70 protein-coding genes, 2 rRNA genes, 1 pseudogene and 2 other annotated features (1 of these 75 only partly in view) are annotated in these 55,800 nt (G+C 42.7%); of the genes and pseudogenes, 1 reads left to right on the top strand and 72 read right to left on the bottom strand.

Going from position 1 to position 55,800, the window contains the following annotated elements; genetic code table 11:
- The 9 genes from H540_RS0112140 to H540_RS0112100 form a co-directional block, all read right to left on the bottom strand.
- Positions 1–985: the 5' portion of an Mrp/NBP35 family ATP-binding protein gene (locus H540_RS0112140; protein WP_028400890.1), read on the bottom strand. The gene continues 71 nt to the left of window position 1, outside the view; 985 of the gene's 1,056 nt are visible here — the first part of the coding sequence; the start codon lies at positions 983–985; its stop codon lies off the left edge, out of view.
- Positions 986–1,076: 91 nt separating this feature from the next.
- A complete protein-coding gene (cwlD, locus tag H540_RS0112135; RefSeq protein WP_028400889.1) occupies positions 1,077–1,790 on the bottom strand; it encodes an N-acetylmuramoyl-L-alanine amidase CwlD in 714 nt (237 codons plus the stop codon).
- 62 nt (positions 1,791–1,852) lie between these two features.
- Positions 1,853–2,293 (bottom strand): DUF2521 family protein, encoded by a 441-nt coding sequence (locus H540_RS0112130; RefSeq protein ID WP_028400888.1) that lies wholly within the window; start codon positions 2,291–2,293, stop codon positions 1,853–1,855.
- A gap of 253 nt (positions 2,294–2,546) precedes the next feature.
- Positions 2,547–2,939, bottom strand: coding sequence for a 30S ribosomal protein S9 (rpsI, locus tag H540_RS0112125; protein ID WP_028400887.1), 393 nt, complete (start codon positions 2,937–2,939; stop codon positions 2,547–2,549).
- 21 nt (positions 2,940–2,960) lie between these two features.
- Positions 2,961–3,398 carry a 50S ribosomal protein L13 gene (rplM, locus tag H540_RS0112120; protein WP_028400886.1) on the bottom strand — a complete coding sequence of 146 codons (438 nt, stop codon included), beginning with the start codon at positions 3,396–3,398 and terminating at the stop codon, positions 2,961–2,963.
- Positions 3,399–3,551: 153 nt separating this feature from the next.
- Positions 3,552–4,292, bottom strand: a complete 741-nt coding sequence (gene truA, locus H540_RS0112115; protein WP_028400885.1) for a tRNA pseudouridine(38-40) synthase TruA — start codon at positions 4,290–4,292, stop codon at positions 3,552–3,554.
- Positions 4,293–4,297: 5 nt separating this feature from the next.
- A complete protein-coding gene (locus tag H540_RS0112110) occupies positions 4,298–5,092 on the bottom strand; it encodes an energy-coupling factor transporter transmembrane component T family protein (protein WP_028400884.1) in 795 nt (264 codons plus the stop codon).
- Entirely contained in the window at positions 5,092–5,961 is an 870-nt protein-coding gene (locus H540_RS0112105; RefSeq protein WP_028400883.1) for an energy-coupling factor ABC transporter ATP-binding protein, read from the bottom strand. Before H540_RS0112105 ends, H540_RS0112110 begins: the two co-directional genes overlap by 1 nt.
- Complete coding sequence (locus H540_RS0112100) at positions 5,937–6,779, bottom strand: energy-coupling factor ABC transporter ATP-binding protein (protein ID WP_028400882.1); 843 nt, start codon at positions 6,777–6,779, stop codon at positions 5,937–5,939. The genes H540_RS0112105 and H540_RS0112100 overlap by 25 nt, the downstream gene beginning before the upstream one ends.
- Positions 6,780–7,197: 418 nt before the next feature.
- On the opposite strand from H540_RS0112100, the gene H540_RS35185 reads away from it, so the two are divergent.
- Positions 7,198–7,332: a hypothetical protein gene (locus tag H540_RS35185; protein ID WP_281172493.1), complete on the top strand. Its 135-nt coding sequence runs from the start codon at positions 7,198–7,200 to the stop codon at positions 7,330–7,332.
- A 62-nt stretch (positions 7,333–7,394) separates the two neighbouring features.
- Here H540_RS35185 and rplQ read toward each other — a convergent pair whose 3' ends face one another.
- The 63 genes and pseudogenes from rplQ to H540_RS0111785 form a co-directional block, all read right to left on the bottom strand.
- Complete coding sequence (gene rplQ, locus H540_RS0112090; protein ID WP_028400881.1) at positions 7,395–7,757, bottom strand: 50S ribosomal protein L17; 363 nt, start codon at positions 7,755–7,757, stop codon at positions 7,395–7,397.
- Between the two features lie 44 nt (positions 7,758–7,801).
- Positions 7,802–8,522 (bottom strand): annotated as a pseudogene (rpoA, locus tag H540_RS29575) (DNA-directed RNA polymerase subunit alpha); the annotation flags it as partial.
- Positions 8,523–8,661: 139 nt separating this feature from the next.
- On the bottom strand, positions 8,662–9,051 hold the full coding sequence (gene rpsK, locus H540_RS0112080) for a 30S ribosomal protein S11 (protein ID WP_028400880.1): 390 nt from the start codon (positions 9,049–9,051) through the stop codon (positions 8,662–8,664).
- A 24-nt stretch (positions 9,052–9,075) separates the two neighbouring features.
- Entirely contained in the window at positions 9,076–9,441 is a 366-nt protein-coding gene (rpsM, locus tag H540_RS0112075; protein WP_028400879.1) for a 30S ribosomal protein S13, read from the bottom strand.
- 19 nt (positions 9,442–9,460) lie between these two features.
- Positions 9,461–9,574: a 50S ribosomal protein L36 gene (gene rpmJ, locus H540_RS0112070; protein WP_000868344.1), complete on the bottom strand. Its 114-nt coding sequence runs from the start codon at positions 9,572–9,574 to the stop codon at positions 9,461–9,463.
- Positions 9,575–9,609: 35 nt separating this feature from the next.
- Positions 9,610–9,828 (bottom strand): translation initiation factor IF-1, encoded by a 219-nt coding sequence (infA, locus tag H540_RS0112065; protein WP_028400878.1) that lies wholly within the window; start codon positions 9,826–9,828, stop codon positions 9,610–9,612.
- Between the two features lie 64 nt (positions 9,829–9,892).
- Positions 9,893–10,639, bottom strand: a complete 747-nt coding sequence (gene map, locus H540_RS0112060; RefSeq protein WP_028400877.1) for a type I methionyl aminopeptidase — start codon at positions 10,637–10,639, stop codon at positions 9,893–9,895.
- Positions 10,639–11,289 (bottom strand): adenylate kinase, encoded by a 651-nt coding sequence (locus H540_RS0112055; RefSeq protein WP_028400876.1) that lies wholly within the window; start codon positions 11,287–11,289, stop codon positions 10,639–10,641. Before H540_RS0112055 ends, map begins: the two co-directional genes overlap by 1 nt.
- Before the next feature lie 51 nt (positions 11,290–11,340).
- Positions 11,341–12,639, bottom strand: coding sequence for a preprotein translocase subunit SecY (gene secY, locus H540_RS0112050; protein WP_028400875.1), 1,299 nt, complete (start codon positions 12,637–12,639; stop codon positions 11,341–11,343).
- The gene (gene rplO / locus H540_RS0112045) at positions 12,639–13,079 is read right to left on the bottom strand and encodes a 50S ribosomal protein L15 (RefSeq protein ID WP_028400874.1); all 441 of its coding nucleotides are present in this window, start codon (positions 13,077–13,079) and stop codon (positions 12,639–12,641) included. The genes secY and rplO overlap by 1 nt, the downstream gene beginning before the upstream one ends.
- Positions 13,080–13,113: 34 nt before the next feature.
- Complete coding sequence (rpmD, locus tag H540_RS0112040; RefSeq protein WP_028400873.1) at positions 13,114–13,296, bottom strand: 50S ribosomal protein L30; 183 nt, start codon at positions 13,294–13,296, stop codon at positions 13,114–13,116.
- Between the two features lie 19 nt (positions 13,297–13,315).
- Complete coding sequence (gene rpsE, locus H540_RS0112035) at positions 13,316–13,816, bottom strand: 30S ribosomal protein S5 (RefSeq protein WP_028400872.1); 501 nt, start codon at positions 13,814–13,816, stop codon at positions 13,316–13,318.
- A gap of 21 nt (positions 13,817–13,837) precedes the next feature.
- On the bottom strand, positions 13,838–14,200 hold the full coding sequence (gene rplR, locus H540_RS0112030) for a 50S ribosomal protein L18 (protein ID WP_028400871.1): 363 nt from the start codon (positions 14,198–14,200) through the stop codon (positions 13,838–13,840).
- Positions 14,201–14,232: 32 nt separating this feature from the next.
- Positions 14,233–14,772: a 50S ribosomal protein L6 gene (rplF, locus tag H540_RS0112025; RefSeq protein ID WP_028400870.1), complete on the bottom strand. Its 540-nt coding sequence runs from the start codon at positions 14,770–14,772 to the stop codon at positions 14,233–14,235.
- Positions 14,773–14,798: 26 nt separating this feature from the next.
- A complete protein-coding gene (rpsH, locus tag H540_RS0112020; protein ID WP_028400869.1) occupies positions 14,799–15,197 on the bottom strand; it encodes a 30S ribosomal protein S8 in 399 nt (132 codons plus the stop codon).
- A gap of 29 nt (positions 15,198–15,226) precedes the next feature.
- Positions 15,227–15,412, bottom strand: coding sequence for a type Z 30S ribosomal protein S14 (locus H540_RS0112015; RefSeq protein ID WP_028400868.1), 186 nt, complete (start codon positions 15,410–15,412; stop codon positions 15,227–15,229).
- Between the two features lie 33 nt (positions 15,413–15,445).
- A complete protein-coding gene (rplE, locus tag H540_RS0112010) occupies positions 15,446–15,985 on the bottom strand; it encodes a 50S ribosomal protein L5 (RefSeq protein ID WP_028400867.1) in 540 nt (179 codons plus the stop codon).
- A 25-nt stretch (positions 15,986–16,010) separates the two neighbouring features.
- Positions 16,011–16,322: a 50S ribosomal protein L24 gene (rplX, locus tag H540_RS0112005; RefSeq protein ID WP_028400866.1), complete on the bottom strand. Its 312-nt coding sequence runs from the start codon at positions 16,320–16,322 to the stop codon at positions 16,011–16,013.
- A 38-nt stretch (positions 16,323–16,360) separates the two neighbouring features.
- On the bottom strand, positions 16,361–16,729 hold the full coding sequence (gene rplN / locus H540_RS0112000) for a 50S ribosomal protein L14 (protein ID WP_028400865.1): 369 nt from the start codon (positions 16,727–16,729) through the stop codon (positions 16,361–16,363).
- Positions 16,730–16,774: 45 nt separating this feature from the next.
- Positions 16,775–17,038 carry a 30S ribosomal protein S17 gene (rpsQ, locus tag H540_RS0111995; protein WP_011983253.1) on the bottom strand — a complete coding sequence of 88 codons (264 nt, stop codon included), beginning with the start codon at positions 17,036–17,038 and terminating at the stop codon, positions 16,775–16,777.
- 22 nt (positions 17,039–17,060) lie between these two features.
- Positions 17,061–17,261 (bottom strand): 50S ribosomal protein L29, encoded by a 201-nt coding sequence (rpmC, locus tag H540_RS0111990; RefSeq protein ID WP_028400864.1) that lies wholly within the window; start codon positions 17,259–17,261, stop codon positions 17,061–17,063.
- On the bottom strand, positions 17,251–17,685 hold the full coding sequence (gene rplP, locus H540_RS0111985) for a 50S ribosomal protein L16 (protein WP_028400863.1): 435 nt from the start codon (positions 17,683–17,685) through the stop codon (positions 17,251–17,253). Before rplP ends, rpmC begins: the two co-directional genes overlap by 11 nt.
- Before the next feature lie 2 nt (positions 17,686–17,687).
- On the bottom strand, positions 17,688–18,347 hold the full coding sequence (gene rpsC, locus H540_RS0111980) for a 30S ribosomal protein S3 (RefSeq protein WP_028400862.1): 660 nt from the start codon (positions 18,345–18,347) through the stop codon (positions 17,688–17,690).
- A 3-nt stretch (positions 18,348–18,350) separates the two neighbouring features.
- The gene (rplV, locus tag H540_RS0111975) at positions 18,351–18,692 is read right to left on the bottom strand and encodes a 50S ribosomal protein L22 (RefSeq protein WP_028400861.1); all 342 of its coding nucleotides are present in this window, start codon (positions 18,690–18,692) and stop codon (positions 18,351–18,353) included.
- A 17-nt stretch (positions 18,693–18,709) separates the two neighbouring features.
- Positions 18,710–18,988: a 30S ribosomal protein S19 gene (gene rpsS / locus H540_RS0111970; RefSeq protein ID WP_028400860.1), complete on the bottom strand. Its 279-nt coding sequence runs from the start codon at positions 18,986–18,988 to the stop codon at positions 18,710–18,712.
- 57 nt (positions 18,989–19,045) lie between these two features.
- A complete protein-coding gene (gene rplB, locus H540_RS0111965) occupies positions 19,046–19,876 on the bottom strand; it encodes a 50S ribosomal protein L2 (protein ID WP_028400859.1) in 831 nt (276 codons plus the stop codon).
- A 27-nt stretch (positions 19,877–19,903) separates the two neighbouring features.
- Positions 19,904–20,194 carry a 50S ribosomal protein L23 gene (gene rplW, locus H540_RS0111960; protein WP_028400858.1) on the bottom strand — a complete coding sequence of 97 codons (291 nt, stop codon included), beginning with the start codon at positions 20,192–20,194 and terminating at the stop codon, positions 19,904–19,906.
- Entirely contained in the window at positions 20,194–20,817 is a 624-nt protein-coding gene (rplD, locus tag H540_RS0111955) for a 50S ribosomal protein L4 (RefSeq protein WP_028400857.1), read from the bottom strand. The genes rplW and rplD overlap by 1 nt, the downstream gene beginning before the upstream one ends.
- Before the next feature lie 22 nt (positions 20,818–20,839).
- Positions 20,840–21,472, bottom strand: coding sequence for a 50S ribosomal protein L3 (gene rplC, locus H540_RS0111950; protein ID WP_028400856.1), 633 nt, complete (start codon positions 21,470–21,472; stop codon positions 20,840–20,842).
- 33 nt (positions 21,473–21,505) lie between these two features.
- Positions 21,506–21,814 (bottom strand): 30S ribosomal protein S10, encoded by a 309-nt coding sequence (rpsJ, locus tag H540_RS0111945; protein WP_028397310.1) that lies wholly within the window; start codon positions 21,812–21,814, stop codon positions 21,506–21,508.
- 311 nt (positions 21,815–22,125) lie between these two features.
- Positions 22,126–23,313, bottom strand: a complete 1,188-nt coding sequence (gene tuf / locus H540_RS0111940) for an elongation factor Tu (protein WP_028400855.1) — start codon at positions 23,311–23,313, stop codon at positions 22,126–22,128.
- 129 nt (positions 23,314–23,442) lie between these two features.
- On the bottom strand, positions 23,443–25,521 hold the full coding sequence (gene fusA / locus H540_RS0111935) for an elongation factor G (RefSeq protein WP_028400854.1): 2,079 nt from the start codon (positions 25,519–25,521) through the stop codon (positions 23,443–23,445).
- Between the two features lie 207 nt (positions 25,522–25,728).
- On the bottom strand, positions 25,729–26,199 hold the full coding sequence (gene rpsG / locus H540_RS0111930) for a 30S ribosomal protein S7 (RefSeq protein WP_028400853.1): 471 nt from the start codon (positions 26,197–26,199) through the stop codon (positions 25,729–25,731).
- 32 nt (positions 26,200–26,231) lie between these two features.
- Positions 26,232–26,654 carry a 30S ribosomal protein S12 gene (gene rpsL, locus H540_RS0111925; RefSeq protein WP_028400852.1) on the bottom strand — a complete coding sequence of 141 codons (423 nt, stop codon included), beginning with the start codon at positions 26,652–26,654 and terminating at the stop codon, positions 26,232–26,234.
- A 291-nt stretch (positions 26,655–26,945) separates the two neighbouring features.
- Positions 26,946–30,557, bottom strand: a complete 3,612-nt coding sequence (rpoC, locus tag H540_RS0111920; RefSeq protein ID WP_028400851.1) for a DNA-directed RNA polymerase subunit beta' — start codon at positions 30,555–30,557, stop codon at positions 26,946–26,948.
- Positions 30,558–30,595: 38 nt separating this feature from the next.
- Positions 30,596–34,129: a DNA-directed RNA polymerase subunit beta gene (rpoB, locus tag H540_RS0111915; RefSeq protein ID WP_028400850.1), complete on the bottom strand. Its 3,534-nt coding sequence runs from the start codon at positions 34,127–34,129 to the stop codon at positions 30,596–30,598.
- Positions 34,130–34,406: 277 nt separating this feature from the next.
- Positions 34,407–35,006 (bottom strand): class I SAM-dependent methyltransferase, encoded by a 600-nt coding sequence (locus H540_RS0111910; protein WP_028400849.1) that lies wholly within the window; start codon positions 35,004–35,006, stop codon positions 34,407–34,409.
- A gap of 132 nt (positions 35,007–35,138) precedes the next feature.
- Positions 35,139–35,288 (bottom strand): hypothetical protein, encoded by a 150-nt coding sequence (locus tag H540_RS34205; RefSeq protein WP_155891010.1) that lies wholly within the window; start codon positions 35,286–35,288, stop codon positions 35,139–35,141.
- Positions 35,289–35,405: 117 nt separating this feature from the next.
- Positions 35,406–35,765, bottom strand: coding sequence for a 50S ribosomal protein L7/L12 (gene rplL, locus H540_RS0111905; protein ID WP_028400848.1), 360 nt, complete (start codon positions 35,763–35,765; stop codon positions 35,406–35,408).
- Between the two features lie 63 nt (positions 35,766–35,828).
- Entirely contained in the window at positions 35,829–36,329 is a 501-nt protein-coding gene (gene rplJ, locus H540_RS0111900; protein ID WP_028400847.1) for a 50S ribosomal protein L10, read from the bottom strand.
- A gap of 38 nt (positions 36,330–36,367) precedes the next feature.
- Positions 36,368–36,506 (bottom strand) — a sequence feature (ribosomal protein L10 leader region).
- A 49-nt stretch (positions 36,507–36,555) separates the two neighbouring features.
- Complete coding sequence (gene rplA / locus H540_RS0111895) at positions 36,556–37,248, bottom strand: 50S ribosomal protein L1 (RefSeq protein WP_028400846.1); 693 nt, start codon at positions 37,246–37,248, stop codon at positions 36,556–36,558.
- A gap of 171 nt (positions 37,249–37,419) precedes the next feature.
- Positions 37,420–37,845 carry a 50S ribosomal protein L11 gene (gene rplK / locus H540_RS0111890; RefSeq protein ID WP_028400845.1) on the bottom strand — a complete coding sequence of 142 codons (426 nt, stop codon included), beginning with the start codon at positions 37,843–37,845 and terminating at the stop codon, positions 37,420–37,422.
- 167 nt (positions 37,846–38,012) lie between these two features.
- Positions 38,013–38,546, bottom strand: a complete 534-nt coding sequence (nusG, locus tag H540_RS0111885; RefSeq protein ID WP_028400844.1) for a transcription termination/antitermination protein NusG — start codon at positions 38,544–38,546, stop codon at positions 38,013–38,015.
- A 121-nt stretch (positions 38,547–38,667) separates the two neighbouring features.
- The gene (gene secE / locus H540_RS0111880) at positions 38,668–38,847 is read right to left on the bottom strand and encodes a preprotein translocase subunit SecE (protein WP_028400843.1); all 180 of its coding nucleotides are present in this window, start codon (positions 38,845–38,847) and stop codon (positions 38,668–38,670) included.
- Positions 38,848–38,877: 30 nt separating this feature from the next.
- Positions 38,878–39,024 (bottom strand): 50S ribosomal protein L33, encoded by a 147-nt coding sequence (rpmG, locus tag H540_RS0111875; protein ID WP_028400842.1) that lies wholly within the window; start codon positions 39,022–39,024, stop codon positions 38,878–38,880.
- Positions 39,025–39,151: 127 nt separating this feature from the next.
- Positions 39,152–39,814 carry an RNA polymerase factor sigma-70 gene (locus H540_RS0111870; RefSeq protein WP_245592230.1) on the bottom strand — a complete coding sequence of 221 codons (663 nt, stop codon included), beginning with the start codon at positions 39,812–39,814 and terminating at the stop codon, positions 39,152–39,154.
- Positions 39,815–39,875: 61 nt separating this feature from the next.
- The gene (locus H540_RS0111865) at positions 39,876–40,388 is read right to left on the bottom strand and encodes an NYN domain-containing protein (RefSeq protein ID WP_028400840.1); all 513 of its coding nucleotides are present in this window, start codon (positions 40,386–40,388) and stop codon (positions 39,876–39,878) included.
- A 2-nt stretch (positions 40,389–40,390) separates the two neighbouring features.
- Entirely contained in the window at positions 40,391–41,134 is a 744-nt protein-coding gene (gene rlmB, locus H540_RS0111860) for a 23S rRNA (guanosine(2251)-2'-O)-methyltransferase RlmB (RefSeq protein WP_028400839.1), read from the bottom strand.
- The gene (locus tag H540_RS0111855) at positions 41,131–41,538 is read right to left on the bottom strand and encodes a Mini-ribonuclease 3 (protein WP_028400838.1); all 408 of its coding nucleotides are present in this window, start codon (positions 41,536–41,538) and stop codon (positions 41,131–41,133) included. Before H540_RS0111855 ends, rlmB begins: the two co-directional genes overlap by 4 nt.
- Positions 41,539–41,540: 2 nt before the next feature.
- The gene (gene cysS, locus H540_RS0111850) at positions 41,541–42,938 is read right to left on the bottom strand and encodes a cysteine--tRNA ligase (RefSeq protein WP_028400837.1); all 1,398 of its coding nucleotides are present in this window, start codon (positions 42,936–42,938) and stop codon (positions 41,541–41,543) included.
- Positions 42,919–43,584, bottom strand: coding sequence for a serine O-acetyltransferase (gene cysE / locus H540_RS0111845; RefSeq protein ID WP_028400836.1), 666 nt, complete (start codon positions 43,582–43,584; stop codon positions 42,919–42,921). Before cysE ends, cysS begins: the two co-directional genes overlap by 20 nt.
- Positions 43,585–43,803: 219 nt before the next feature.
- Positions 43,804–44,018, bottom strand: a binding site (T-box leader).
- 50 nt (positions 44,019–44,068) lie between these two features.
- Positions 44,069–45,526 (bottom strand): glutamate--tRNA ligase, encoded by a 1,458-nt coding sequence (gene gltX, locus H540_RS0111840; RefSeq protein ID WP_028400835.1) that lies wholly within the window; start codon positions 45,524–45,526, stop codon positions 44,069–44,071.
- 48 nt (positions 45,527–45,574) lie between these two features.
- Positions 45,575–46,054, bottom strand: a complete 480-nt coding sequence (gene ispF / locus H540_RS0111835) for a 2-C-methyl-D-erythritol 2,4-cyclodiphosphate synthase (protein WP_028400834.1) — start codon at positions 46,052–46,054, stop codon at positions 45,575–45,577.
- A 12-nt stretch (positions 46,055–46,066) separates the two neighbouring features.
- Complete coding sequence (gene ispD / locus H540_RS0111830; RefSeq protein WP_034670893.1) at positions 46,067–46,750, bottom strand: 2-C-methyl-D-erythritol 4-phosphate cytidylyltransferase; 684 nt, start codon at positions 46,748–46,750, stop codon at positions 46,067–46,069.
- Between the two features lie 9 nt (positions 46,751–46,759).
- Positions 46,760–47,857 carry a PIN/TRAM domain-containing protein gene (locus H540_RS0111825; RefSeq protein ID WP_028400832.1) on the bottom strand — a complete coding sequence of 366 codons (1,098 nt, stop codon included), beginning with the start codon at positions 47,855–47,857 and terminating at the stop codon, positions 46,760–46,762.
- 168 nt (positions 47,858–48,025) lie between these two features.
- On the bottom strand, positions 48,026–49,102 hold the full coding sequence (disA, locus tag H540_RS0111820; RefSeq protein WP_028400831.1) for a DNA integrity scanning diadenylate cyclase DisA: 1,077 nt from the start codon (positions 49,100–49,102) through the stop codon (positions 48,026–48,028).
- A 2-nt stretch (positions 49,103–49,104) separates the two neighbouring features.
- Positions 49,105–50,484: a DNA repair protein RadA gene (radA, locus tag H540_RS0111815; RefSeq protein ID WP_028400830.1), complete on the bottom strand. Its 1,380-nt coding sequence runs from the start codon at positions 50,482–50,484 to the stop codon at positions 49,105–49,107.
- 111 nt (positions 50,485–50,595) lie between these two features.
- On the bottom strand, positions 50,596–53,031 hold the full coding sequence (clpC, locus tag H540_RS0111810; RefSeq protein WP_028400829.1) for an ATP-dependent protease ATP-binding subunit ClpC: 2,436 nt from the start codon (positions 53,029–53,031) through the stop codon (positions 50,596–50,598).
- Between the two features lie 14 nt (positions 53,032–53,045).
- Entirely contained in the window at positions 53,046–54,119 is a 1,074-nt protein-coding gene (gene mcsB, locus H540_RS0111805; RefSeq protein ID WP_028400828.1) for a protein-arginine kinase McsB, read from the bottom strand.
- A 4-nt stretch (positions 54,120–54,123) separates the two neighbouring features.
- Positions 54,124–54,672, bottom strand: coding sequence for a protein-arginine kinase activator protein McsA (gene mcsA, locus H540_RS0111800; protein ID WP_028400827.1), 549 nt, complete (start codon positions 54,670–54,672; stop codon positions 54,124–54,126).
- Positions 54,673–54,696: 24 nt separating this feature from the next.
- Complete coding sequence (locus tag H540_RS0111795) at positions 54,697–55,158, bottom strand: CtsR family transcriptional regulator (RefSeq protein WP_028400826.1); 462 nt, start codon at positions 55,156–55,158, stop codon at positions 54,697–54,699.
- Positions 55,159–55,480: 322 nt separating this feature from the next.
- Positions 55,481–55,596: ribosomal RNA gene (rrf, locus tag H540_RS0111790) — 5S ribosomal RNA — on the bottom strand.
- Positions 55,597–55,659: 63 nt separating this feature from the next.
- Positions 55,660–55,800, bottom strand: a 23S ribosomal RNA gene (locus H540_RS0111785); the annotation flags it as partial.

The raw sequence follows: 55,800 nt of genomic DNA, 5'->3' as shown, positions 1-55,800 counted from the left end.
CATATACAGACGGAGCAAAATCTTCTTTATTCCAATCAGGCTGCTGGAGAGGAATATGACCGAGCAGCTTCGTCTGCAGCTCTTCAGCCAGCTTTTGACCGCCACCTTGACCAAATACGTATTCTTTCTCCCCTGTCAGCTTGCTTTCAAAGTAAGACATATTTTCCACAACACCAATAATTTCATGCTCTGTGCGGAGCGCCATAGCACCTGCGCGAGCAGCAACGAAAGAAGCTGTCGGATGCGGTGTCGTTACAATTACTTCCTTGCAAGCCGGAAGCATCGCATGAATATCAAGAGCTACATCACCAGTCCCTGGCGGTAAGTCTAGAACTAAGTAGTCGAGGTCTCCCCACTCTACTTCCGTAAAGAAATGATTGAGCATTTTCCCAAGCATCGGACCGCGCCAAATAACAGGCGCATTATCTTCTACAAAAAAGCCCATAGAGATAACCTTAACACCAAAGCGTTCCACTGGAATGATACGTTCACCGCGGACAACAGGACGCTTTGTAATGCCCATCATATCCGGTACGCTGAATCCGTAGATATCGGCATCAATGATTCCTACCTTTTTGCCAAGGCGTGCTAAAGCCACTGCAAGGTTAACAGAAACTGTAGACTTCCCTACGCCGCCTTTTCCGCTGGCCACTGCAAGGAATACTGTTTTTGTACCAGGGGATAACAATGTTTTAGGAGCTTCGCTTTGCGGCACTTCAAATGCCTTTAATTCCTCTTCTGTAAGCTCTGTAAAACGAAGACCGACTGTTTGGGCGCCAAGCTCCTTGATAAGCTTGACAACAGCGGTCTGAAGCTGCATTTGTTCAGCCGTTCCTGTCTTTGCGATTGCAATTTTTATGCTTACATGCGCCTTTTCCGGCTTTATTGTTACTTCTTGAATTGCATTTGTTTCTTTTAACGTTTTATATAAAAACGGGTCTGTTAATTGTTCAAGTGCTTGTACGACTTGCTCTTTTGTAATCATACTAGTTCCACCACCTGTTTGAAATAAATGCGCTTTCACCTTCAGTATAACATATTCTGACTTGCTGAAATAATGAAAACCCTCCTTTATTTTACTCAGGAGGGCTTCCTTTTTCTGTGAAGTAGCGCAATATTCCGCGATATACAGCTGCAGAAATTTTTTGCTGATATTTTTCTGAGTTCAATAGGTATCTTTCATTTACATTGGATAGAAAGCCTGCTTCTACAAGTACTCCCGGCACCTTAGCATGTTTTAGTAAGTATACGCGGCCAATTGTTTTTGCTGAGCGGTTTGTATTCTCCAAACTTGTTCTTAGCTCAGCCTGAATGAATTTTGCCGCTCGTTCGTTTTCAATTAAGGAGCGATAGTAAAAGGTTTGTGCTCCTTTTGAACTGCTGATAGGAATGGCATTCAAATGAATGCTCACAAAAAGGTCTGCCCCCGAATTATTTATAAGCGCTACCCGCTTCTTCAAATCTTCTGCTTTTCGCCGGCTGTATCCTTTTGTATCCTCCGACGCTAAATCTTCGTCTTCATCTCTTGTCAAAATGACGAGAGCCCCTTGTTCCTGCAGATAATCCTGCACTTTTTTTGTAATTTCCAGTGTAATTTCTTTTTCAACGATTTCGTCTCCGCCTACTGCTCCCCCATCGGGGCCTCCATGACCGGCATCCAGCACAATGATTTTCCCTGCTAACGGCAAATTCCACGCCTTCCATGATTTTGTAATCTGAAATTCGTGCTGTACAAGAAAAAAGAGTATGACCGCTGCCGTCATAAAGGAAAATAATTTAATTTTTTTCATGCCTCTCCCTCCTGCTAGTCCTCTACTTACTTATATGGGACAAGAAGCAGGATTATGAATATTTAACGCAATCGGAGACGATATCTTCTTTCACCTTTTTCGTACCCTTCCTCCCACCAAGAAGAAATAAAGGCTTGGCACGTTTCATACAGCTCCTCACGGCATTCCTCTGACATTTCTCCTGTCGGTATTCCGGATAAAAACTGGAATAATGTATCCGTTAAACCTTGTTCTTCAGATAAAGAACGCTGTTTAACTTCTGTAAGAGGTTCGCCGTAATAGCCGAACTTGCTGTAACGCGCCCCCAATAAATAAGATTCTATTGCAAGCTCCAAGCAATAATCCTCGAGATGATGAGCAAACCGCGGAGCTGTTGTATAGCTAAGAAAGTAATTGTGTATTTTCTTGCGAAGAGCTTGTAAAGAAAGCTCACGCAGTAATCTCTTTTCGTATTTCAATTGTTTTTCTCTTCGTTTTTCTTTAAGGGTAATAATAACTGTCATATCGCACCTCCCTACTTGGTAGTCTGAACGACTCTAAAAGGAACATGCGATTTAAAATATTCCAATACGAAAGGCGGAGCTAGACACCACCGAAAAGCGCAACCGGCTTGGTCAGCTCCAGAGGGCAAAGGTTCTTTCCCCTAAAGAATTTTTAACTTTTATGTAGGGAAAATTATTTAGTACTGAAGCGTGGCAATTTTTCTGGACACAAATAAAAAACCCAAGCCATATAGCTTGGGTTTTGAGAACAAGATTAACGTTTTGAGAACTGAGGAGCACGACGAGCGCCTTTAAGACCGTATTTCTTACGCTCTTTCATACGTGCGTCACGAGTTAACAATCCAGCGCGTTTTAAAGTTAAACGATATTCTGGATCAGCTTTCAGTAACGCTCTCGCGATACCGTGACGGATTGCACCAGCTTGACCAGTGTAACCGCCGCCGCCTACGTTAACAAGAACATCATAGTTGCCAAGAGTTTCTGTAACAACTAGAGGTTGCTTAACTACTTCACGTAATGCAGCGAATGGGATGTAGTGTTCAAATTCACGACCGTTGATGATAACGCGTCCTTCGCCAGGAACTAGACGTACACGCGCTACTGAACTTTTACGACGTCCAGTACCATAGTATTGTACCTGTGCCAAAATAAACCCTCCTTAAATGAATTATCCGCGAAGTTCGTAAACTTCTGGTTGTTGTGCTTGGTGTGGATGCTCAGCACCAGCATATACGTTTAATTTTTTAACCATTTGACGACCTAAACGGTTCTTTGGAAGCATGCCTTTAACAGCTAGCTCGATCATTTGTACAGGGTAGTTTGTACGCATTTCTAGAGCTGTTCTTTGCTTTAATCCGCCTGGGTGCATTGTGTGACGATAGTAAATCTTATCGTTTAATTTGTTACCTGTTAAGTGAACTTTATCAGCGTTGATGATGATTACGTGATCACCAGTGTCAACGTGTGGTGTAAAAGTTGGTTTGTTTTTACCGCGTAAAATAGAAGCGACTTCGCTCGCTAGACGACCTAAAGTTTGACCTTCAGCGTCAATCACGTACCATTTACGCTCAACTTCGTTAGCTTTTGCCATGAAAGTCGTACGCATGTTTATTTCCCTCCTACATGTTTTCTTCAAGACCAAATTCATTGTTTATCTTAAACACGATTAATTTCCGGGGCTAATCGTGGTTTTAGAAACAATACCATATGTTATGATATATCTTTGCGAAAGCAATGTCAAGCAAATGTTACACCAGGATTAGTTGTTATAGTTTACTTGCCATAAATATAAGCCGTGCCCTGGTGCAGTCTTGCCAGCTAGGCGCCGATCCCGCTTTTCTAAAATAACGGGAATGTCGTTTGGCTGCAATTTGTTTTGTCCAATATCTAACAATGTTCCCACGAGAATACGCACCATATTATACAAGAATCCGCTGCCGACAAAACGAAAAATAAGCTCTTCCTCTTGCTGTAGCATCTCTAACTCATAAATAGTACGCACCTTATCTTCTATTTCCGTTTTTGCCGAACAAAATGATGTAAAGTCATGCGTTCCGATAAAATGCGGAATAGCCGCCTCTATTGCAGCCAAATTAAGCTGATACGGATAATAATACGCATAATGCCGCAAAAAGACGTTGCTTCTTTTACTAAGCAGAACTCTATACCTATACTCCTTGCTTGTTACATCAAAACGCGCATGAAAATCCGGCGCTGCCTTTTCAACATGCTGTACAGCAATATCATCCGGCAGCAAAGAGTTTAATGCAGCCACCCAGCGCTCCTCTGGAATTTGCAAAGGAGAGTCAAAGTGAAGAACTTGGCCATACGCATGAACGCCCGCATCGGTCCTGCCAGACGCATGAATACGTACTTCTCCTTTATGAAGCTTTCGCAGAACATTCTCAATTTCTTGCTGAACAGTTCGCTTTTGCTGCTGGATTTGATATCCTGAAAAATATGTTCCGTCATATGAAATTGTACACTTTATTCGTTCCATTGCTCTCACCAACGTGTCCAAAGTAAAAGTAAAGTAAGGAGCAGTAAACTCAGAACAGCAAGAGTATCCTTTCTTTGCCACAGCAGCTGCCTGAATTTTGTTCTTCCGTCTCCGCCTTGGTATCCTCTAGCTTCCATCGCAATTGCTAAATCTTCTGCCCTTTTAAACGCACTGATGAATAAAGGTACGAGCAAAGCAACGACAGCTTTCAACCGGTCTTTAATGGGGCCGCCTGCAAAATCTGTTCCGCGCGAGGATTGCGCCTTCATAATTTTCTCGGTTTCCTCCATAAGAGTCGGAATGAATCGAAGGGAAATAGACATCATCAATGCGATTTCATGAACAGGCAATCCTATTTTTTTGAACGGATGCAAGAGCGTCTCCATCCCGTCCGTAATTTCAATAGGAGTAGTTGTTAATGTCAGCAGTGTCGTCATAACAAGAATGACAAAAAAGCGAAGAGAAATAAAAATACCCTGCTCCAGCCCTTTCTCATAGATGGAGAACCCTCCTGCTTGAAACAGCAGTTCTCCCTCCTTTGTTGTTAATACGTGAAGAAGAAAGGTAAATAAAAATATCCACAATATGGGTTTCAATCCAGATAATATATAACGTACAGGAACACGGGAAAGGATCAATGGAATAAGAATGTATAAAAATAAAAGTGCATAAGAAACTGCATTGTCAGCTAAAAAGACAACAAATACGTATAGAAACACCATTGATAGCTTTGCCCGAGGGTCAAGCCGATGGATAAGAGATTGACCGGGAATATATTTTCCAATAATAAGCTGCTGCATTATCCGGCTTCCCCTTTGTTCAAGATTTTCACCATTTCTGTCGCTAACTCTTCTAACGTAAGAACGGGTGCCTCCATTTTTAAATGAAACCGTTGTTCTATCAACTGTTTATACTGCAATGAAATTGGCAGCGACACACCTATATCCTCTAATCGCTCCGCTTCGGAAAATACCTCTTCCGGCTTCCCTTGTAAAAACACGGTTCCTTTATGCATGACAATCACTTCATCCGCATATTGAGCCGCATCCTCCATGTTGTGGGTTACAAGGATGACCGTAATGTTCTGCTCTTTATGCAGCTTATAAAACATATCCATAAGCTCCTGCTGTCCTTTTGGATCTAAGCCTGCTGTCGGCTCATCCAAAACGAGAACTTCCGGTTCCATGGCAAGCACCCCTGCAATAGCCACCCTGCGCATTTGTCCTCCGCTTAGCTCGAACGGGGATTTGTCCAATAGCTCCTCTGACAAACCTACCATGCCAATCGCATCTCTTGCCTTTTTCTTTGCTGTCTCTTCTGCAATACCAAAGTTTAAAGGACCAAAACAAATGTCCTTCTCCACCGTCTCTTCGAACAATTGATGCTCTGGAAATTGAAAGACTACGCCTACTTTCTTGCGAAGAGGCTTTAGTTTTCTTTCCTTCTTCACAGAGGAAATTGTAAAGTCACCAACTCGCACGAATCCGGATGTAGGCTGCAAGAGAGCGTTCAAATGCTGAATGACGGTAGACTTTCCAGAGCCCGTATGACCAATAATTGCGTAGTATCCTCCGCTCGGAAACGATAGGTTTATATCATAGATTGCCAACCTCTCAAACGGTGTTTTCTTTTGATAGCGGTGTTCTACTTTTTCGAATGTAATGTCCAAAGCGCGTTCACCAAACTTTCCATTGTAAGATGCATCGTCTGTATGGGAATGTCGTTATCTCTTAATATTTCGGCTATTCTTACCGAAAAAGGAACGTTTAAACCGATATCACGCAGTTCTTTCACATGCTCAAATACATCTTGCGGGGTACCTTCGCGTATGATTTTTCCTTGATTCAGCACAATAATACGATCGGATTGCGCTGCTTCTTCAAGGTCATGCGTAATGGAAACCACAGTTATGCCTTTTATGCGTACAAGGCTGCGAACAGTTTCTAATACTTCCTTTCGGCCTTTCGGATCAAGCATAGACGTGGCTTCATCCAGAATGAGAATAGAAGGCTGCAGCGCCAATACACTTGCAATAGCAACGCGCTGTTTCTGTCCTCCTGATAAGGAATGCGGCTCTTGGTCTGCAAACTCATGCATGCCGACAAGAGAAAGAGAATGCTCCATTCGCTCTATCATTTGCTCTCTCGGGACTCCCATATTCTCAAGCCCGAATGCTACATCATCTTTTACTGTTGTACCGACAAACTGATTATCAGGATTTTGAAATACCATGCCAATCTGCTTTCTAATATCCCAGACTGTTTCTTCCGATAGAATGATCTTGCCGTCTGCAAAAATAGTTCCTTCTTTTGGAAGCAAGAGACCAGTTAATAGTTTTGCCAGCGTGGACTTTCCTGAACCATTTTGTCCAATAATAGATACCCATTCGCCTTCATAAATTGAGAGTGAAACATCCTGCAGGGCAGCAGAACGAGCGTGCGGATATTGAAACGATAAATGATCTATGCGAAGCTTCTCCTGTTTCACCAATCGACACCTTCTCGTTTTATTTCCTAAGAAATATTGTATTCTCTTACAATTCGATATACTTAAGAAAAGCGCAATCGGCTCGTTTAGGTGCAGAACCAGAGGTTCTCCGCCCTCAAAGGCGCTTTTTGCCTTTGTGCGGCAGAGAACCTCTGGTGGCAGCACCTAGCCGATGGAGCTAGACATCAAGAAAAGCGCAACCGGCTCGTTCAACTCCGGATGGCAAATGTTCTTCACACACAAAGGCGCTTTTTGCCTTTTTAGGGGAAGGTTATTTGACAGGAGGAGTTAGCCGGTGGAGCTAGACATCAAGAAAAGCGCAACCGGCTCGTTCAACTCCGGATGGCAAATGTTCTTCACACACAAAGGCGCTTTTTGCCTTTTTAGGGGAAGGTTATTTGACAGGAGGAGTTAGCCGGTGGAGCTAGACATCAAGAAAAGCGCAACCGGCTCGTTCAGCTCCCTCTGGAAAATGTTCTTCACCATTAAAGCCGCTTTTTGGCTTTATATGGGGAAGGTTATTTTTCAGACGGGAGCTAGCCGGTGGAGCTAGACATACAAAAAAAGGGCCACGACCAGTTACTTAAAAAGCACTGTCCTGCCCTTTTGCTGTCATTACACTAATTCAATGATAACCATTGGAGCACCGTCACCGCGACGAGGACCAATCTTAGCGATACGAGTGTATCCACCTTGACGGTCTGTGTAGCGAGGAGCGATATCTGCAAATAATTTTTGCAATGCATCTTCCTTCGTCTCAGCGTTTGCTACTTCGTTACGAACGTAAGAAGCTGCTTGACGGCGAGCATGAAGATCTCCACGTTTACCTAGAGTAATCATTTTTTCTACTACGGAACGAAGCTCTTTCGCACGAGTTTCAGTCGTTTCGATGCGCTCGTTGATGATTAAGTCAGTAGTCAAGTCACGTAACATAGCTTTACGTTGTGCACTTGTACGGCCTAATTTTCTGTATGCCATTCGTAGTTCCCTCCTTCGTTGGTTTTTAACAAAACAAAGAAACCTTAGTCGTCCTTGCGTAAGCCTAAGCCAAGCTCTTCAAGCTTATGCTTTACTTCCTCTAAGGATTTACGTCCTAAGTTACGAACTTTCATCATATCTTGTCATTTCAAGAACTTTTTCTTTTTGATCTTCTTCTTTTTCTACCATAATCTCAGCATTTTGTGCTTCGTTAGTCAGACCAACAAAGATGTTTAAATGCTCAGTTAAAATTTTAGCGCCTAACGAAATTGCTTCCTTCGGCCCGATGCTTCCATCCGTCCATACATCAAGCGTCAGTTTATCAAAGTTCGTTACTTGCCCTACACGCGTATTCTCCACTTGGTATGTTACGCGTGACACTGGAGTGAAAATGGAATCAATAGGAATAACGCCTATTGGTTGATCCTCTCTCTTGTTTGCATCAGCTGGCGTATACCCACGACCACGCTTTGCAGTTAAACGCATACGCAAATGCGCATCCTTTGCTAACGTTGCAATGTGTAAATCCGGATTTAAGATTTCGACATCGCTATCGTGAGTAATATCAGCAGCTGTGACAACACCTTCGCCCTGTACATCAATCTCAAGCGTTTTCTCTTCATCAGAGTAAATCTTAAGAGCAAGTTTCTTTATGTTTAAGATAATCGTTGTGACATCTTCCACAACGCCCTCGATTGTAGAAAACTCGTGCAGTACGCCATCGATTTGGATTGATGTTACAGCGGCGAAACCCCGGCTAGACAATGCTGTATTGTCTAACCGAAAGTCCCCCTTAGGCAGTTCCCGATTGTGCACAACAACAAGCGATGTTTCTGTAAGAAATTTTCAAAATGAATGTATCATATCCCATTATAGACAATGTTAGAAAATCTATACAGAAAAATTACACACGACGACGTTTTGGCGGACGGCATCCATTATGAGGTACTGGAGTAACATCGCGGATCGCTGTTACTTCTAGACCTGCAGCTTGAAGCGCACGAATAGCAGCTTCACGGCCGGCACCAGGGCCTTTAACAGTAACCTCTAAAGTTTTTAAACCATGCTCCATAGATGTCTTTGCAGCAGTCTCAGCAGCCATTTGTGCTGCGAATGGCGTAGATTTACGGGAGCCTCTGAAGCCAAGTGCACCAGCACTAGACCAAGAAAGTGCATTACCATGAACGTCTGTAATAGTTACAATTGTGTTATTGAAAGTAGAACGAATGTGAGCTATACCAGCTTCAATGTTCTTTTTCACACGACGTTTACGAGTGTTAGTTTTACGTGCCATTGATGTTCAACCTCCTTTACTTAATTATTTCTTTTTGTTCGCTACTGTACGACGAGGACCTTTACGTGTACGAGCGTTGTTCTTAGTGTTTTGACCACGAACTGGTAAACCACGGCGATGGCGAAGACCACGATAAGAACCAATTTCCATTAGACGCTTGATGTTTAGGGAAACTTCACGGCGAAGGTCACCTTCAACTTTTAAGCGGTCGATGATATCACGGATTTTACCTAATTCTTCTTCTGTTAAGTCACGAACTCGAGTATCCTCAGAGATTCCAGCTTCAGCTAGAACTTTCTCAGCAGTCGGACGTCCGATACCAAATACGTATGTTAAAGAAATAACGACGCGTTTGTCACGAGGAATATCTACACCTGCAATACGTGCCATTAGAAAACACCTCCTTCAATTAACCTTGTTTTTGCTTATGTTTAGGATTTTCACAGATAACCATTACTTTTCCTCTTCTGCGAATAACTTTACATTTTTCACAGATCGGCTTTACAGATGGTCTTACTTTCATCTCTCTAACCTCCTTAAAGATTACGGAGTGCTATATTATTTAAAACGGTACGTAATACGACCACGATTTAAATCGTACGGAGATAATTCTACCGTAACTTTGTCTCCAGGTAAAATACGAATGAAGTTCATGCGAATTTTACCAGAAACATGAGCTAATACGACATGCTTATTTTCTAGTTCTACTTTAAACATAGCATTCGGCAATGTCTCTATAACTGTACCTTCAATTTCAATTACATCGTCTTTAGCCATTCAATGTTCTCCCTTCTTCAAATCAGTAACCTTTGAGACTGCTCTGAAATCTCGGAGAGGTAAGCTACTCAGTTGTCAGGATTTCATATCCTGTTTCTGTAATGGCAATCGTATGCTCGAAGTGAGCGCACCATAAGCCATCCACAGTCACCACTGTCCAGTTATCGGACAATGTTTTCACATATCGATGTCCTTGGTTAATCATCGGCTCTATGCAAAGCACCATTCCCGGCTTTAATCTCGGTCCCTTATTAGGAGGTCCGTAGTGCGGAATTTGCGGAGCTTCATGTAAGTCTTGCCCAATTCCATGCCCTACATACTCTCTTACAACCGAAAATCCTTCACCTTCTGCATACGTTTGAATCGCATGCGAGATATTGGACAGCCGTTCACTTGGCTTTGCTTGCTCTAAACCAAGATACAATGATTTCTCTGTGACATCAAGCAGCTTCTGAACAGATTCTGAAATCTTTCCGACCGGATACGTCCATGCAGAATCTCCATGATACCCGTTATATTTCGCACCGATATCGATGCTGATAATATCGCCGTCCTCGAGCTTGCGATTGCCCGGGATTCCATGTACAAGCTCTTCGTTTACGGAAGCACATATGCTTCCTGGAAAACCATTATATCCTTTAAATGATGGCACAGCGCCATATTTTTGGATTGTTTTTTCCGCAATCGAGTCAAGCTCTTTCGTTGTAATCCCTGGAGTAATGTGCTTCTTTAGCTCTTTATGAGTCAAGGCCACAATTCTCCCCGCTTCTCGCATGATCTCAATTTCACGAGGCGTTTTGCAAATAATCATTACGCTAAGTCTCCGATAAGAGCGTCGATATCTACAAAAACCTTATTGATTTCTTGCTCGCCGTCGATATTTCTCACATAACCAAGCTCACCATAGAAGTCAAGCAAAGGCTGAGTTTGCTTAATGTTTACTTCCAAGCGGTTAGCTACAGTTTCTTCATTATCATCAGAACGCTGATACAGCTCTCCACCGCATTTATCGCAAACGCCCTCTACTTGAGGCGGATTGAATATTAAGTGATAAGTAGCGCCGCAGCTTTTGCAGATACGTCTACCTGTTAATCGTTTAAGAAGAAGTGCAGAATCAACATTAATGTTGATTACATAGTCGATCTTCTTGCCAAGACCTTCCATAATTCCTTCTAAAGCAGATGCTTGTGCCACAGTTCGCGGAAAACCGTCGAGCAAGAAGCCCTTTACACAATCATCTTTACTTAAACGCTCACGAACAATACCGATTGTTACTTCATCTGGAACAAGCTCACCTTTGTCCATGAAAGATTTTGCTTGCAGGCCAAGTTCTGTTCCTTCTTTAATTGCAGCGCGAAACATATCACCTGTCGAGATATGAGGGATAGAGTACTTGGCAACAATTTTTTCAGCTTGTGTGCCTTTCCCGGCACCCGGAAGCCCCATTAAAATTAGATTCATCTTAATTCCCCCTAAGATGAGCCTTTAGGGAAGATCACTCTTCCCGACTGCTCATTGTTTAATAAAGCCTTTATAATGGCGCTTTACTAACTGACTCTCGAGCTGCTTCATTGTTTCTAAAGCTACCCCAATTACGATTAGTAAACTCGTTCCACCAATTTGGGCAGAATTTGGGAGATTTGCTATTTTAATGAATAACACAGGCAGAATCGCGATTGCAGCTAGGAAAATTGCACCTACGAACGTTAAACGATACAAAACCTTTGTTAAATACTGTTCCGTATTCTTACCCGGACGAATACCAGGAACGTATCCACCTTGTTTGTTCAGATTTTCAGCCATCTGTTCAGGATTGACTTGAACAAATGCATAGAAGTACGTGAAGGCAACGATTAACGCAACATATACAATCATTCCCACAGGGTGATTATAGTTAAAGTTTTGTATAATCCATTGCGAAACATCGTGTTTCGGAAAAAACTGAGCAATGGTTGGTGGCGTAATCAGGAAAGAAACAGCGAAAATGACTGGAATTACACCGGCGCTATTTACCTTTAACGGTAAATGCGTGTTTTGTGCACCAGCATAACTGTTGTTTCCTGTAGTACGTTTTGCATACTGAATCGGGATTTTTCTAGTTGCTTGTTGAATGTAAATAACACCCACAACAACTGCCAATACAGCAAGCAAAATAAGTGCAACTTTTACAAGGCGAATGAACAAATCATCACCTGCATCTTGGAACTGCTGAACGTATACTTGACTAACTATGTTTGGAATCGCTGCTGCGATACCAGCAAAGATGATAATGGAAATACCATTTCCCACACCTTTTGCTGTAATCTGCTCACCGAGCCACATTAAAAATGCTGTCCCGGCAGTCAGAACAGTAGCAATGTACAAGTAGGTTGTCCAGCCTGGGTCTACGATTAACTGTCCGTTAGCCAAGTTGTTGAACCCGATTGACATTCCAATAGCTTGGATGAAAGCTAGAACAATTGTAAAGTAGCGAGTGAACTGAGCTAGTTTACGACGTCCCATCTCACCCTGCTTTGACCATTCAGTAAACTTAGGAACAACATCCATCTGTAGCAATTGAATAATGATGGATGCTGTAATGTAAGGCATAATCCCCATTGCGAAGATCGAGAAGTTTTTTAAGGCCCCTCCACCGAACGTATTAAGGATACCCAAAGCATTTAATGAATCCTGTGCTTTTAGAACATCTGCGTTGACGTGAGGCACCGGAATGAAGGTACCGATGCGAAACACGATCAACATCGCAAAGGTGAAAAGAATTTTATTTCTTATCTCAGCAACGCGCATAAAGTTGGAGATTGTGCGAAACATTAAATCACCTCAGTTTTTCCGCCAGCCGCTTCAATTGCTTCTTTCGCAGTTGAAGAGAACTTATGAGCTTTAACAGTCAGATTCTTTTCTAACTTACCGTTAGCAAGAATTTTCACACCGTTGTTTACTTTGCTGATTACGCCAGTTTCAAGCAATAATTCAGGTGTTACTTCTGTACCGTCTTCAAAGCGATTCAATGCTGTTAGGTTAACGACTACGAACTCTTTACGGTTGATGTTCGTAAAGCCGCGTTTTGGTAAACGACGGAATAGTGGAGTTTGGCCACCCTCGAATCCGAGGCGAACACCGCCGCCAGAACGAGCGTTTTGTCCTTTATGACCTTTACCAGCAGTTTTACCGTTACCAGAACCGATACCGCGTCCAACACGGTTACGAACTTTACGAGAACCCTCAGCAGGCTTTAATTCATGAAGTTTCATTCCGAGGCACCTCCTTATAGATATGAGATTATAATTAAACTTCTTTAACTGTTACAAGGTGAGAAACTTTAGTGATCATGCCGCGGATCGCAGGAGATTCCTCTTTCACTACAGTATGGTTAAGCTTGCGTAAGCCTAAAGCTTCTACTGTTGCGCGTTGATCTTGCGGACGACCGATTACACTACGAGTGAGGGTAATTTCTAACTTCTTTGTCATGTGTTTTCCCTCCTTCTTCTTAGCCTAGTAGCTCTTCTACAGTTTTACCACGCAATTTCGCTACTTCTTCAGCACGCTTTAATTGGCTTAATCCGTTCATTGTAGCGCGTACCATGTTGACAGGTGTGTTAGATCCTAAAGATTTAGAAAGAATATCCTGTACACCAGCTAGTTCAAGTACCGCACGAACTGGACCACCAGCGATAACTCCAGTACCTTCAGCAGCAGGCTTTAAGAATACTTCACCAGCTCCAAATTGACCAAGTACTGTGTGTGGAATTGTTGTACCCACTAGAGGTACGCGGATTAGATTCTTCTTAGCATCTTCAATAGCCTTACGGATCGCATCTGGCACCTCTTGCGCTTTACCAGTTCCGAATCCAACATGACCATTTTTGTCTCCAACTACAACCAATGCAGCGAAGCGGAAACGACGTCCACCCTTAACAACTTTCGCAACACGGTTAATCGTTACTACACGTTCTTCAAGTTCTAATTTGCTTGGGTCAATGCGACGCATCTATTTTCCCTCCTTTGACCATTAAAATTGTAATCCAGCTTCGCGAGCAGCTTCAGCTAACGCTTTAACACGACCATGGTATAAGTAACCGCCGCGATCGAATACTACTTCTTTAACACCTTTCTCAACAGCACGTTTAGCAACTAGCTCGCCAACTTGAGTAGCAGCAGCAACATTGCTAGTACCTTCAAAAGAAAGTTCTTTATCAAGAGTAGATGCACTTGCTAATGTAACACCGTTCACATCGTCAATTACTTGAGCGTAAATGTGTTGATTAGAACGGAATACGTTTAAACGTGGACGCTCAGCAGTACCTGTAAGCTTTGCACGTACACGCGCATGTCTTTTCTTACGAACCGCATTTTTATCAGGTTTAGTGATCATTTATGTCACTCCTTTCCTTTCACCTAATGGGCTTACTTAGCTGTTTTACCTTCTTTGCGACGTACAACTTCGCCTTCATAGCGAATACCTTTGCCCTTGTAAGGCTCTGGAGCACGTACGGCACGGATGTTAGCAGCTAATTCACCAACACGTTGTTTATCGATACCTTTTACGATGATTTTTGTGTTTGCAGGAACTTCGATTTCGATGCCTGCTTCAGGTGTGATCTCAACTGGGTGAGAGTAACCTACGTTCAATACAAGCTTGTTACCTTGCTTTTGCGCACGGTAACCAACCCCGATTAACTCAAGGCCGCGTTGGAAGCCGTTTGTTACACCCTCAACCATGTTTCCGATCAATGCACGAGTTGTGCCGTGAAGAGCACGGTGATTCTTCTGATCAGAAGGGCGCTCTACAGTTAATGTATTATCTTCAATTTTGATAGCCATATCAGAATTGAAAGTACGAGTTAATTCGCCTTTAGGACCTTTAACAGTCACAGTATTATCTTCGCTAACTGTAACTGTTACGCCTGCAGGGATTTCAAGAATCTTTTTACCAATACGAGACATTTGTCACACCTCCGTTCGTTTCAATATTACCAAACGTACGCTACTACTTCTCCACCTGTTTGCGCTTGACGAGCATCTTTGTCAGTCATAACACCTTTAGATGTAGAAACGATCGCGATACCTAATCCGTTAAGTACACGTGGTACTTCATCAGCTTTTGCATATACGCGCAAGCCAGGCTTACTGATGCGCTTTAGTCCAGTAATAACACGCTCGTTGTTTGGACCATATTTCAAGAAAATACGAAGGATACCTTGTTTGTTATCCTCGATCAATTCTACGTCACGAACGAAACCTTCACGCTTTAAGATTTCTGCAATTTCTTTCTTGATTTTAGAAGCAGGAACTTCTAATTTATCGTGACGTACCATGTTCGCATTACGGATGCGAGTAAGCATATCTGCAATTGGATCTGTCATCACCATTTGTTTTACCTCCTTCCCATTTTCGGGTATTACCAACTAGCTTTCTTAACACCAGGAATTTGTCCTTTATATGCGAGTTCACGGAAACAAATACGGCAAAGCTTAAATTTACGGTATACGGAATGTGGACGACCGCAACGTTCGCAACGTGTGTACGCTTGAACATTAAACTTTGGAGCACGTTTTTGCTTCGCAATCATTGACTTCTTAGCCACGTTTTCGCCTCCTCTACTTAGCGTTGGCTTCCATTATTTTTGGAATGGCATACCGAATTGTGTTAAAAGCTCACGAGCTTCTTCGTCAGTGTTAGCAGTTGTTACGATTACGATATCCATACCGCGTACTTTGCTTACTTTATCATAATCAATCTCTGGGAAGATTAACTGCTCTTTCACACCTAGAGTGTAGTTACCGCGACCGTCAAAAGACTTCTTAGAAATACCACGGAAATCACGAACGCGTGGTAAAGATACGGATACAAGCTTATCTAAGAAATCGTACATTTGCTCACCGCGAAGTGTAACTTTTGCACCGATAGGCATGCCTTCACGAAGACGGAATCCAGCGATGGATTTCTTAGCACGAGTTACAATAGGTTTTTGACCTGCGATTGATGTTAGTTCTTCTACAGCGTTGTCTAACGCTTTAGAGTTTTGAACTGCATCACCGATACCCATGTTGATTACGATCTTCTCAAGCTTAGGTACTTGCATTACAGATTTATAGCTGAACTTGCTCACTAGAGCAGGAGTAATTTCTTTTTGGAATTTCTCTTTAAGGCGATTCAATGAAGGGACCTCCTTTCGAAAAGAATTATTTATCTAAAGATTCACCTGATTTTTTTGCAATACGAACTTTTTTGCCATCTACTACACTGTAACCTACACGAGTAGGTTCACCTGTTTTTGGATCTAATGCCATAACATTAGATACATGGATAGGTGCTTCCTTTGTTAAAATTCCGCCTTGCGGATTTAATTGAGATGGCTTAGAGTGCTTCTTAACGATGTTCACACCCTCAACAATAACACGGTTTTGCTTTGGGAAAGCAGCAAGGATAACGCCTTGTTTTCCTTTGTCTTTACCAGTGATTACTTGTACTTTGTCACCTTTTTTAACATGCATCTTGCTTGTGCACCTCCTTGGAAAGGCAATACCTCAAATTATAGAACTTCTGGAGCTAAAGAAACGATTTTCATGAAGTTGCTATCACGTAACTCACGAGCAACTGGTCCGAAGATACGAGTACCGCGAGGGCTCTTATCTTCCTTGATGATAACCGCTGCGTTTTCGTCAAAACGGATGTAAGAACCGTCTGGACGACGAACACCACGCTTAGTACGTACAACTACTGCTTTAACAACGTCACCTTTTTTAACAACGCCACCTGGTGTTGCTTGTTTTACCGTAGCAACAATGATGTCACCGATGTTAGCGTACTTGCGACCAGAACCGCCTAGTACTTTAATTGTTAATAGTTCACGAGCACCAGAGTTGTCAGCAACTTTTAAACGAGATTCTTGTTGGATCATGCTATGAAACCTCCCTTCGGATTCCTCATTTATCCGAGTCGTCTATTAGATAATAACAGCTTCTTCAACGATTTCAACTAAACGGAAACGCTTAGTCGCAGAAAGCGGGCGAGTTTCCATAATCTTTACGATATCGCCAACTTTTGCTTGGTTTTGCTCATCATGCGCTTTGTACTTTTTGGAGTACTTAACACGCTTACCATATAATGAATGAGTTTTGTAAGTCTCAACTAAAACTGTAATCGTTTTGTCCATTTTATCAGACACAACGCGTCCAGTATAAACTTTACGTTGGTTACGTTCGCTCACAATGCAAACCTCCCCTCAATTTTTATCCGTTAATTCCAATCTCTCTTTCACGAACTACAGTCTTCATACGAGCAATCGCTTTACGTACTTCACGGATGCGAGCTGTATTTTCTAACTGACCTGTAGCCAATTGGAAGCGAAGGTTGAATAACTCTTCCTTCAATGCTTTAACTTTTTGTTCGATTTCGACAGTGGTTAATTCACGAATTTCATTAGTTTTCATTTGCTTCACCACCATTTTCTTCACGTTTTACGAACTTGCACTTAACAGGTAGTTTATGAGCTGCAAGGCGTAATGCTTCGCGTGCTACTTCTTCAGAAACGCCAGCGATTTCAAACATTACTTTACCAGGCTTAACTACAGCTACCCAACCTTCTGGAGCACCTTTACCGGAACCCATGCGCACCTCTAGAGGTTTTGCAGTGTAAGGCTTAGAAGGGAAAATTTTAATCCATACTTGACCGCCACGTTTCATGTAACGAGTCATTGCACGACGCGCAGCTTCAATTTGACGGTTTGTAATCCAAGACGCTTCAAGAGATTGCAGACCGAATTCGCCGAAATGAACTTCAGTACCGCCTTTCGCTTTACCACGCATTTTTCCACGATGCTCTCTGCGATATTTCACGCGTTTAGGCATTAACATATTTATTTTCCTCCTTCCTCAGAAGCTCTCTTTTTTGTAGGAAGGACTTCTCCACGGTAGATCCATACTTTTACACCAAGCTTGCCGTATGTTGTATCTGCTTCTGCAGTTGCATAGTCGATGTCAGCGCGAAGAGTATGAAGTGGAACAGTACCTTCACTGTAAGATTCAGCACGAGCGATATCAGCTCCGCCAAGACGTCCAGAAACTTGAGTCTTGATACCTTGTGCACCTGCACGCATAGAACGTTGGATAGATTGCTTTTGCGCACGACGGAATGATACACGGTTTTCTAATTGACGAGCAATGTTCTCAGCAACTAGTTTCGCATCAAGGTCAGCTTTTTTGATTTCTAGGATATTGATGTGTACACGCTTGCCAGTTAATTGGTTAAGAGCTTTACGAAGCGCTTCAACTTCTGTACCACCTTTACCAATTACCATACCAGGCTTTGCAGTGTGTACTGTAATGTTTACGCGGTTTGCAGCACGTTCGATTTCTACTTTAGAAACGGAAGCATCCTTTAAACGAGCGCTGATGTATTCACGAATCTTAATGTCTTCGTGTAAAAGTTCTGCGTAATCTTTACCAGCGTACCATCTAGATTCCCAATCACGAATAATACCAACGCGAAGACCAATCGGACTTACCTTTTGACCCATCGATTATCCCTCCTTCTTTTCTGATACCACGATTGTGATGTGGCTTGTGCGTTTGTTAATTTGGCTTGCACGTCCCATTGCGCGTGGACGGAAACGTTTTAGTGTTGGACCTTCATCAGCAAAAGTTGCGCTAACAACTAGGCTATTTGGATCCATTTCATAGTTATGCTCTGCATTTGCAATTGCAGATTTTAAAACTTTCTCTACAACTGGAGAAGCAGTTTTTGGCGTGTGGCGAAGAATTGCGATTGCTTCACCAACTTGCTTTCCTCGGATTAAATCTAATACTAGACGAACCTTACGAGGAGCAATACGAACTGTTCTCGCTACTGCTTTAGCTTGCATTGGAGTGCCTCCTCTCATTATCTTCTTGTTTTCTTATCGTCGGCAACATGGCCTTTGTACATACGAGTAGGTGCAAACTCACCTAGTTTGTGGCCAACCATATCCTCAGTAACGAATACTGGAACGTGTTTACGACCATCATACACAGCGATTGTATGACCAATGAACTGTGGGAAAATAGTAGAACGACGAGACCAAGTTTTTACAACTTGCTTAGCCTCTTTTTCGTTTAATTGTTCGATTTTCTTCATTAAATGATCATCGACAAATGGTCCCTTTTTTAAGCTGCGAGCCATTTTTGTACCTCCCTTCGTGATTGAGGTACGGTTCTAATGAACCGTACTACAACCCCGTTATTTTTTACGACGACGAACAATGAACTTGTCAGAAGCTTTGTTCTTCTTACGAGTTTTGTATCCAAGAGTTGGTTTACCCCATGGAGACATTGGAGACTTACGTCCGATAGGAGAACGACCTTCACCACCACCGTGTGGGTGATCAACTGGGTTCATTACAGAACCACGAACTGTAGGACGTTTGCCTAACCAACGAGAACGACCAGCTTTACCAATTTTGATAAGCTCATGTTGCTCGTTACCAACTTGACCTACTGTAGCACGGCAAGCAGACAAAATTAAGCGTACTTCGCCAGAAGTTAAACGTACAAGTACGTATTTGCCTTCTTTACCAAGCACTTGTGCAGATGAACCAGCAGAACGTACTAATTGTCCACCTTTACCAGGCTTAAGCTCGATGTTGTGGATTACAGTACCCACAGGCATATTTACAAGCGGTAATGCGTTACCTACTTTAATGTCAGCCTCAGGGCCAGACATAATCTCCATACCTACTTGTAGGTTTTTCGGAGCTAGGATATAACGCTTTTCACCGTCAGCATAGTTAATTAATGCGATGTTTGCGGAACGATTTGGATCGTACTCGATTGTAGCAACGCGTCCTGGAATTCCATCTTTATCGCGTTTGAAGTCGATGATACGATATTGACGCTTATGTCCGCCACCTTGGTGACGTACAGTAATTTTACCTTGGTTGTTACGACCAGCCTTTTTCTTTAAAGGCGCGATCAAGGATTTTTCCGGCTTGTCAGTTGTGATTTCAGCGAAATCAGAAGCTGTCATGCCACGACGACCATTGGATGTTGGTTTGTACTTTTTAATTGCCATCTCGGTTTCCCTCCTTCTCTATTAGAATTAAACGCCTTCGAAGATTTCGATTTCTTTGCTGTCAGCAGTTAATTTAACGATAGCTTTTCTACGACGGTTTGTTAAACCGGAGTAGCGACCTACACGTCTGAACTTTGGCTTATAGTTCATGATGTTTACTTTATCAACTTCCACACCGAAGATTGCTTCAATAGCATCTTTCACTTCAGTTTTGTTAGCTTTTACGTCCACATCAAATGTGTATTTCTTTTCAGCCATCATTTCCATAGAACGTTCAGTGATAACCGGGCGCTTAATGATATCACGAGGATCTCTCATTATGCAAGCACCTCCTCTACTTTTTCCACTGCCGCTTTTGTCATGACTAATTTCTCATGACCAAGAACGTCTAATACGTTCACGCTGCCAGCAGTGATTACTGTTACTCCAGGAATGTTACGAGCAGATAGCGCTACCGCTTCATCCGCATCAGCAGTTACGATAAGAGCTTTCTTCTCGATAGATAAACCTTTTAATACAGCTACCATTTCTTTTGTCTTCGGAGCATTTAATGCTAAGCTGTCAAGAACGATGATGTTGTTCTCTAAAACTTTAGTAGACAATGCAGACTTAATAGCTAAACGACGAACTTTTTTAGGTAATTTATAAGCGTAAGATCTAGGAGTAGGACCGAACACAATACCGCCGCCGCGCCATTGTGGGGAACGGATAGAACCTTGACGAGCACGTCCAGTTCCCTTTTGACGCCATGGCTTACGTCCGCCACCGCGCACTTCAGAACGACCTTTTACTTTATGATTACCTTGACGCATAGATGCACGTTGCATGATTACTGCATCAAAAAGTACTGCTTCATTTGGTTGGATACCGAAAATAGCTTCTGCTAATTCCATTTCACCAACTTGAGTTCCTGCTTGGTTAAATAACGTTACTTTTGGCATTGGATGTCCTCCTTTCTATTGATTATTTTCCAGCCTTAACAGCACCGCGAACCACTACGAGTGATTTCTTAGCACCTGGAACATTGCCTTTTACTAATAGTAAGTTGCGTTCCGCATCTACTTTAACGATTTCAAGGTTTTGTACAGTGATTTGGTCTCCGCCCATGCGTCCAGCCAATTTTTTACCTTTGAAAACGCGGTTTGGAGCAACAGGTCCCATAGAACCAGGACGACGATGGTAACGGGAACCGTGAGACATAGGTCCGCGAGATTGTCCGTGACGTTTAATTACACCTTGGAAACCTTTACCTTTAGAAGTACCTGTTACATCTACTGTTTCACCAGCAGCGAAAATTTCTACTTTAACCTCTTGACCAACTTCGTACTCTTCTACGTTTGCATCGCGTAATTCGCGAATGAAGCGCTTAGGAGCAGTATTTGCTTTAGCTGCATGACCTTGTTCCGGCTTGTTTGCAAGCTTTTCGCGCTTGTCTTCAGCACCCAATTGGATAGCGTTGTAGCCGTCAGTTTCAGCAGTTTTCTTTTGAAGAACGACGTTTGGAGCTGCTTCGATAACAGTTACCGGAATTAGCGCGCCGTTTTCAGCAAATACTTGAGTCATACCGATCTTTCTTCCTAAGATTCCTTTGGTCATGAGTCACACCTCCTGCATTGTTTTAAATTACATTTATAGTTTAATTTCGATATCTACGCCAGACGGTAAATCTAAACGCATTAGTGAATCTACTGTTTGCGGAGTAGGATTCACGATGTCGATTAAGCGTTTGTGCGTACGCATTTCGAATTGCTCACGAGAATCTTTGTACTTATGCACAGCACGAAGAATTGTGTAAACAGATTTCTCAGTCGGTAATGGAATCGGACCAGATACCGCAGCACCAGAACGTTTTGCTGTTTCCACGATTTTTTCTGCCGACTGATCAAGAATACGGTGATCGTAAGCTTTTAAACGGATACGAATTTTTTCTTTTGCCATTATTTTCCCTCCTTCTTCGCCTATTTTTAAAAATAGACATTCTCCATGGAAATTTTCCCCACACTCGCCATGGCAAAGCGGCCGTGTGTGTCGGTAACCTTCCACTTCATCGCAGTCAAAGACCAACATTTTCTATTATATAATATCCTAATCAGATACGCAATAGAAAATTAGGTTTTTGCCTTTTTTATTGTACTTTTCATATTATACACGGACACTCTACTGATTTCAAGCAATGGCAGTACCGTTTTTGGAAGTAGATTTTGGAACAAAAAAGAACCCAGGATTTCTCCTGAGTTCTTGTTGTTCAATTACTCTGTGATTGTAGCAACTACGCCAGCGCCTACTGTACGGCCACCTTCACGGATGGAGAACTTAGTTCCTTCTTCAACCGCGATTGGAGCGATAAGCTCAACAGTCATTTCGATGTTGTCGCCAGGCATAACCATTTCCACACCTTCTGGTAATTGGATGATTCCAGTTACGTCAGTTGTACGGAAATAGAATTGTGGACGGTAGTTAGAGAAGAATGGAGTGTGACGTCCGCCTTCTTCTTTAGATAGAACGTAAACTTCCGCTTTGAACTTTGTGTGTTGTTTAACGGAGTTTGGTTTTGCAAGTACTTGTCCGCGTTGGATGTCATCACGTGCTACACCACGAAGAAGCGCACCGATGTTGTCACCAGCTTGAGCTTGGTCAAGAAGCTTACGGAACATTTCAACACCTGTTACAGTTGTGTTTTTAGTTTCTTCCATAAGACCAACGATCTCAACTACGTCACCAACTTTAACGATACCGCGTTCTACACGACCAGTAGCAACTGTACCACGACCAGTGATAGAGAATACGTCCTCAACTGGCATTAAGAAAGGTTTGTCAGTATCGCGTTCTGGAGTTGGGATGTAAGCATCAACTTCAGCCATTAATTCAGTGATTTTCGCTTCCCACTCAGCATCTCCTTCAAGAGCTTTAAGAGCAGAACCTTTGATAACTGGAACATCGTCGCCAGGGAAGTCATATTCAGACAATAGGTCACGAACTTCCATTTCAACTAGTTCTAGTAATTCTTCGTCGTCAACCATGTCGCATTTGTTTAAGAATACAACGATGTATGGAACACCTACTTGGCGAGAAAGAAGGATGTGCTCACGAGTTTGTGGCATTGGACCATCAGCAGCAGATACTACTAGGATTCCGCCGTCCATTTGAGCAGCACCAGTGATCATGTTTTTAACGTAGTCAGCGTGACCTGGGCAGTCAACGTGTGCATAGTGACGAGTGTCAGTTTCATACTCAACGTGTGCAGTAGAGATTGTGATACCGCGCTCTCTTTCTTCTGGAGCAGCATCGATTTGATCGTATGCACGTGCTTCAGCACCACCAGCTTTTGCAAGAACTGTAGTGATAGCAGCAGTTAAAGTAGTTTTACCATGGTCAACGTGGCCGATTGTACCAATGTTAACATGCGGTTTAGAGCGTTCGAATTTAGCTTTACCCATTATAATATCCTCCTTAACAATCATTGTTTATGTTTATATAGTTATATAGGATAGAAAGCGGAAAGATGGATGCCTGTCCGCTTTCTAGGCTTACATAGTAGTTATACTTGAACAATTGATAAAAATCAATTATTGACCTTTATTTTTCTTAACGATTTCTTCAGCAATGCTGCGTGGAACTTCTTCATAATGGTCAAACACCATAGAGAATGTTCCGCGTCCTTGCGTATTAGAACGAAGAGACGTTGCATAACCGAACATTTCAGAAAGCGGAACCAACGCACGAACTACTTGCGCGTTACCGCGTGCTTCCATACCTTCTACGCGACCGCGGCGGGAAGTGATATCTCCCATGATGTCACCTAGGTACTCATCAGGGATTACAACTTCAACCTTCATCATCGGCTCAAGAAGAGCTGGGTTACATTTAGAAACAGCAGCTTTCAATGCCATAGATGCAGCGATTTTAAACGCCATTTCAGAAGAGTCTACATCATGGTAAGATCCGTCAACTAATGCAGCTTTTACGTCTACTAGTGGATAACCAGCTAGTACACCATTTTGCATTGAATCTTTAAGACCTGCTTCTACAGCCGGGATGTATTCACGTGGAACAACCCCACCCACGATTTTGTTTTGGAACTCGAAACCTTTACCTTCTTCGTTCGGTTCGAACTCAATCCATACGTGACCGAATTGTCCGCGACCACCGGATTGACGCGCGAACTTACCTTCAACTTTAGCCGCAGCGCGGAAAGTTTCACGGTAAGCTACTTGCGGAGCACCAACATTTGCTTCTACTTTGAACTCGCGACGCATACGGTCAACAATGATGTCAAGGTGAAGCTCACCCATACCGGAGATGATTGTTTGACCAGTCTCTTGGTCCGTATGAGCACGGAATGTTGGATCTTCTTCAGAAAGCTTCACTAGAGCTGTACCCATTTTATCTTGGTCAGCTTTAGATTTAGGCTCGATAGCTACAGAGATAACTGGTTCTGGGAACGTCATGGATTCAAGAATCACGCGATTCTTTTCATCACATAAAGTGTCGCCAGTTGTAGTATCTTTTAAACCTACAGCAGCCGCGATGTCACCGGAGTAACATACAGAAATCTCTTGACGAGAGTTTGCGTGCATTTGCAGGATACGGCCTAAACGCTCACGCTTGCCTTTTGTAGAGTTGATTACGTAAGAACCTGCTTCAGCTTTACCGGAGTAAACGCGGAAGAACGTTAACTTACCTACATAAGGGTCAGTCATGATTTTGAATGCCAATGCAGAGAATGGACCTTCATCATCAGCTGGACGAGTCACTTCTTCATCAGTATCAGGAACGATACCTGTGATAGCCGGAACGTCAACCGGAGATGGAAGGTAGTCAATTACTGCATCTAGCATTAACTGAACACCTTTGTTTTTGAAGGCAGAGCCAACTACTACAGGGAAGAATTCTACGCTTAGCGTAGCTTTACGGATAGCCGCTTTTAATTCTTCAACTGTAATTTCTTCGCCTTCAAGATACTTCATCATTAACTCTTCATCGTGGTCAGCAAGTGCCTCGATTAAAGAACCGCGAAGTTCTTCTGCTTTATCTTGATATTCAGCAGGAATTTCACCTTCTTGAATGTCAGTACCTAGATCGTTTGTATAGAAATGAGCCTTCATTTCTACAAGGTCAATAATCGCTTTGAATTGATCTTCCGCACCAATTGGTAATTGGATTGGATGAGCATTTGCTTGTAAGCGCTCATGCAATGTTTTTACGGAGTAAAGGAAGTCTGCACCGATCTTGTCCATTTTGTTAACGAACACGATACGAGGAACTCCGTAAGTTGTTGCTTGACGCCAAACAGTTTCTGTTTGCGGCTCTACACCGGATTGAGCATCAAGTACAGCAACAGCACCATCAAGTACACGAAGGGAACGCTCTACCTCTACAGTAAAGTCTACGTGTCCAGGAGTATCGATGATGTTTACGCGATGACCTTTCCATTGAGCAGTTGTCGCAGCGGACGTGATTGTAATACCACGCTCTTGCTCTTGCTCCATCCAGTCCATCGTTGCAGCACCTTCGTGCACTTCACCGATTTTGTGTACACGGCCAGTGTAAAACAAAATACGCTCAGTCGTAGTTGTTTTACCAGCATCAATATGGGCCATGATACCGATATTACGAGTGTTGTTTAAGGAGAACTCTCTTGCCATATGGTATTTTTTCTCCTTCCTTTAGTTGGATTGGATTTTTTATGGGTAGCATAAAAGCTGCCTGCTCATCATACATGGTGAGTATATCCAAAGACACCCTAATTATGTAAAAGGGACGTTCATTGAAGAGAGAGGAATTTCTCCCTCTCTCTACTTTTCATGAACAACAAGCTCAGCAGCTTTATGCATACAACTACTATTTTAATTCTACCAGCGGTAGTGAGCAAACGCTTTGTTCGCTTCTGCCATTTTGTGAGTGTCCTCACGTTTCTTAACAGATGCACCGCTGTTGTTAGCAGCATCAAGAATTTCGTTAGCTAGACGCTCTTCCATAGTTTTTTCACCACGAAGACGAGCGTAGTTTACTAACCAGCGAAGACCTAATGTAGTACGACGCTCTGGGCGAACTTCTACTGGAACTTGGTAGTTAGCACCGCCGACACGACGAGCACGAACTTCAAGAACTGGCATGATGTTCTTAAGCGCTTGTTCAAATACTTCCATAGGATCTTTGCCTGCACGATCGCGTACGATATCAAATGCATTATAAAGAATAGCTTGAGATGTACCTTTTTTACCGTCAATCATCATTTTGTTGATTAGACGAGTTACAAGCTTAGAGTTGTAAAGCGGATCTGGTAATACGTCTCTTTTAGAAACAGGTCCTTTACGAGGCATGTTTAGTTCCTCCTTTCAAAGCAGAATGTCTATTATTTTTTAGCAGCTTTTGGTCTCTTAGTACCATATTTAGAACGTCCTTGCGCACGGTTGTTAACACCAGCTGTGTCAAGCGCACCGCGAACGATGTGGTAACGTACCCCTGGTAAGTCCTTTACACGACCACCGCGAATTAATACTACGCTATGCTCTTGTAAGTTATGTCCGATACCTGGGATATAAGCAGTAACCTCAATACCGTTTGTTAAACGTACACGAGCGTATTTACGCAACGCGGAGTTTGGTTTCTTTGGAGTCATTGTACCAACACGAGTACATACGCCACGTTTTTGTGGAGCAGATAGATCCGTTGATTTTTTCTTCAAAGAGTTGAAACCTTTGTTTAACGCAGGTGATTTGGATTTCCATACTTTATCAGTACGACCTTTTCTTACTAATTGGTTAATAGTAGGCATGGTTTATCCTCCCTTCACATCTTTGTATGACCACATATCCAGGTGGTTCATTATTAGTTGAAAACAAAGTTCTTGCAAGGGAGAGCCGCACGCTCTCGCCTCACAAAAACAGTTTTAACCGATTATAAATATTTTGAAGCTCCTTGCTCAACACCCAGAGATTATCGCAACGTGCTTTATACATCGTCCGAAAATATCCCTTTAGGAGCAACCTTGATTATATTAACATCTTGCCGAGTGCAATGTCAACTGCCCTAATGCAATTTCACGTAAAATTTATGCTAGAAAATTTTAGCTTTCTACATAAACCTCAGTGTTTTGCACAATTGCATCTTCCGGAGATTGCTTCGTAAGCTCTACTTTGCGGTAGCGGCTCATACCTGTACCGGCCGGAACAAGCTTACCGATAATTACATTCTCTTTCAGACCTAGAAGCTCATCGCGTTTACCTTTAATTGCTGCATCTGTAAGAACACGAGTTGTTTCTTGGAACGAAGCAGCAGACAAGAAGGAATCAGTTTCAAGGGATGCTTTTGTAATACCGAGAAGTACAGGACGAGCTGTTGCCGGCTGCTTGCCTTCTAGTAATACTTTTGCGTTTGCATCCGTGAATTGGTGAATATCAAGCAATGTTCCTGGCAATACGTCTGTATCTCCAGCGTCCATTACGCGCACCTTGCGAAGCATTTGGCGAACCATTACCTCAACGTGCTTATCACCGATTTCTACCCCTTGCATACGGTATACTTTTTGAACTTCACGCAGCAAGTACTCTTGCACCGCTTTGTTATCTTTTACTTTTAATAATTCCTTCGGATCGATAGAACCTTCTGTAAGTTCTTGACCGCGCATAATACGCTGACCTTCCGCCACTTTCAGGCGAGCGCCGTAAGGAATTGTATACGGACGGCTCTCTACGTCACCTTGGATAACAACTTCTTGACGATCTTTCACATCATTGATTGCTGCAACATAACCGTCAATCTCAGAAATCACTGCCTGACCTTTTGGATTACGCGCTTCGAATAGCTCTTGGATACGCGGTAAACCTTGCGTGATATCGTCTCCTGCAACCCCGCCTGTATGGAATGTACGCATCGTCAACTGTGTACCAGGTTCACCGATGGATTGGGCTGCAATAATACCTACCGCCTCTCCAACTTCTACATCCGTACCAGTTGCAAGGTTACGTCCATAACACTTCTTACATACGCCGTGGCGAGTGTTACATGTGAAGGCAGAGCGAATGTATACTTCTTCCACGCCCGCTTCAACAATTACAGTTGCAAGATCTTCTGTAATTAACTCATTTTCACTCACAAGTACTTCATTCGTTCCTGGATGCTTCAAAGTTTTTCTTGCAAAGCGTCCTACGAGACGATCGTATAAGGATTCGATAACTTCGTTTCCTTCTTTAATTGCACGTACAAGCAAGCCTCTGTCTGTACCGCAATCGTCTTCGCGTACGATAACATCCTGTGCTACGTCAACGAGACGGCGAGTCAAGTAACCAGAGTCAGCAGTCTTAAGCGCTGTATCGGCAAGACCTTTACGCGCACCATGCGTGGAAATGAAATACTCGAGTACTGTTAAACCTTCGCGGAAACTTGATTTGATTGGAAGCTCGATGATACGGCCGGATGGGTTTGCCATCAATCCGCGCATACCTGCAAGCTGCGTAAAGTTGGATGCGTTACCACGGGCACCGGAATCACTCATCATGAAGATTGGGTTGCGCTTGTTCAAGGACTTCATCAGTTTTCCTTGGATAACATCCTTCGCATTACTCCAAATAGTAATAACGCGATCGTAACGCTCTTCTTCCGTAATTAAACCGCGACGGAATTGTTTTGTAACATTATCTACCTTCGCTTGCGCTTCTTGTAGAATTTGTTCTTTTTCGCCTAATACAACGATGTCTGCCACACCAACTGTAATACCGGCTTTTGTGGAATGCTTAAATCCTAGGTTCTTCATGCGGTCCAGCATTCGAGATGTTTCTGTAATTTGGAAACGTTTGAACACTTCAGCGATGACGTTACCAAGAATCCCCTTCTTAAACGGCGCTACTTCTTCACGCTCAGCAATCATAGCCTTTACATCTGCACCTTTTGGAACAAAATACTTAGCAGGTGTTTCTCTCTCTAAGTTGCTCTTCGTAGGTTCGTTAATGTAAGGGAAAGATTTTGGCAAGATTTCGTTGAATATAAGCTTTCCAACTGTTGTTAACAACAGCATGCCGTTTTGTTCTTTTGTAAACGTTTGGTTATTTAAAGAGCCTGCTGCAACCGCAACACGAGTATGCAAATGTACATATCCGTTATGGTATGCAATCAATGCTTCGTTTGTATCTTTGAATACCATACCTTCGCCGACTGCATCAGCGCGCTCAAGCGTTAGGTAATAGTTACCTAATACCATATCCTGAGACGGCGTAACAACTGGCTTTCCATCTTTCGGGTTCAAGATGTTTTGCGCCGCTAACATAAGCAAACGTGCTTCTGCTTGTGCTTCGGAAGAAAGCGGTACGTGAACCGCCATTTGGTCTCCGTCAAAGTCCGCGTTATATGCTGTACATACGAGCGGGTGAAGACGGATTGCGCGGCCTTCTACAAGAGTTGGCTCAAACGCCTGAATACCAAGACGGTGAAGAGTCGGGGCACGGTTTAGAAGCACTGGGTGTTCTTTGATTACAGATTCAAGAACGTCCCAAACTTCAGGCTGTACGCGCTCAATTTTTCTCTTCGCACTCTTAATATTGTGAGCCAATCCTTTTTCCACTAGCTCTTTCATTACGAAAGGTTTAAATAGCTCAAGAGCCATTTCCTTAGGTAATCCGCATTGATACATCTTTAAGTTCGGTCCTACTACGATAACGGAACGGCCAGAGTAATCCACACGCTTACCAAGCAAGTTTTGACGGAAACGTCCCTGCTTACCTTTTAGCATATGAGAAAGAGATTTTAATGGACGGTTGCCCGGTCCTGTAACAGGACGTCCGCGGCGGCCGTTGTCAATTAGCGCATCTACTGCTTCTTGGAGCATACGCTTTTCGTTTTGCACGATAATGCTTGGTGCACCAAGATCAAGAAGACGCTTCAAACGGTTATTACGGTTGATTACACGGCGATATAAGTCGTTCAAGTCAGAAGTAGCAAAACGTCCGCCGTCTAATTGAACCATCGGACGAAGCTCCGGCGGAATAACTGGAAGAACGTCTAATACCATCCAAGACGGCTCATTTCCGGAACCGCGGAATGCTTCTAATACTTCCAAACGCTTAATAGCACGTGTACGACGTTGGCCTTGTGCCGTCTTTAATTCTTCTTTCAAATGATCTACTTCTTTATCCAAGTCGATATCTTGCAATAGCTTTTTAATAGCTTCTGCACCCATAGATGCTTGGAAAGTGCTGCCGTATCTTTCACGATACGCACGGTATTCCTTCTCGGATAAAAGCTGCTTCTTCTCAAGCGGCGTATCTCCGCTTTCTGTGACAACGTAAGAAGCGAAGTAGATAATTTCCTCAAGCGCACGAGGGGACATGTCTAATACAAGTCCCATGCGGCTCGGGATGCCTTTGAAATACCAAATGTGCGATACAGGAGCAGCTAATTCGATATGGCCCATGCGCTCGCGGCGTACTTTCGCACGAGTTACTTCCACACCGCATCGGTCACAAACTACGCCTTTATAACGGACGCGCTTATATTTACCGCAATGGCATTCCCAGTCCTTTGTAGGACCGAAAATGCGCTCACAGAATAAACCGTCTTTTTCAGGCTTTAACGTACGATAGTTAATCGTTTCTGGCTTCTTTACTTCACCGTGTGACCAAGAACGAATCTTGTCGGGTGAAGCAAGTCCAATCTTCATATATTCAAAGTTGTTTACATCTATCAAGGGGCCTACCTCCCTTTTAATCTACAGGTTATACCCAATTATTCTTTCGTTGTCTCAACTTCGATATTTAGCTTATCGGCAGATTGATGGTCGTCATCTTCATCGACGTCGCGCATTTCAATTTCCTTATCTTCGCTGGACATCATCTTAACATCCATACCTAAGCTTTGCAGTTCCTTAATTAATACCTTGAAGGATTCCGGAACACCAGGCTCTGGAACGTTCTCGCCTTTGACAATCGCTTCGTATGTCTTCACACGTCCTACTACGTCATCAGACTTAACTGTTAAGATTTCTTGAAGTGTATAAGCAGCACCGTAAGCTTCAAGCGCCCAAACCTCCATCTCACCAAAGCGCTGTCCGCCGAACTGCGCTTTACCGCCTAGAGGCTGTTGCGTTACAAGTGAGTAAGGTCCAGTAGAACGAGCATGGAGCTTATCATCAACCATGTGCGCAAGCTTGATCATGTACATAACACCTACAGATACACGATTATCAAACGGTTCACCAGTACGCCCGTCATAAAGGACTGTTTTTGCATCGCGAGCCATGCCTGCTTCTTGAATCGTTGCCCACACATCTTCCTCACGAGCACCGTCAAATACTGGAGACGCTACATGAATGCCTAGGTAGCGTGCCGCCATACCTATATGAAGCTCTAATACCTGACCGATGTTCATACGGGAAGGTACTCCCAATGGGTTTAACATGATATCGATCGGTGTGCCGTCTGGAAGGTACGGCATATCTTCTTCCGGTAAAATACGGGAGATAACACCCTTGTTACCGTGTCGGCCCGCCATTTTGTCACCTTCAGAAATTTTACGTTTTTGCACGATATATGCGCGAACAAGTTGGTTAACTCCTGGCGGAAGCTCATCTCCGTCTTCACGGTTGAACACTTTCACATCCAGGATAATACCGCCGCCGCCATGCGGAACACGTAAGGATGTATCGCGGACTTCACGTGCTTTTTCACCGAAAATTGCATGTAAGAGACGCTCTTCTGCAGTCAGTTCTGTTACACCTTTTGGCGTTACTTTACCAACAAGAAGATCTCCGTCTTTTACTTCAGCACCGATGCGGATGATGCCGCGCTCATCCAGGTTGCGAAGCGCGTCTTCCCCTACGTTCGGGATATCGCGTGTAATTTCTTCTGGTCCAAGCTTTGTATCACGAGCTTCCGATTCATATTCTTCAATATGAACAGATGTGTAAACATCATCTTTCACAAGACGCTCGCTCATGATGATTGCATCCTCATAGTTATAACCGTCCCATGTCATGAAGCCTACAAGCACGTTGCGGCCAAGCGCAAGCTCGCCTTTCTCCATGGAAGGACCGTCAGCAAGGATTTCTCCTTTTACTACTTGGTCTCCAACGCTCACGATCGGACGTTGGTTATAGCATGTTCCTTGATTGGAACGGATAAATTTCAACATTCTGTAGCGGTCTAGATCACCTTTTACCTTTTGACCATCTACTTCTACATAACGGCGTACCCAAACTTCTTTTGCTTCTACGCGTTCTACAACGCCCGGGTGTTTACAGATTACTGCAGCACCAGAGTCTTTTGCGGATACGTACTCCATACCAGTACCTACGATAGGAGCTTCCGGGTTTAACAATGGAACTGCTTGACGCTGCATGTTCGCACCCATAAGCGCACGGTTGGAGTCATCGTTTTCTAAGAATGGAATACATGCTGTTGCGGCAGATACTACCTGCTTCGGAGAAACATCCATGTAATCTACACGATCGCGGTTTACAACGGTGTTCTCACCGCGGAAACGAGCGATGATATCTTCATGAAGAAACTCTCCTTCTTCAGAAAGACGCATATTTGCCTGTGCCACTACATAGTTATCTTCTTCGTCCGCTGTCAGGTAATCTACGCGGTTTGTAACACGTCCTGTTTCCGGATCAACGCGGCGGTAAGGTGTTTCAATAAAACCGAACTCATTTACCTTTGCGAAGGAAGACAAGGAGTTAATCAAACCGATGTTTGGACCCTCTGGCGTTTCAATCGGACACATACGGCCGTAGTGAGAGTAGTGAACGTCACGCACTTCAAAGCCTGCACGCTCACGCGTCAAACCGCCCGGACCGAGTGCAGAAAGACGACGCTTATGCGTTAGCTCTGCAAGCGGGTTTGTTTGGTCCATGAACTGAGATAGCTGGGAGCTTCCGAAGAACTCTTTAATAGATGCAATAACCGGGCGGATATTAATTAACGCTTGCGGTGTAATTGCATTTGTATCTTGAATGGACATTCTCTCGCGAACAACGCGTTCCATACGAGAAAGACCGATTCGGAATTGATTTTGCAGCAATTCTCCTACGGAGCGAAGACGACGGTTTCCTAAGTGGTCGATATCGTCTGTATCTCCTACTTTATAAAGAAGATTGAAGAAGTAGCTGATAGATGCAATAATGTCAGCCGGCGTAATATGCTTTACATTACGGTCGATGTTTGCATTACCGATTACATTAATTACATGCTCGCCATCTGCATCCGGAGCATAAATTTTGATAGATTGCATACTCACATCTTCATCTACTACGCCGCCCATCGGCTTTGCAACTTTGAAACCGATGTTCTTTTCTAAGTAAGGAAGGATGCGATCCAATGTACGGCGATCCAAGATAGTTCCTTCTGAAACTAGAATTTCTCCTGTTTCTGGATCTACCAATGTTTCTGCCAAACGCTGGTTGAACAGTCTGTTTTTAATATGAAGCTTTTTATTGATTTTATAGCGTCCTACATTCGCTAAATCATAGCGCTTTGGATCAAAGAAGCGAGAAACAAGCAAGCTCTTTGCATTATCTACTGTAGGCGGCTCGCCTGGGCGAAGACGCTCGTAAATTTCAAGCAATGCTTTTTCTGTGCTGTCTGTATTGTCTTTCTCTAATGTATTCCGCAAGTATTCGTTCTCGCCCAAAAGATCAACGATTTCTTGATCAGAGCCGAATCCAAGGGAACGCAGCAATACCGTTACAGGAAGTTTACGCGTACGATCGATACGTACGTATACGACATCCTTTGCATCTGTTTCATACTCCAGCCATGCACCACGGTTTGGAATTACAGTAGCTGTAAATCCGCGCTTTCCGTTTTTGTCTATCTTGCCGCTGTAGTACACGCTCGGTGAACGAACAAGCTGGGAAACGATAACGCGCTCTGCGCCGTTAATCACAAAAGTTCCCGTCTCTGTCATTAATGGGAAGTCTCCCATGAATACATCTTGCTCTTTTACTTCACCTGTCTCTTTATTGATAAGGCGTACCTTTACACGCAACGGCGCAGCGTATGTAACGTCACGCTCTTTACATTCCTCTACAGAGTACTTAGGTTCACCTAAGCTGTAGTCGATGAATTCAAGAGATAGATTCCCTGTGAAGTCTTCAATTGGGGAAATGTCCTGAAACATCTCTCGTAAACCCTCATCAAGAAACCATTGATAAGAAGAGGTCTGAATTTCAATAAGATTTGGTAAATCCAATACTTCACTAATACGGGCATAACTTCTTCGTTGGCGGTGGCGTCCGTATTGAACTAGTTGACCTGTCAACTGCTTCACCCCTCAAATCATGAGTATTATAAAATGCACTAAAGTGCAAAAACAACAAACTAAAGACGGCTAACGCATCCTAAGCGCAGCCTTGTCATAAACGTGATTTCTTCACGTGCAAAAAAGAAAAATGGTTTCTCATCAGAAAACCATCATTCTATTTCAATCTTTTACCGATTTTACTATCATTTCCAAGTTATACAAAATTATACATATACACAAACTCAGAAAATCATATATTGGCATTGTATAATGTTAACACAACCAAAAATAACCGTCAACGTTTTTTTGATTTTATGATATAATATCCTTTTTTCTTTTCCACGATTTCCACAGAGGAGTATACTTCCTCCATTTTAGAAATAGCAGATGGTGCACCTTGCTTTTTCTGAATAACAATCCAAAGCTCTCCTCCAGGCACCAGATAATCATGTGCTTTTTCCAAAATTTCGTGCACAACCTGTTTTCCGGCACGAATAGGAGGGTTAGATAAAATCGCGGCATATTGATCTGTTACATGTTCGTATATGCTGCTTTGAAAAATGCGAACGTTATGAATGCGATTCAGCACAGCATTTTCCTTTGAAAGCTCCAAAGCTCGTTCGTTTACATCAATCATATCAACGCGCCGCGCATTATACTCCTTCGCAAGCGATAATCCGATCGGACCGTAGCCGCATCCCACATCAAGAAGCGGTCCATCTGCATCCGGCGCTTGAAATGTTTCAATGAGCACACGAGATCCAAAATCCACTTCATTTTTCGAAAACACACCATGGTCAGAGAGAAAAGTCAATGCATGCCCGCGCAGCTGAAACTCCCATTTTTTTCGTTCACTTTTGCTCGTCGGGCTGTTAGAAAAATAATGATCCGCCATTCTTCCACCTCTTTCGTGAAACAAACCGCAACTTGCCGCTCCTTTAAAAAAGACTGTATGCGGCTTATCCTTCTTTCCGTTATAAACCTTTTCCCATCTATTTTATACCTTATTGGATAAAACGAAACTTCATCAGGGTACCTGTCCCATGATGTTAGTTGAGCCGATCGGGCTCTTACTGTCCGTTTTTCTTCTCGTATTTCCTTCTGCGCTACGGACAAGCGGGATAAGGCGAACCTTCATCAGCGGAACGCCTTTCTCCGCTGATGTTAGTTGAGCCAATCGGGCTCTTACTGTCCGTTTTTTCTTCTCGTATTTCCTTCTGCGCTACGGACAGTTAGAGCGGGATAAAAAAAAGCCCGCATAAGAGCGAGCTTTTTTTATGCAGCATAAGTGAAATTACTTAACTTCAACAACTGCTCCAACTTCTTCAAGTTTGCCTTTGATTTCTTCAGCTTCTTCTTTAGAAGCGCCTTCTTTAACTGCTTTAGGAGTGTTGTCAACTAGTTCTTTAGCTTCTTTTAAGCCAAGGCCAGTGATTTCACGAACCACTTTGATAACTTTGATTTTTTGAGCGCCTGCGTTAGCAAGTACTACGTCGAATTCAGTTTGTTCAGCAGCTTCAACAGCACCGCCAGCAGCTACAGCTACTGGAGCAGCAGCAGTTACGCCGAATTCTTCTTCGATCGCCTTAACTAGGTCGTTAAGTTCTAATACAGTCATATTTTTAACCGCTTCAATGATTTGTTCTTTAGTCATTTGGAGATCCTCCCTTATTTACATAGAATTTAAATGTATAAAACAATTAGTTTAGGTCGACAATTAAGCGCCCTGTTCTTCTTTTTGGTCCGCCACAGCTTTTGCAGCAAGTGCAAGGTTGCGGATTGGAGCTTGAAGAACGCTAAGCAACATAGAAAGTAAGCCTTCGCGAGATGGAAGTTCAGCGATTGCTTTTACTTCTTCTACGCTTACTAATTTACCTTCGATGACACCAGCTTTGATTTCTAAAGCTTCATGCTTTTTAGCGAAATCGTTTAATACTTTTGCAGGAGCTATTACGTCTTCATTGCTGAATGCGATAGCGTTTGGTCCTGTTAGGTATTCGTTTAAGTCTGCCATGCTAGCTTCTTCTGCAGCGCGGCGAGTTAAAGTGTTTTTGTAAACCTTGAACTCGATACCTGCCTCACGTAATTGCTTACGAAGTTCAGTCGCTTCAGATACTGTCAAACCGCGGTAGTCCACAACGATTGTTGATTTGCTTTCCTTAAGTTTGCCAGCGATCTCAGCTACTACGACTTGTTTTGCTTCAATTGCTTTGCTCATCGTTACACCTCCTGTAGAACTGGATTGTACCGATACCGTGCGCGATAAAAAAACCTCCACGCCAAGTAGACATGGAGGTTTTATAGTCACAGAAAATTTCCGTTTCTATTCAAACACCTCGGCAGGAAATTAAGCCATATAGGCACCTACTGTCTACGGTACAGGTATTAAATTCACAACATCATTGATTATATAAAAACTTCGTGATGAAGTCAACTTCCAATTTTTATGCGAAAGTAGAAGCGTCTACTTTTACGCCAGGTCCCATTGTAGAAGCAACAGTTACGTTCTTCACATAAGTACCTTTTGCAGCAGCCGGCTTAGCTTTTAGCATAGTATCGTATACTGTTTGCAAGTTTTCAGCAAGCTTTTCGTTTTCGAAAGATACTTTACCAACTGGAACGTGGATGTTACCAGCTTTATCAACGCGGTATTCAACTTTACCAGCTTTGATTTCGTTAACTGCTTTTGTTACGTCAAAAGTAACTGTACCAGTTTTAGGGTTTGGCATTAAGCCTTTAGGTCCTAATACGCGGCCAAGCTTACCAACTTCACCCATCATGTCTGGAGTTGCTACTACTACATCAAAATCAAACCAACCTTGTTGGATTTTGTTGATGAAGTCAGCATCTCCTACGTAGTCAGCGCCAGCAGCTTCTGCTTCTTTCGCTTTTTCACCTTTAGCAAATACCAACACGCTTTGCACTTTACCAGTACCGTTTGGAAGTACTACTGCGCCGCGGATTTGTTGGTCAGCTTTCTTAGGGTCTACGCCTAAACGGAATGCAACTTCTACAGTTGCATCAAATTTAGCTGGGTTTGTTTTCTTTACAAGCTCAATTGCTTCTGTTACAGAGTAAGCAGTTGCACGATCTACAAGCTTTGCAGCTTCTAGATACTTTTTACCTCTTTTCGCCATTTCAATTTCCTCCTTGAATGTGGTTTTAGCGGAATAACCTCCCACGTATATGCCTGAGTTTTAGAGGATGAGGCACGCATCCTTGTATATAAAAAAGCAAACGTATTTACGATAATAAAGGTTGCGAATGTTTTAAGACCCGCAACCTTCTTTTACAACAAACAAATCGAATTAGTCTTCGATAATGATACCCATGCTGCGTGCAGTACCTTCGACCATGCGCATAGCAGCTTCTACGCTAGCTGCGTTTAGGTCAGGCATTTTTTGTTCAGCGATTTCGCGTACTTTATCACGCTTAACAGTTGCCACTTTATTACGGTTTGGTTCACCAGAACCAGACTGAATACCAGCTACTACTTTAAGAAGAACAGCAGCAGGCGGAGTTTTTGTAATAAAAGTGAAGGAACGGTCTTCAAATACCGTAATTTCAACAGGGATAATTAATCCAGCTTGGTCAGCTGTACGAGCGTTGAACTCTTTACAGAAGCCCATGATGTTAACACCCGCTTGTCCTAGTGCCGGACCAACCGGTGGAGCTGGGTTAGCCTTACCTGCAGGAATTTGTAGTTTAACAACTTTAATTACCTTTTTAGCCACGAGACACACCTCCTTAAGTCCGTGATGTGGTAAATGGGCGTTAGCCCTCCCACTCTATCTTTTATCTTTTTGCAAGATAAAAGCATCCAAATTAGTGTCTTCTGTCTGAAGACATACTGACCTTAAAGATATTATCACTTTTTGTGATTCATTTCAAGGCTTTATTCTTATAATTTTTCAACTTGGGTAAAATCAAGTTCCACCGGTGTTTCACGGCCGAACATATCCACTAATACAGTTACTTTTTGCTTTTCAGTATCAATCTCTTCAATTATACCTGTGTAATTTGCAAATGGACCTTCTTTTACCCGAATCGTTTCGTTCAATTCAAAATCAAAGTCAACCTTCTCGCTCTCTACACCCATGCGCTTCAGGATTACAGCTACTTCCTCCTCTAATAAAGGAGTTGGTTTAGAACCGGAGCCTGCAGAGCCAACGAATCCAGTTACGCCAGGCGTATTGCGCACCACGTACCAAGAATCATCCGTCATGATTAACTCTACTAACACATAACCTGGGAACACTTTTCGCTTTGTCAGCTTTTCTTTCCCATTTTTCATTTCAACTTCTACTTCTTCTGGGACGACAACACGGAAAATTTTATCCTGCATGTTCATTGTTTCCACACGCTTCTCCAAGTTCGTTTTTACTTTATTCTCGTATCCAGAATAAGTATGTACAACATACCAACGTTTTTCCATTCCGTTAGGACGAACGTCCTTCCCTCCCCGATTCTACTATTTTTGCTCAAATGAAAAAACCCGTTCACCGGGTTTTCAACACAGTTCGTATAGATATCATTATATCATGTACAAGCGCATCTTATTCAAGAATTAAGCGAATTAATGAAGAAATACCCATATCCAGAAATGCAAAGAAGATAGCAAAAAATACAACTGTTGCAATAACTGTAATGGTAGAACGAACAAGTTCAGTTCGTTTCGGCCAACTTACTTTCTTCATCTCGCGACCTACATCGCCGAAAAAGTTAGTTAAACGCATCTATGGGACCTCCAGTATGAATAGCAATTCTTATTTTGTTTCTTTATGAATAGTATGATCATTGCACGCTTTGCAAAATTTTTTCATCTCAAGACGCTCCGCAGAGCCTGCTTTTTTCATCGTGGAGTAGTTTCTGCTGTTACATTCCGTACATGAGAGTACAATTTTTTTGCGCATTTCTTACACCAGCCTTATGAAACTATGTCCTTAAAAATGTAACATACAATAAAAGAACATGTCAATCACACCCATTAAATGCAGTAAAAAATAAAATGAGACAGGTTCCCCCATCTCATTTTATTGATCAATTTAACGCAGTGCTCTCTCTCATCTCCACGTAGCGTTCCAGCTTTCTTTTTACACGCTGTAAAGCATTGTCAATTGATTTCACATGACGGTTCAGCTGTTCAGATATCTCCTGATAGGAACGGCCGTCTAAATATAAGGAAAGTACTTTTCTTTCTAAATCGCTTAATAATTCAGAAATTTTAAGTTCTATATCTACATATTCTTCCTGGCTGATAATCATTTCCTCCGGATCGGTTACTTTTGATTCGGAAATGACGTCTAATAAAGTGCGATCAGACTCTTCATCATAAATAGGCTTGTCCAATGAAACATACGAGTTTAAAGGAATATGCTTTTGTCTTGTTGCTGTTTTGATAGCCGTAATGATCTGACGGGTAATGCACAGCTCCGCAAAAGCTTTAAACGATGACAGCTTGTCTTCCTTGTAATCACGAATAGCCTTAAACAGTCCAATCATGCCTTCTTGAATAATATCTTCTCGATCAGCTCCAACTAAAAAATAAGATCTTGATTTTGCGCGTACGAAGTTTTTGTACTTGTTAATCAAGTATTCTAGTGCCGAAATATCCCCTTGTCTTACAATTTCGACTATTTCTTCGTCCTCTAACCCAATAAACTGCGCGTTGTGTCCACTTAAGAAGTCTGATTCCACTCTTATCCCCCCGACCGCTAGTTAGATAGAAATATTATACAGCAAGCGTTTGAAGAGCGTCAATAACTCAACGCTCTCCGCGCCGTAATTTTTCTAATTTTTCTGTGATTTCTTTGCTATATCGAGGTTCAAATGTTCCTTTTGACGTTATTTTTTCTGTAATTTTCCGCCGCACTTGTTTTTCCATCGTTTGTACTTCCAATTCCAGCTCACGAGCGGATTTGCGCAGCGCCCCCTGGCCAAAAATAGCCCATTGCTCTGTATAATCAGATGTTGCTACATGAATGCGCGTATCAATTTTACGCAGTTCAATAGCAAGCTGTTCAATTTTCTCGTCAGCGGTTTGATTTTTTTTAGTAAAAATTACTTCCACTCGCGCTTGCTTTGTTTTTTTTTCAATGCCTTGTACAAAATGAGCATCAAAAACAATAATAACTTTTGTACCGGTATATCCTTGGTAATCTGCCATTTTATCAATAAGGAGATCCCGGGCAGCTTGCAACTCCTCCTCTTTGAGCTTTCGCAATGCTTCCCAGGCCCCTATAATGTTATATCCGTCTACGAGTAAAATTTCCTTCATTTTTACTCACCGAAAGGATGCCGCTTTCGATACACCTCATACATTAACAAACCCGCTGCAACTGATGCATTGAGCGATGTGACTTTTCCAGCCATAGGCAAACGCACAAGGAAATCGCACTTTTCTCCTATAAGGCGGCTCATTCCCTTTCCTTCACTTCCAATAACCAAACCTAAAGGCATCGTTCCATCTAAATTGCGATAATCATCGCTTCCTTTTGCATCGGTACCCGCAATCCAAACACCGCGCTCTTTCAGTTCTTCAATTGTACGAGCTAAATTGGTTACGCGTACTACTGGTATATATTCAATAGCGCCGGTTGAAGATTTGGCTACTGCTGCAGTTAAACCCACTGCTCTTCGCTTTGGAATAATAATACCATGCGCGCCGACGGCATCTGCCGTTCTCATAATGGAGCCTAAGTTATGCGGATCTTCAATCTCATCGAGCAATAAGAAAAACGGTGCTTCCCCTCTTTCTTCCGCTGCCTTAAATAAGTCATCTACTTCTGCATATTGGTAGGCGGCTACTTGGGCAATAACCCCTTGATGATTTCCTTCCACCATTTGGTCGAGCTTCTTCTTCGGAGACTGCTGGACAATCACCCCATGCTCCTTTGCCAGATGTAAAACGGTTTGAATTTGTCCTTTGCCTGCTCCCTCTGCGACCCAAATCTTATTAATATCCCGTCCGGATTTGAGCGCTTCAATAACAGGGTTTCTTCCGATAATGTATTCCTGATTCAACGTTTTTCTCCTCCTTCCTTATCCTCAGAAATTGCAATAGATTTTTCTACAATTTCCCTAAGCCTGTCATCGTTGTCCAAAAGATAATGATAGCCGATGAGAGCTTCAAATGCCGTACTATACCTGTATGTCTGCACATCCGTGTTTTTCGGAACTGTTCCGGACTTTGCATTTCTTCCTCTCATCACAACAGCCGTTTCTTCGTCGTTTAATATAGACGCATCCAGCAAAGAAAGAATGACCTTCGCTTGCGCTTTTGCAGACACATACTGTGTACTTAAGCGATGCAGCTGGTTCGGGCGCACCTTTCCTTTCAATAACAGGTGATGACGGACATACTTCTCGTAGACCGCATCACCCATATAAGCTAACGCTAAGCTGTTTAACTGCTTTACATCAATCATACTTATCCTCTTTTCCATCGTGTTCCTTGCGGTGTATCTTCGAGGATGATATTTCGTTCCTTCAACTCATCGCGAATTTGATCTGACATTGCAAAATCACGGTTTTTACGAGCTTCAATCCGCTTTTGGATGAGCGCTTCAATTTCTTCATCAAGCAACTCTTCTTTGCTGAGCGTTAACCCTACTACGCCGAACAAGTCCTCGAACTCTTTTACATACTCTTCAATAACAGCTTTAGATGTATGCTGCTCCAACAAATATTGATTTGCATGATTCGCCAAGTTATAAAGCTCTGTTATGGCATTTGCCGTATTGAAGTCGTCATCCATCGCTTCTTCAAATGCTGCACGGAATGCTTTTACCTCAGCTATCCACTTTTCATCATTTTCTGTTAAATCCGTGCTGCTTTCCATACGATGCTTCAGATTATGGTACGCTGTAAGTATGCGTTCTAATCCTTTTTGCGTACTTTGCAGAAGTGATTCGCTGAAGTTAATAGGGTGACGATAATGAACCGATAACATAAAGAAACGGATAAGCTGCGGATCGTATTGCTTAATGATATCGTGAACTAAAATAAAGTTGCCTAATGACTTCGACATTTTCTCATTATCAATATTAATATAACCATTATGCATCCAGTAACGTGCAAATTGCTTTTCTGTTAACGCCTCAGATTGCGCAATTTCATTTTCATGGTGAGGGAATGCAAGGTCCTGACCGCCTGCGTGAATATCAATTGTATCTCCTAAATACTTTCTTGCCATCGCAGAGCATTCGATATGCCAGCCCGGGCGTCCTTGGCCCCATGGACTATCCCAATAAATCTCCCCTTCTTTTGCAGCTTTCCAAAGCACAAAATCGAGAGGGTCTTGCTTTTTCTCTCCTACTTCAATGCGTGTGCCATGGCGAAGCTCAGAAATAGATTGATGAGACAGCTTGCCATACTCCGTAAACTCTTTCGTTTTATAATAAACATCGCCAGCTGATTCATACGCATAGCCTTTATCGATCAGCTCTTGAATGAATTCGATAATAATGTCCATATTTTCCGTTACACGCGGATGAACATTAGCATGGCGGCATCCCAGCGCTGAAGTATCTTCAAAATACGCCTTAATAAAACGGTCAGCGATGGTCGGCACATCTTCTCCGAGCTCATTTGCCGCTTTAATGAGCTTATCGTCTACATCTGTAAAGTTGGATACGTAGTTCACTTCATATCCTTTATATTCTAAATAGCGGCGTACCATATCAAATACAATGGCCGGTCTTGCATTTCCGATATGGATGTAGTTATACACGGTCGGCCCGCATACATACATCTTTACCCTATTTTCTTCAAGAGGAATAAACTCTTCCTTCTTGCGCGTTAACGTATTATACAGATAAATGGCCATGAGAATCTTTCCCTTCTTTCGATGTCTCTATTTCTTGTTTGAGTTTTTGAATTTCAGCTTCCATTGCTTTTAACTTATCGGCAATTGGATCTGGTAAATCTGTATGATTCAAATCATGCTTAATTTTGATGCCGTCTCGAATTACGACACGCCCTGGAATACCGACTACAGTAGAATGAGGAGGCACTTCTTTTAATACGACAGAACCTGCACCGATTTTTGAGTTCTCTCCTACCGTAATAGAACCCAGTACTTTAGCACCTGTTGCAATCAGCACATTATCTTGAATAGTCGGATGCCGTTTCCCCTTTTCTTTCCCTGTTCCGCCTAATGTTACCCCTTGAAACACGATTACATTCTCACCAATTTCACACGTTTCTCCAATCACTACTCCCATGCCGTGGTCGATAAAAAATCGTCTGCCGATTTTAGCCCCTGGATGAATTTCAATGCCGGTAAAAAAGCGGCTTATCTGTGAGATAACACGAGCTAAAAAGAAGAAACGTCCTTTATAAAAAGCATGTGCTATACGATGTGCCCAGATCGCATGCAGCCCTGAGTACGTTAGAATCACTTCCAAGTAGCTTCTCGCTGCCGGATCTTGTTCAAAGACGACTTCTATGTCCTCGCGAAGCCTCTTAAACATTCCCTGTTTCCCCCCCCTTATTTGTTAAGCTACTTTCAACTGGAACAAAATTATCTGCCAACTAAACTGCTCTTTCTAACTAAATTCAGCTTGCTGCGACACTTACAACACATTTTCTATCCCCTCCAAGAAAATTTACAGCCCCGTAGAAAGTATCCCGCGCGGTGCAATCAGTCTGAGTCTGCTTTTTATGCCAAAATAAAAAGGCGTCTCTGTATAGACAGAGACGCCAAAGCGCGGTTCCACTCTGTTTAAGCCCAATAAGGCCTCAACTCATGCTTGGATAACGGCTCTTCACCGCTTCTGCCTACTAAACGTTTCAACAGAAGACTCAAAGGCGCACTTCGGAAATCTGTTCTTGAACTACTTTCAGCTGGTGATAGTTCTCTCTGTAAAGAACGGGACTTCTTACTCTTCCTTCTCGTCGCTTTATATATTCCGTTGTATTAGAGTATTCTTATTATATTGCAAAGAAAGCAAAATGTTAATGGATTGCTTTGTTAATCCTTGCTAAAATTTTATCTTTTCCAAGAAGCGCGATTGCTTTTGGAAGATCGGGACCGTGTGTTTGGCCTGTTGTTGCGACACGGATTGGCATAAATAGTTTCTTGCCTTTTTGACCCGTTTTCTTTTGAACGGCTTTAATCGCAGCCTGTACTGCTTCAGGAGTAAACTCTTCTAATGCTTCAAGTTCTGCTACAAATGCAGCAAGCACTTCCGGCACTTGCTCTTCGCTGATGACTGCTTGCGCTTCTTCATCATAACTGATTTCGTCCTTGAAAAGCACGTCGGAAAGCTCGACAATTTCAGCTCCGTAGCTGATTTGATCATGATATAAAGCAACTAAATTGCGCACCCAAACCAGCTCTTGCTCACTCATACTTTCACTTACGCGTCCTGCTTTGACAAGATGCGGTAAGCTTAGCTCCATTACACGATCAACCGATTGCTTCTTCATATATTGATTATTCATCCATTTCAGCTTTTGCGTATCAAATACAGCCGGAGATTTGGATAAACGATCAGCATCAAACATTTCAATGAATTGTTCCTTCGTGAAAATTTCCTCTTCGCCGACCGGAGACCAGCCAAGAAGACCGATGAAGTTTAACAATGCTTCCGGTAAGTATCCAAGCTCTTCGTATTGCTGGATGAATTGGATAACAGATTCATCACGCTTGCTTAATTTCTTGCGGTTCTCATTCACAATCAATGTCATGTGACCGAATTTCGGCGCTTCCCAGCCGAACGCTTCGTAAATCATCAATTGCTTTGGCGTGTTAGAGATATGTTCTTCACCGCGAAGGACATGAGAAATTTTCATCATGTAGTCATCCACCGCAACCGCAAAGTTGTATGTCGGAATACCGTCTTTTTTGACAATAACGAAATCACCGAAATCCTCAGAGTCAAACTTTACTTCGCCTTTTACAAGGTCATTAAATTTATACTCTCTATTTTCAAGAACACGGAAGCGAATGCTTGGTACACGCCCTTCTGCTTCAAATGCCTTCATTTGTTCTTCTGAAAGCTCACGGTGCGCTCCGGAGTAGCGAGGTGTTTCACCTGCCGCGATTTGCACTTCACGCTCTGCCTCTAGTTCCTCTTCCGACACGTAGCACTTATATGCTAATCCGCGCTCTAGCAGCTGCTCGTACAATTCCTTATAGATATCCAAACGCTCTGTTTGGCGGTATGGGCCGTACGGACCGCCGATATCAACGCTCTCATCCCATTCAATTCCAAGCCACTTCAAATATTTCAACTGACTTTTTTCGCCGCCTTCCACGTTACGCTTTAAGTCTGTATCTTCAATACGGATAATAAAGTCGCCGCCGTGATGCTTCGCGAATAAATAGTTAAACAATGCCGTTCTTGTATTGCCAATATGCAAATGCCCCGTTGGACTTGGAGCATAACGCAGTCTCACCTTGTTTGTCATGTGTGGACACCTTCCGTCTTAATTTGTCACTATCCAAATTTTATAGCGTTATTGCTTTTTTTTCAACAGTACAACGGCTTGGGAAGCAATTCCTTCTTCTCTTCCTGTAAATCCGAGCCTTTCTGTTGTTGTTGCTTTTACATTTACATTTTCAGCAGATGTTTGTAATAAGTCGCTGATACGCTTTCTCATGTCTTCAATATATGGAGCCATTTTCGGCTTTTGTGCAATAATCGTACAATCCAAGTTTGCCAGCTCATATCCGTGCCGCTCGACAATCTCCCAAACCTTTTCAAGCAAAACAGCGGAATCCGCGTCCTTGAATGCCGGGTCTGTATCAGGAAAATGCTTACCGATATCTCCTGCTGCAATTGCTCCTAAGCATGCATCCGCAATCGTATGAAGCAATACGTCTGCATCTGAATGACCAAGCAGACCCTTCTCATAAGGAATGGTAATCCCGCCGATAATAAGCGGTCTTCCTTCTGCAAATGCATGCACATCAAATCCTTGTCCGATTCGAAACATCTTATATCCTCCTTACGTTCTCTCTCTGTTCAGGAAGCCTTCTGCCACTACTAAGTCGTCTGGCGTTGTCACTTTAATGTTGTAATAGCTGCCCTGTACAACTCCCACTTCTTTTCCAAGACGCTCCACGAGACTGGCATCGTCCGTTCCTAAAAAACTGTGACGATGTGCCTGCTCATGAGCCTCACGCAACACAGACAGTTGAAAGCCTTGCGGGGTTTGTACCGCCCAGAGGCTGGAACGTTCTACCGTCTCTTCCACTACCTGATTACGCACCCGTTTAATTGTATCTTTTACAGGAACAGCGCAAATGGAAGCTCCTTTTTCTTTTGCCATATGTAGTACATCATTAATAATCGCTTGTGTAACAAAAGGGCGTGCGCCATCATGCACAAGCACATACTCAGCATCTGCAGCATGAAGAATGCCATTATACACACTATCCTGCCGTTCCGCTCCGCCTTGTATCAGGATAATATCCTTCTTTAAACGATACTCTTCAATCAGCTGCTGAAATAACACACGTTCTTCTTCATTAATCGCAAGAATGATTTGTGCGCATTGTTCATCCTTCTCAAATACTTGTAAAGTATGAATAATAAGAGGAACAGAGGAGATGGGTAAAAACAGCTTGTTCCTTCCCGCTCCCATCCGCTTTCCTTGTCCAGCTGCGGGAATGACCAATATATATTTCATGTTAAACTCCTATAACGCTTTTTCAAGCTGCTTTCTCTTCGCAAAAATCATACGGCCGGCTGAGGTTTGAAGAACACTTGTGACAAGCACCTCAAGTTGAGAGCCAATATACTCTCTTCCATCCTCTACAACAATCATCGTACCATCATCAAGATAAGCAACTCCCTGATTATGCTCTTTACCATCTTTTACTACGTACACACTTAGCTCTTCGCCTGGCAATACGACCGGCTTAATAGCATTGGCTAAATCGTTGATGTTTAACACCTTTACGCCTTGCAGTTCACAAACTTTATTTAAGTTAAAATCATTTGTGACGACAGCTCCGTTCATAACTTTCGCCAATTTGACAAGCTTGCTGTCTACTTCTTGAATATCTTCAAAGTCACCTTCATAAATCTCTACCTTAATAGCAAGCTCTTTTTGAATTTTATTTAATATATCCAGCCCGCGTCTGCCTCGATTACGTTTCAGCGTATCTGATGAATCTGCGATATGCTGCAATTCTTCCAATACAAATTGCGGGATTAGAATGGTTCCCTCAAAGAAACCAGTTTGACAAATATCCGCAATACGTCCATCAATAATTACGCTTGTATCTAATAACTTAAAGTTCGCTGGCGGCATTTCTTCTTCTGCTTCTTCGTGAGAGTTCTTCTTTTTGCCTCCGCGCTGCGGTAAAGAAAAGAGCGCTACGAGCTCATTTCGTTTCTTAAATCCAACCTGAAAACCAAGATAACCAAGCAATATCGTTACAAAAATTTGCAATACGGTGCTAATTACCTGAATGGTAATCGATTTGATGGGAAGAAGAATTAAATAAGCTACTATAAGTCCGAAGATAAGTCCTAAACTGCCAAATAAAACATCCGTAACCGGTGCTTTTACCATGGCTTCCTCAACATATTTAATCAAATGAACAATATAATCTACCAGCCAGAATGTTGTAATAAATAAGACGATTGCACCGATGATCGCACGAATATAAGACTCTTCCAGCCATGGAATGGAGCCAACGTTTAATACATCTATCACTTTTGGAATTAGGAAAATCCCTAATGCCCCTCCTATTACTAAAAAGAACAGCTGTACAATCCGTTTTAACATTCAACCACCTCCTACTCATTATAGACAGTACTCTCTCATTGAAAACGTCGAATGCAAAAGCGAGATTTTATTTAATTTGCTTTCCAATATATCATACCATATCTTGTAAAGGTGTGAACGACAGGATATTGTTACACGAATGCAATATTGTTAATTTTTGTTAATTTTTTAATTATGCCTACTTATATACAGCTGCTCTTGGATACGTTTTAAACCGTCGCGAATTTTCTTTGCACGTACCTCGCCGATTCCCTCTACCTCATCTAAGTCATCCATAGTAGCCCGGCAAATGCCTTGCAGGTTTTTAAAACGATTAATAAGATTTTCAATGATGAGCGGCGGCAGGCGAGAGATTTTTCCAAGAATACGGTACCCCCGCGGTGTTACGCTTTTTTCCTCTAAATTGATTTGACCTGAATATCCGAGCAGCTTTACCAAGTCACTGTCCTCTAGTAATTCTATATTAGATAACTCCTGCAGCTTTTTCAAAATTTGATAATGTTCTTGTGTTTTTTCATGATAATAATCTTTAATAAGAAGTGCGGCTTCCTCTTCTAAATCTGCCAGGAGCTCATCCAACTGCAATCGAATGAGTCTGCCTTCCGTGCCCAGCTCGTGAATATAGCTGAAAATCTCATTTTTAATACGGAGCACCATTTCTACACTATGCAGCACATGAAGCACTTCCGCAATCGTTACAACCTCTTCAAATTCCAAAACACCCAAGTTTGTAATGCCCTCACTCCAAACAGCTTTATATTTTTCTAATGTCTGGATAGCTTGATTTGCTTTTGTTAGAATAACGCCGATATCTTTCAATGTATAACGAAGGATTCCCTGATAGAGCGTAATAACATTCCGCCGTTGTGAAATTGCAATAACAAGATTTCCTGTTTGCTTGGCGACCCGCTCCGCTGTACGATGGCGCATGCCTGTTTCCATAGATTCAATGGCCGCTTCGGGCATCAATTGGGCATTCGCAAGCAAGATTTTGCTTCCTGTTTCATTCAGGATGAGGGCGCCGTCCATTTTCGCCAATTCATATAAGCTCGCAGGAGAAAACGGACAGTTAATATGGAAGCCCCCGTCTACAATCCCTTTTATTTGATCGTTATAGCCCAGCACGATAAGCCCGCCTGTTTGCGCACGAAGCACATTATCAATGCCTTCCCTTAAAGGCGTTCCGGGCGCCACAAGCTGTAATATACTAATAATACTTTTTGATCGCTGTTTATTTTCCTCCATTACTACGCCCCTCCTAGCGTATATCGAAGAGCCTCTCCGATGTTGGATACCCCGACAACTTCAATTCCTTCTGGGATTGTCCATCCGCCTAAATTCTTGCTTGGAATAATAACTCTGTGAAAGCCCAGCTTCGCTGCTTCTTGTACACGTTGCTCAATGCGCGAAACCCTTCGTACTTCACCTGTCAGTCCGACTTCACCGATAACTGCATCAGTAGGGGAAGTCGGTTTATCCCGAAAACTAGAAGCAATACTCATGGCAACAGCCAAGTCGATAGCCGGCTCATCCAGCTTTATACCACCCGCTACTTTCAGGTAAGCATCTTGATTTTGCAGAAGCAGTCCTGCCCTCTTTTCAAGTACAGCCATGATTAAGGATACACGGTTATGATCAATACCTGTAGCCATTCGGCGCGGATTTCCAAAGCTAGTCGGCGAAATAAGAGCCTGTACTTCTACTAAAACAGGACGAGTCCCTTCCATGGAAGCTACAACTGTGGAGCCTGCCACTCCTACCGGACGCTCTTCCAAAAAGATTTCAGAAGGATTTAATACTTCCTTCAAACCAAGCTCCTTCATCTCGAAAATTCCCATCTCGTTCGTAGAACCGAAGCGATTTTTCACAGCTCGTAAAATACGATATGTATGATGCCGCTCTCCTTCGAAATATAAAACGGCATCTACCATATGCTCAAGTAAACGGGGTCCGGCAATATTCCCTTCCTTCGTAACATGTCCGACAATAAAAATGGGAATACCTTTTGTTTTTGCAAGCTTCATAAGCTCTGCCGTACATTCGCGCACCTGCGATACGCTGCCGGGCGCTGAAGTAACCTCGGGCATATAAATCGTTTGAATAGAGTCAATTACGACAAATGAGGGATTCATATCTTCAATATATTGTACAATGCGCTGTAAATCGGTTTCAGAATATACATAAAGATTACTGCTGCTGACATCCAAGCGGTCCGCTCTCAGCTTAATTTGCTTTGGCGATTCCTCTCCTGAAATATATAAAACTTGATAAGAACTCTCAGCGAGCTGCGCTGATACTTGCAGCAGCAAAGTGGACTTGCCTATTCCCGGGTCACCGCCGATTAAAACAAGCGACCCATTTACAATGCCCCCTCCTAACACGCGGTTCAGCTCTTGATAGCGCGTTGTAATGCGCGCTTCATTTTTCGTCTCTACGTCTGTGATGGGACGCGGCTTTGCCGCCTCAGTCTGAAAACCGGTCGCAAAGGTTAGACGGCGCGAGGATACGGGAGCTGCTAGTTCTTCTGTAAATGTATTCCATGCACCGCAGCCAGGACATTTCCCCATCCACTTCGGTGACTCATAGCCACATTCCTGACAAACAAATTTCGTTTTCTTCTTCGCCATGGTTTTCCTCACTTTAAATCTATTATGATTATGTATCACTATCATATCCAGTATGCAGCTTTTGATTATATAAGAAAAAGGGCTACTAACTAGCCCCTTTTCTCTTTACTGCTATTTTACCTTTTCTGCACTATGAATGACAAATGATTCTCCTTCTACATCAAAGATAACCTTCTGCCCTTTCTCAATAACACCTTTTAGAAGCTCTTCAGACAGTCTGTCTTCTACATGTTTCTGAATAGCTCGGCGCAATGGACGTGCTCCGTACTCGGCATCAAATCCTTTATCAGCAAGCAGCTCAAGCGCTGTATCTGTAATGTGTAGCTCAATTTCTTGTTCTACTAAACGCTTCTTCAGCTGATTTGCCATAAGCGTTACAATCTCTTTAATATGTTTCTTCTCTAGCGGGTGGAACACGATAATTTCATCAATACGGTTCAGGAACTCAGGACGAAACGCTTTCTTCAGCTCATCCATCACTTTCCCTTTCATATCTGCATAGTCGCGGCTCTCATCTTGTACGTTAAAGCCCATATGCTTATTGCGTTTCAATGTATCCGCACCTACGTTTGATGTCATGATGACAATTGTATTGCGGAAGTCTACTGTACGGCCTTTAGAATCTGTTAAACGGCCGTCCTCCAGTACTTGAAGCAAAATGTTGAATACATCCGGATGTGCTTTTTCTACCTCATCCAATAAAATTACAGAGTATGGCTTACGGCGAACTTTTTCCGTTAATTGACCGCCTTCTTCGTATCCTACATATCCTGGAGGCGACCCAACGAGACGGGATGTAGAGTGTTTCTCCATGTATTCTGACATGTCGATGCGAATCAATGCATCTTCATCGCCAAACATGGATTCAGCTAACGCTCTAGCAAGCTCTGTTTTACCCACACCTGTCGGCCCCAAGAAGATAAAGGAACCAATCGGACGCTTCGGATCTTTTAACCCCGCTCTTGCACGGCGAACTGCTTTCGCTACTGCTACGACCGCTTCATCTTGACCAATCAGACGATCATGCAGAATTTGCTCAAGGTTCAATAGCTTATCAGTTTCTGTTTGTGCAAGCTTAGAAACTGGAATACGTGTCCAAGTGGATACAACGCTTGCGATGTCTTCCACTGTGACTTCGGAGTTTTCTTTGCCTTGCTGTTCTTTCCACTGGCGCTTCGTATCTTCTAATTGTTCACGAAGACGCTGCTCCATATCGCGTAAAGAAGCTGCTTTTTCAAACTCTTGGCTTTGTACAGCCGCATCTTTTTCTTTTCGTACTTCTTCCAGCTTTTGCTCGCACTCTTTTAAGTTTGGCGGAGCTGTATAAGAGCGTAAACGAACTTTAGATGCTGCCTCGTCAATTAAGTCAATAGCTTTATCCGGCAAGAAACGATCTGTGATATAACGGTCAGATAATTTTACCGCTGCATCAATTGCTTCATCAGAGATGGATACACGGTGATGCGCTTCATAGCGGTCACGCAATCCTTTCAAAATTTGAACAGACTCTTCTGCACTCGGTTCATCTACTTGAATCGGCTGGAAGCGGCGCTCTAACGCTGCGTCCTTTTCAATATATTTACGATACTCATCAAGTGTTGTAGCGCCAATGCACTGCAGTTCACCGCGAGCCAATGACGGCTTCAGGATGTTAGATGCATCAATTGCACCTTCTGCGCCGCCTGCGCCAATCAGTGTGTGCAGCTCGTCAATAAATAGAATAATATTGCCGGCTTGGCGAATTTCATCCATTACTTTCTTTAAACGATCTTCAAATTCACCGCGATATTTTGTACCGGCAACAACTGTACCCATATCAAGCGTCATAACGCGCTTATCACGCAAAGTTTCCGGCACTTCATTATTTACGATTTGCTGTGCTAATCCTTCAGCAATCGCTGTTTTACCGACCCCAGGTTCACCGATTAATACCGGGTTGTTCTTTGTTCTGCGGCTTAGCACCTCAATTACACGCTGAATTTCTTTGCTTCGGCCGATCACTGGATCTAAGCGTCCTTCACGTGCAATTGCTGTTAAATCACGCGCTAAGCTATCAAGCGTTGGTGTATTTGCATTAGCTGCAGCTCCTCCCTGATGACCGGAGGATGCTTCATTGCTTCCCAACAGCTGAAGTACTTGCTGTCTTGCTTTATTTAAGCTTACACCAAGATTATTTAACACGCGTGCAGCTACACCTTCGCCTTCACGGATTAATCCTAAAAGGATATGCTCTGTTCCCACATAAGAATGTCCAAGCTTTCTGGCCTCATCCATGGACAGCTCAATTACCTTTTTCGCGCGAGGCGTATAATGAACCGTTTGTGTAGCTTCTGTGCCGCGTCCAATTAACGCTTCTACTTCTTTTTGAATTTTTTCAGGGCTTAAACCAAGAGCCACAAGCGCTTTTGCAGCAATTCCTTCGCCTTCGCGGACAAGTCCTAATAAAACATGTTCTGTTCCGATATTGTTATGACCAATGCGGATCGCTTCTTCTTGAGATAAAGCCAACACTTTTTGTGCCCGCTCTGTGAATCTTCCAAACATCATACGAATCAGGCCTCCTACATATTTTTATTTTGTTCAAGCAGCAATCGTTCCCGAATCAGAGAAGCCCTTCGATAATCACGCTCTTCCGGTCGCAGCGGACTGCCTGCGTATTGCTGTAAAATGCCTGGCTGAGTGAGTATCATTAGTTCCGTTAATATACTCCGAGAGATATTTTGAATATAGCCTAAATCAATACCTAGACGTACATCCGATAAACAGCCAGCCGCCTCTCCTGATTCAATGAGACGGCTATTGGAAAGGATGCCGTACGAACGATATACTTTATCCTCAAGTTGAATACCTGATGTTTTCATAAGAGCCTCTCTTGCGACTCTTTCTTGTTGAATAAGCTGAAGTACTACACTTTGCAAATCTTCAATAATATCCTCTTCCGATTTCCCAAGTGTAGTTTGATTAGAAACTTGAAAAATGTTTCCGAGAGCTTCGCTTCCTTCTCCATATATACCGCGTACAACTAATCCCAATTGATTAATAGCTGTCACGATACGATTCATTTGGCGGGTAAGAACAAGTGCCGGCAAGTGCATCATCACAGATGCGCGAAGCCCGGTTCCTACATTTGTGGGACAGCTGGTAAGATAACCAAGCTGCTCGTCAAATGCATATTCTATATGTTCTTCTAACCAATCATCCACGGTATTTGCAAGATGCAAAGCTTCCGATAATTGAAAGCCCGGGAATAAACATTGTATGCGAATATGATCCTCCTCATTAATCATAATGCTAATTTGTTCACTTTCAGATAATAAACAAGCACCTAAAGGAGAGTTTTCAGCTAAATCTGGACTAATGAGATGTTTCTCTACAAGCACACGTCTTTGAATTGGCTGCAGATCCCCCATCTTCACCATTTCAAGCTTTCCAAGTCCTTCTATGCCAAAATTTATTACCTTTTCAAACTCATTTACTGCTTGCAGCGCTTCTTCATGGTCCAACAAAGTCGGAAATGTGTAAGTCTGTAGGTTTCTCGCCAGTCGAATACGGCTGCTTAGCACAATATCGGAATCAGGACCATTTTCCTTCATCCACGGACTGATAGCGTCATTCATAATACGATCGAGTGACATAGAATTACTCCTCCTTTCTATGCTCACTTAATTGCTTTTCAATTGCGCGTATTCTATCGCGAGCCTCTGCAGCTTCTTCAAATTCTTCCGCCTGTATGTGATGCTGCATTTTACGTCTTAACTCATCTAATTCTTTTCGAAGATGAAGATTTCCTCCTACGCGTCTCGGAATTTTCCCATAATGGGTTGTATTTCCGCTGTGAAGACGGCGCAAAATGGGTTGTAAATGTTCTTGAAAAGCTTCATAGCAATGCGCACAGCCAAATCTGCCTGCTTTCGTGAACTGTTGATATGTCATATGGCAGTTTAGGCATTGAATCTGTTCCTGCTGCGAAACAGAATTCGCTTTTTTTCCAACGATAGGCTGATCCATATTCAACAATCCCGCTAAAAGGTTATGAAAAGAAAAATTAGAGTTTTGCGAGGAAAAAAAAGAATTGTAACCTTTTTCTTGAGAACATTGTTCACAAATATGCACTTCTGTTTTTTCCCCGTTTATCACTTTTGTAAAATGCAATGTGGCTGGCCGTGTTTGACATTCTTGACAAATCAAAATACATCCCCCCGCCTTTTAAAACTACTTATATTTCAATGTAGTGAGCATTGCTTTTAACATACGTGCGCGAAGCTCATCTCGATACGGTAAATCTGCCAGTAAAACAGAGCGGTCCAATACACTGAGCATAATTTTGACTTCACGAGTTGTAATGAGATCCTCTTCTGCGAGCCGTTGAATAATACTTTCTGAACTTGACTGCGGGATGCTGTTTCGAACAAGGTGAATCATTTGATCAATTATGTGAATTTCATCATGAAGCTTTACCTTACTAATTCGAATATAGCCGCCCCCTCCTCTTTTACTCTCAACGATAAATCCTCGCTCCAATGTGAAACGAGTATTAATAACATAGTTGATTTGAGAAGGAACACAATCAAACTTATCTGCAACTTCGCTGCGTTTAATTTCAATAATATTGTTTCCGCTTAAGTCAATAACCTGCTTCAAGTACTGTTCAATAATATCCGATATATTTCTCATTCACCTTCCACCTTTATTGACTTTGACTATCTTTGACTTTAATTATATACATCTCCATAAATTTTGCAACTGTTTTGCATCTCAACTTTATCCTCCCCAAAACTCCAGGTGTTTAATCTTATGCAAGAGCATTATTTCAACCGTCTAGCGGCAATATCTTTTCATTATACGGCTTCCTTTGGGATTTTAATTCATGAACATCCCCCGCTTACTTACTTCCATCCACACGCTTGAATTGGGAGCATTCTCGCCTAATTTATGATAAATAGTTAACTTATAAAAACAAAAAAAGGACCAGTCAAATGACTAATCCTTTTTCAGTGCCTAGCGACGTCCTACTCTCACAGGGACAAGGTCCCAACTACCATCGGCGCTGAAGAGCTTAACTTCCGTGTTCGGTATGGGAACGGGTGTGACCTCTTCGCCATCATTACCAGACTCTTGTTATATAAGGAAATTTAATATTCCTTCAAAACTAGATAACATAAGATAAAGTGTATATTGGTTAAGCCCTCGATCGATTAGTATTCGTCAGCTCCACGTGTCGCCACGCTTCCACCTCGAACCTATCAACCTGATCATCTTTCAGGGATCTTACTAGCTTGACGCTATGGGAAATCTCATCTTGAGGGGGGCTTCATG

It is taken from the genome of Ectobacillus panaciterrae DSM 19096, from assembly GCF_000430785.1.
In the GTDB taxonomy this organism is placed as follows: domain Bacteria; phylum Bacillota; class Bacilli; order Bacillales; family Bacillaceae_G; genus Ectobacillus; species Ectobacillus panaciterrae.
Note: the sequence above shows the minus strand (reverse complement) of the source record. Positions and strands in the feature narration are given on the sequence as shown.

What these genes read in the sequence shown, in the direction of transcription:
- cwlD (WP_028400889.1), bottom strand. Translation starts at nt 1,790, where the DNA reads ATGAAAAAAATTAAATTATTTTCCTTTATGACGGCAGCGGTCATACTC.
- H540_RS0112130 (WP_028400888.1), bottom strand. Translation starts at nt 2,293, where the DNA reads ATGACAGTTATTATTACCCTTAAAGAAAAACGAAGAGAAAAACAATTG.
- rplM (WP_028400886.1), bottom strand. Translation starts at nt 3,398, where the DNA reads ATGCGTACGACTTTCATGGCAAAAGCTAACGAAGTTGAGCGTAAATGG.
- truA (WP_028400885.1), bottom strand. Translation starts at nt 4,292, where the DNA reads ATGGAACGAATAAAGTGTACAATTTCATATGACGGAACATATTTTTCA.
- H540_RS0112110 (WP_028400884.1), bottom strand. Translation starts at nt 5,092, where the DNA reads ATGCAGCAGCTTATTATTGGAAAATATATTCCCGGTCAATCTCTTATC.
- rplQ (WP_028400881.1), bottom strand. Translation starts at nt 7,757, where the DNA reads ATGGCATACAGAAAATTAGGCCGTACAAGTGCACAACGTAAAGCTATG.
- rpsK (WP_028400880.1), bottom strand. Translation starts at nt 9,051, where the DNA reads ATGGCACGTAAAACTAACACTCGTAAACGTCGTGTGAAAAAGAACATT.
- rpsM (WP_028400879.1), bottom strand. Translation starts at nt 9,441, where the DNA reads ATGGCACGTATTGCAGGTGTAGATATTCCTCGTGACAAACGCGTCGTT.
- rpmJ (WP_000868344.1), bottom strand. Translation starts at nt 9,574, where the DNA reads ATGAAAGTAAGACCATCTGTAAAGCCGATCTGTGAAAAATGTAAAGTT.
- infA (WP_028400878.1), bottom strand. Translation starts at nt 9,828, where the DNA reads ATGGCTAAAGACGATGTAATTGAAATTGAAGGTACAGTTATAGAGACA.
- map (WP_028400877.1), bottom strand. Translation starts at nt 10,639, where the DNA reads ATGATTATTTGCAAAACGCCTCGTGAAATTGAGATCATGCGAGAAGCG.
- H540_RS0112055 (WP_028400876.1), bottom strand. Translation starts at nt 11,289, where the DNA reads ATGAATCTAATTTTAATGGGGCTTCCGGGTGCCGGGAAAGGCACACAA.
- secY (WP_028400875.1), bottom strand. Translation starts at nt 12,639, where the DNA reads ATGTTTCGCACAATCTCCAACTTTATGCGCGTTGCTGAGATAAGAAAT.
- rplO (WP_028400874.1), bottom strand. Translation starts at nt 13,079, where the DNA reads ATGAAACTTCATGAATTAAAGCCTGCTGAGGGTTCTCGTAAAGTTCGT.
- rpmD (WP_028400873.1), bottom strand. Translation starts at nt 13,296, where the DNA reads ATGACAAAGAAGTTAGAAATTACCCTCACTCGTAGTGTAATCGGTCGT.
- rpsE (WP_028400872.1), bottom strand. Translation starts at nt 13,816, where the DNA reads ATGCGTCGCATTGACCCAAGCAAATTAGAACTTGAAGAACGTGTAGTA.
- rplR (WP_028400871.1), bottom strand. Translation starts at nt 14,200, where the DNA reads ATGATCACTAAACCTGATAAAAATGCGGTTCGTAAGAAAAGACATGCG.
- rplF (WP_028400870.1), bottom strand. Translation starts at nt 14,772, where the DNA reads ATGTCTCGTATTGGTAAAAAGATTCTTGAAATCCCTGCAGGCGTAACA.
- rpsH (WP_028400869.1), bottom strand. Translation starts at nt 15,197, where the DNA reads ATGGTGATGACAGATCCAATTGCAGATATGCTTACTCGCATCCGTAAT.
- rplX (WP_028400866.1), bottom strand. Translation starts at nt 16,322, where the DNA reads ATGCATGTTAAAAAAGGTGACAAAGTACAAGTAATCACTGGTAAAGAC.
- rplN (WP_028400865.1), bottom strand. Translation starts at nt 16,729, where the DNA reads ATGATCCAACAAGAATCTCGTTTAAAAGTTGCTGACAACTCTGGTGCT.
- rpmC (WP_028400864.1), bottom strand. Translation starts at nt 17,261, where the DNA reads ATGAAAACTAATGAAATTCGTGAATTAACCACTGTCGAAATCGAACAA.
- rplP (WP_028400863.1), bottom strand. Translation starts at nt 17,685, where the DNA reads ATGTTAATGCCTAAACGCGTGAAATATCGCAGAGAGCATCGTGGAAAA.
- rpsC (WP_028400862.1), bottom strand. Translation starts at nt 18,347, where the DNA reads ATGGGTCAAAAGGTAAGTCCGATTGGTCTTCGCGTTGGTATTATTCGT.
- rplV (WP_028400861.1), bottom strand. Translation starts at nt 18,692, where the DNA reads ATGCAAGCTAAAGCAGTAGCGAGAACAGTTCGTATTGCTCCTCGTAAG.
- rpsS (WP_028400860.1), bottom strand. Translation starts at nt 18,988, where the DNA reads ATGGCTCGCAGCTTAAAAAAGGGACCATTTGTCGATGATCATTTAATG.
- rplB (WP_028400859.1), bottom strand. Translation starts at nt 19,876, where the DNA reads ATGGCAATTAAAAAGTACAAACCAACATCCAATGGTCGTCGTGGCATG.
- rplW (WP_028400858.1), bottom strand. Translation starts at nt 20,194, where the DNA reads ATGAGAGATCCTCGTGATATCATTAAGCGCCCGGTTATCACTGAACGT.
- rplD (WP_028400857.1), bottom strand. Translation starts at nt 20,817, where the DNA reads ATGCCAAAAGTAACGTTATTTAACCAAGCAGGAACTCAAGTTGGTGAA.
- rplC (WP_028400856.1), bottom strand. Translation starts at nt 21,472, where the DNA reads ATGACCAAAGGAATCTTAGGAAGAAAGATCGGTATGACTCAAGTATTT.
- rpsJ (WP_028397310.1), bottom strand. Translation starts at nt 21,814, where the DNA reads ATGGCAAAAGAAAAAATTCGTATCCGTTTAAAAGCTTACGATCACCGT.
- tuf (WP_028400855.1), bottom strand. Translation starts at nt 23,313, where the DNA reads ATGGGTAAAGCTAAATTCGAACGCTCTAAACCGCATGTTAACATTGGT.
- fusA (WP_028400854.1), bottom strand. Translation starts at nt 25,521, where the DNA reads ATGGCAAGAGAGTTCTCCTTAAACAACACTCGTAATATCGGTATCATG.
- rpsG (WP_028400853.1), bottom strand. Translation starts at nt 26,199, where the DNA reads ATGCCTCGTAAAGGACCTGTTTCTAAAAGAGACGTATTACCAGATCCG.
- rpsL (WP_028400852.1), bottom strand. Translation starts at nt 26,654, where the DNA reads ATGCCTACTATTAACCAATTAGTAAGAAAAGGTCGTACTGATAAAGTA.
- H540_RS0111910 (WP_028400849.1), bottom strand. Translation starts at nt 35,006, where the DNA reads ATGGCGGATCATTATTTTTCTAACAGCCCGACGAGCAAAAGTGAACGA.
- rplL (WP_028400848.1), bottom strand. Translation starts at nt 35,765, where the DNA reads ATGACTAAAGAACAAATCATTGAAGCGGTTAAAAATATGACTGTATTA.
- rplJ (WP_028400847.1), bottom strand. Translation starts at nt 36,329, where the DNA reads ATGAGCAAAGCAATTGAAGCAAAACAAGTCGTAGTAGCTGAGATCGCT.
- rplA (WP_028400846.1), bottom strand. Translation starts at nt 37,248, where the DNA reads ATGGCGAAAAGAGGTAAAAAGTATCTAGAAGCTGCAAAGCTTGTAGAT.
- nusG (WP_028400844.1), bottom strand. Translation starts at nt 38,546, where the DNA reads ATGGAAAAACGTTGGTATGTTGTACATACTTATTCTGGATACGAGAAT.
- secE (WP_028400843.1), bottom strand. Translation starts at nt 38,847, where the DNA reads ATGCGTTTAACTAACTTTTTCGGCGATGTAGGTCGCGAGATGAAGAAA.
- rpmG (WP_028400842.1), bottom strand. Translation starts at nt 39,024, where the DNA reads ATGCGCAAAAAAATTGTACTCTCATGTACGGAATGTAACAGCAGAAAC.
- H540_RS0111865 (WP_028400840.1), bottom strand. Translation starts at nt 40,388, where the DNA reads ATGAAGGAAATTTTACTCGTAGACGGATATAACATTATAGGGGCCTGG.
- H540_RS0111855 (WP_028400838.1), bottom strand. Translation starts at nt 41,538, where the DNA reads ATGATTGATGTAAAGCAGTTAAACAGCTTAGCGTTAGCTTATATGGGT.
- cysS (WP_028400837.1), bottom strand. Translation starts at nt 42,938, where the DNA reads ATGGCCATTTATCTGTATAATACGTTAACGCGCAAGAAGGAAGAGTTT.
- cysE (WP_028400836.1), bottom strand. Translation starts at nt 43,584, where the DNA reads ATGTTTAAGAGGCTTCGCGAGGACATAGAAGTCGTCTTTGAACAAGAT.
- gltX (WP_028400835.1), bottom strand. Translation starts at nt 45,526, where the DNA reads ATGACAAACAAGGTGAGACTGCGTTATGCTCCAAGTCCAACGGGGCAT.
- ispF (WP_028400834.1), bottom strand. Translation starts at nt 46,054, where the DNA reads ATGTTTCGAATCGGACAAGGATTTGATGTGCATGCATTTGCAGAAGGA.
- ispD (WP_034670893.1), bottom strand. Translation starts at nt 46,750, where the DNA reads ATGAAATATATATTGGTCATTCCCGCAGCTGGACAAGGAAAGCGGATG.
- H540_RS0111825 (WP_028400832.1), bottom strand. Translation starts at nt 47,857, where the DNA reads ATGTTAAAACGGATTGTACAGCTGTTCTTTTTAGTAATAGGAGGGGCA.
- disA (WP_028400831.1), bottom strand. Translation starts at nt 49,102, where the DNA reads ATGGAGGAAAATAAACAGCGATCAAAAAGTATTATTAGTATATTACAG.
- radA (WP_028400830.1), bottom strand. Translation starts at nt 50,484, where the DNA reads ATGGCGAAGAAGAAAACGAAATTTGTTTGTCAGGAATGTGGCTATGAG.
- clpC (WP_028400829.1), bottom strand. Translation starts at nt 53,031, where the DNA reads ATGATGTTTGGAAGATTCACAGAGCGGGCACAAAAAGTGTTGGCTTTA.
- mcsB (WP_028400828.1), bottom strand. Translation starts at nt 54,119, where the DNA reads ATGTCACTCGATCGTATTATGAATGACGCTATCAGTCCGTGGATGAAG.
- H540_RS0111795 (WP_028400826.1), bottom strand. Translation starts at nt 55,158, where the DNA reads ATGAGAAATATATCGGATATTATTGAACAGTACTTGAAGCAGGTTATT.